44 protein-coding genes, 2 tRNA genes and 4 pseudogenes (1 of these 50 running past the window's edge) are annotated in these 56723 nt (G+C 72.9%); 25 read left to right on the top strand and 25 right to left on the bottom strand.

Going from position 1 to position 56723, the window contains the following annotated elements:
- Positions 1-911 carry the 5' end (the start) of an amino acid adenylation domain-containing protein gene (locus tag ABZ154_RS23485; RefSeq protein WP_356835609.1) on the bottom strand. Its footprint begins 8479 nt before the window's first position, so the window shows 911 of its 9390 coding nt (coding positions 1-911); the start codon lies at positions 909-911; its stop codon lies beyond the left edge, outside the window.
- 90 nt (positions 912-1001) lie between these two features.
- Positions 1002-1964: a sterol desaturase family protein gene (locus ABZ154_RS23480; RefSeq protein ID WP_356835607.1), complete on the bottom strand. Its 963-nt coding sequence runs from the start codon at positions 1962-1964 to the stop codon at positions 1002-1004.
- 610 nt (positions 1965-2574) lie between these two features.
- Between ABZ154_RS23480 and ABZ154_RS23475 the strand changes: the two genes are divergently transcribed.
- Entirely contained in the window at positions 2575-3780 is a 1206-nt protein-coding gene (locus tag ABZ154_RS23475) for a cysteine desulfurase-like protein (RefSeq protein WP_356835605.1), read from the top strand.
- Between the two features lie 42 nt (positions 3781-3822).
- Here the strand turns inward: ABZ154_RS23475 and ABZ154_RS23470 are convergent, their stop codons facing one another.
- Complete coding sequence (locus tag ABZ154_RS23470; protein WP_356835603.1) at positions 3823-4809, bottom strand: MerR family transcriptional regulator; 987 nt, start codon at positions 4807-4809, stop codon at positions 3823-3825.
- 166 nt (positions 4810-4975) lie between these two features.
- Between ABZ154_RS23470 and ABZ154_RS23465 the strand changes: the two genes are divergently transcribed.
- A complete protein-coding gene (locus tag ABZ154_RS23465; protein ID WP_356835601.1) occupies positions 4976-5602 on the top strand; it encodes a sigma-70 family RNA polymerase sigma factor in 627 nt (208 codons plus the stop codon).
- Between the two features lie 100 nt (positions 5603-5702).
- A complete protein-coding gene (locus tag ABZ154_RS23460) occupies positions 5703-6254 on the top strand; it encodes a DUF4383 domain-containing protein (protein WP_356835599.1) in 552 nt (183 codons plus the stop codon).
- On the opposite strand, the gene ABZ154_RS23455 is transcribed toward ABZ154_RS23460, so the two are convergent.
- Positions 6239-7078 (bottom strand): DUF1206 domain-containing protein, encoded by an 840-nt coding sequence (locus tag ABZ154_RS23455; RefSeq protein WP_356835597.1) that lies wholly within the window; start codon positions 7076-7078, stop codon positions 6239-6241. The genes ABZ154_RS23460 and ABZ154_RS23455 overlap by 16 nt on opposite strands.
- A gap of 724 nt (positions 7079-7802) precedes the next feature.
- On the opposite strand from ABZ154_RS23455, the gene ABZ154_RS23450 reads away from it, so the two are divergent.
- The 3 genes from ABZ154_RS23450 to ABZ154_RS23440 all read left to right on the top strand — a co-directional run bounded on the left by ABZ154_RS23450 (position 7803) and on the right by ABZ154_RS23440 (position 11305).
- Positions 7803-8381 carry a fasciclin domain-containing protein gene (locus ABZ154_RS23450; protein ID WP_356835595.1) on the top strand — a complete coding sequence of 193 codons (579 nt, stop codon included), beginning with the start codon at positions 7803-7805 and terminating at the stop codon, positions 8379-8381.
- Positions 8382-8488: 107 nt separating this feature from the next.
- On the top strand, positions 8489-9004 hold the full coding sequence (locus ABZ154_RS23445) for a MarR family winged helix-turn-helix transcriptional regulator (protein WP_356835592.1): 516 nt from the start codon (positions 8489-8491) through the stop codon (positions 9002-9004).
- 174 nt (positions 9005-9178) lie between these two features.
- Positions 9179-11305 carry an MMPL family transporter gene (locus ABZ154_RS23440; RefSeq protein WP_356835590.1) on the top strand — a complete coding sequence of 709 codons (2127 nt, stop codon included), beginning with the start codon at positions 9179-9181 and terminating at the stop codon, positions 11303-11305.
- Here ABZ154_RS23440 and ABZ154_RS23435 read toward each other — a convergent pair.
- Complete coding sequence (locus ABZ154_RS23435; RefSeq protein ID WP_356835588.1) at positions 11269-11721, bottom strand: hypothetical protein; 453 nt, start codon at positions 11719-11721, stop codon at positions 11269-11271. The genes ABZ154_RS23440 and ABZ154_RS23435 overlap by 37 nt on opposite strands.
- Complete coding sequence (locus ABZ154_RS23430) at positions 11718-12248, bottom strand: DoxX family protein (RefSeq protein ID WP_356835586.1); 531 nt, start codon at positions 12246-12248, stop codon at positions 11718-11720. Before ABZ154_RS23430 ends, ABZ154_RS23435 begins: the two co-directional genes overlap by 4 nt.
- A gap of 203 nt (positions 12249-12451) precedes the next feature.
- Between ABZ154_RS23430 and ABZ154_RS23425 the strand changes: the two genes are divergently transcribed.
- Complete coding sequence (locus tag ABZ154_RS23425; protein WP_356835584.1) at positions 12452-14467, top strand: NADPH-dependent 2,4-dienoyl-CoA reductase; 2016 nt, start codon at positions 12452-12454, stop codon at positions 14465-14467.
- Between the two features lie 68 nt (positions 14468-14535).
- Positions 14536-15066: a PadR family transcriptional regulator gene (locus tag ABZ154_RS23420; RefSeq protein ID WP_356835582.1), complete on the top strand. Its 531-nt coding sequence runs from the start codon at positions 14536-14538 to the stop codon at positions 15064-15066.
- A gap of 3 nt (positions 15067-15069) precedes the next feature.
- Here ABZ154_RS23420 and ABZ154_RS23415 read toward each other — a convergent pair whose 3' ends face one another.
- Together ABZ154_RS23415 and ABZ154_RS23410 are read right to left on the bottom strand one after the other, a co-directional pair.
- On the bottom strand, positions 15070-16047 hold the full coding sequence (locus ABZ154_RS23415; RefSeq protein ID WP_356835580.1) for a hypothetical protein: 978 nt from the start codon (positions 16045-16047) through the stop codon (positions 15070-15072).
- Entirely contained in the window at positions 16044-16961 is a 918-nt protein-coding gene (locus tag ABZ154_RS23410) for a phosphatase PAP2 family protein (RefSeq protein WP_356835578.1), read from the bottom strand. The genes ABZ154_RS23415 and ABZ154_RS23410 overlap by 4 nt, the downstream gene beginning before the upstream one ends.
- A gap of 159 nt (positions 16962-17120) precedes the next feature.
- On the opposite strand from ABZ154_RS23410, the gene ABZ154_RS23405 reads away from it, so the two are divergent.
- The 6 genes from ABZ154_RS23405 to ABZ154_RS23380 all read left to right on the top strand — a co-directional run bounded on the left by ABZ154_RS23405 (position 17121) and on the right by ABZ154_RS23380 (position 21889).
- Entirely contained in the window at positions 17121-17750 is a 630-nt protein-coding gene (locus tag ABZ154_RS23405) for a TetR/AcrR family transcriptional regulator (protein ID WP_356835576.1), read from the top strand.
- A 242-nt stretch (positions 17751-17992) separates the two neighbouring features.
- Complete coding sequence (locus ABZ154_RS23400) at positions 17993-18790, top strand: SDR family oxidoreductase (protein WP_356835574.1); 798 nt, start codon at positions 17993-17995, stop codon at positions 18788-18790.
- A 60-nt stretch (positions 18791-18850) separates the two neighbouring features.
- Entirely contained in the window at positions 18851-19864 is a 1014-nt protein-coding gene (locus ABZ154_RS23395) for an SPFH domain-containing protein (protein WP_356835572.1), read from the top strand.
- Complete coding sequence (locus ABZ154_RS23390; protein WP_356835570.1) at positions 19861-20760, top strand: hypothetical protein; 900 nt, start codon at positions 19861-19863, stop codon at positions 20758-20760. The genes ABZ154_RS23395 and ABZ154_RS23390 overlap by 4 nt, the downstream gene beginning before the upstream one ends.
- Before the next feature lie 118 nt (positions 20761-20878).
- Positions 20879-21388, top strand: coding sequence for an NUDIX domain-containing protein (locus tag ABZ154_RS23385; protein ID WP_356835568.1), 510 nt, complete (start codon positions 20879-20881; stop codon positions 21386-21388).
- A 96-nt stretch (positions 21389-21484) separates the two neighbouring features.
- Positions 21485-21889 carry an SHOCT domain-containing protein gene (locus tag ABZ154_RS23380; RefSeq protein WP_356835566.1) on the top strand — a complete coding sequence of 135 codons (405 nt, stop codon included), beginning with the start codon at positions 21485-21487 and terminating at the stop codon, positions 21887-21889.
- A 129-nt stretch (positions 21890-22018) separates the two neighbouring features.
- Here the strand turns inward: ABZ154_RS23380 and ABZ154_RS23375 are convergent, their stop codons facing one another.
- From ABZ154_RS23375 to ABZ154_RS23340, 8 genes are all read right to left on the bottom strand, one after another.
- Complete coding sequence (locus tag ABZ154_RS23375; protein WP_356835564.1) at positions 22019-22993, bottom strand: hypothetical protein; 975 nt, start codon at positions 22991-22993, stop codon at positions 22019-22021.
- Positions 22990-24915, bottom strand: coding sequence for a hypothetical protein (locus tag ABZ154_RS23370; protein WP_356835563.1), 1926 nt, complete (start codon positions 24913-24915; stop codon positions 22990-22992). The genes ABZ154_RS23375 and ABZ154_RS23370 overlap by 4 nt, the downstream gene beginning before the upstream one ends.
- The gene (locus tag ABZ154_RS23365) at positions 24912-28802 is read right to left on the bottom strand and encodes a DUF5682 family protein (RefSeq protein WP_356835561.1); all 3891 of its coding nucleotides are present in this window, start codon (positions 28800-28802) and stop codon (positions 24912-24914) included. The genes ABZ154_RS23370 and ABZ154_RS23365 overlap by 4 nt, the downstream gene beginning before the upstream one ends.
- A gap of 3 nt (positions 28803-28805) precedes the next feature.
- Entirely contained in the window at positions 28806-30038 is a 1233-nt protein-coding gene (locus ABZ154_RS23360) for an AAA family ATPase (RefSeq protein WP_356835559.1), read from the bottom strand.
- A complete protein-coding gene (locus tag ABZ154_RS23355) occupies positions 30035-35305 on the bottom strand; it encodes a hypothetical protein (protein WP_356835557.1) in 5271 nt (1756 codons plus the stop codon). The genes ABZ154_RS23360 and ABZ154_RS23355 overlap by 4 nt, the downstream gene beginning before the upstream one ends.
- Positions 35302-36162, bottom strand: a complete 861-nt coding sequence (locus tag ABZ154_RS23350) for a DUF4132 domain-containing protein (protein WP_356835555.1) — start codon at positions 36160-36162, stop codon at positions 35302-35304. The genes ABZ154_RS23355 and ABZ154_RS23350 overlap by 4 nt, the downstream gene beginning before the upstream one ends.
- Before the next feature lie 394 nt (positions 36163-36556).
- Positions 36557-36630, bottom strand: a tRNA-Pro gene (locus ABZ154_RS23345).
- A 50-nt stretch (positions 36631-36680) separates the two neighbouring features.
- The gene (locus ABZ154_RS23340) at positions 36681-39335 is read right to left on the bottom strand and encodes an AAA family ATPase (protein ID WP_356835553.1); all 2655 of its coding nucleotides are present in this window, start codon (positions 39333-39335) and stop codon (positions 36681-36683) included.
- A gap of 110 nt (positions 39336-39445) precedes the next feature.
- On the opposite strand from ABZ154_RS23340, the gene ABZ154_RS23335 reads away from it, so the two are divergent.
- The 5 genes and pseudogenes from ABZ154_RS23335 to ABZ154_RS23315 all read left to right on the top strand — a co-directional run bounded on the left by ABZ154_RS23335 (position 39446) and on the right by ABZ154_RS23315 (position 43765).
- Positions 39446-39925, top strand: coding sequence for a DUF309 domain-containing protein (locus ABZ154_RS23335; RefSeq protein ID WP_356835551.1), 480 nt, complete (start codon positions 39446-39448; stop codon positions 39923-39925).
- Positions 39926-40010: 85 nt separating this feature from the next.
- Positions 40011-40496, top strand: a complete 486-nt coding sequence (locus ABZ154_RS23330) for a hypothetical protein (RefSeq protein ID WP_356835549.1) — start codon at positions 40011-40013, stop codon at positions 40494-40496.
- A 148-nt stretch (positions 40497-40644) separates the two neighbouring features.
- Positions 40645-42567 (top strand): DUF2264 domain-containing protein, encoded by a 1923-nt coding sequence (locus ABZ154_RS23325; protein WP_356835547.1) that lies wholly within the window; start codon positions 40645-40647, stop codon positions 42565-42567.
- Between the two features lie 96 nt (positions 42568-42663).
- Positions 42664-42765, top strand: a pseudogene (locus tag ABZ154_RS23320) (LuxR C-terminal-related transcriptional regulator); the annotation flags it as partial.
- 97 nt (positions 42766-42862) lie between these two features.
- Complete coding sequence (locus ABZ154_RS23315) at positions 42863-43765, top strand: DUF2510 domain-containing protein (RefSeq protein WP_356835621.1); 903 nt, start codon at positions 42863-42865, stop codon at positions 43763-43765.
- Between the two features lie 84 nt (positions 43766-43849).
- Here the strand turns inward: ABZ154_RS23315 and ABZ154_RS23310 are convergent, their stop codons facing one another.
- The 3 genes from ABZ154_RS23310 to ABZ154_RS23300 all read right to left on the bottom strand — a co-directional run bounded on the left by ABZ154_RS23310 (position 43850) and on the right by ABZ154_RS23300 (position 49325).
- Positions 43850-45910, bottom strand: a complete 2061-nt coding sequence (locus ABZ154_RS23310; protein ID WP_356835545.1) for a phosphocholine-specific phospholipase C — start codon at positions 45908-45910, stop codon at positions 43850-43852.
- Positions 45911-46660: 750 nt separating this feature from the next.
- Complete coding sequence (locus tag ABZ154_RS23305; protein ID WP_356835543.1) at positions 46661-47779, bottom strand: NADH:flavin oxidoreductase; 1119 nt, start codon at positions 47777-47779, stop codon at positions 46661-46663.
- Between the two features lie 643 nt (positions 47780-48422).
- Positions 48423-49325 (bottom strand): helix-turn-helix domain-containing protein, encoded by a 903-nt coding sequence (locus tag ABZ154_RS23300; RefSeq protein WP_356835541.1) that lies wholly within the window; start codon positions 49323-49325, stop codon positions 48423-48425.
- Positions 49326-49594: 269 nt separating this feature from the next.
- Here ABZ154_RS23300 and ABZ154_RS23295 point away from each other — a divergent pair, with 269 nt between their 5' ends.
- The 3 genes and pseudogenes from ABZ154_RS23295 to ABZ154_RS23285 form a co-directional block, all read left to right on the top strand.
- Positions 49595-50056: a hypothetical protein gene (locus ABZ154_RS23295; RefSeq protein ID WP_356835539.1), complete on the top strand. Its 462-nt coding sequence runs from the start codon at positions 49595-49597 to the stop codon at positions 50054-50056.
- Positions 50057-50420: 364 nt separating this feature from the next.
- Positions 50421-50825: a hypothetical protein gene (locus tag ABZ154_RS23290; RefSeq protein ID WP_356835537.1), complete on the top strand. Its 405-nt coding sequence runs from the start codon at positions 50421-50423 to the stop codon at positions 50823-50825.
- 123 nt (positions 50826-50948) lie between these two features.
- Positions 50949-51188: pseudogene (locus tag ABZ154_RS23285) on the top strand (GNAT family N-acetyltransferase); the annotation flags it as partial.
- Positions 51189-51559: 371 nt separating this feature from the next.
- Here ABZ154_RS23285 and ABZ154_RS23280 read toward each other — a convergent pair.
- Positions 51560-51633 (bottom strand) — tRNA-Pro (locus ABZ154_RS23280).
- Positions 51634-51759: 126 nt separating this feature from the next.
- Between ABZ154_RS23280 and ABZ154_RS23275 the strand changes: the two genes are divergently transcribed.
- The 3 genes and pseudogenes from ABZ154_RS23275 to ABZ154_RS23265 all read left to right on the top strand — a co-directional run.
- Positions 51760-52479: a transketolase gene (locus ABZ154_RS23275; protein WP_356835535.1), complete on the top strand. Its 720-nt coding sequence runs from the start codon at positions 51760-51762 to the stop codon at positions 52477-52479.
- A gap of 81 nt (positions 52480-52560) precedes the next feature.
- A complete protein-coding gene (locus ABZ154_RS23270; RefSeq protein ID WP_356835533.1) occupies positions 52561-53463 on the top strand; it encodes a transketolase C-terminal domain-containing protein in 903 nt (300 codons plus the stop codon).
- 47 nt (positions 53464-53510) lie between these two features.
- Positions 53511-54075 (top strand): annotated as a pseudogene (locus ABZ154_RS23265) (substrate-binding domain-containing protein); the annotation flags it as partial.
- A gap of 19 nt (positions 54076-54094) precedes the next feature.
- Here ABZ154_RS23265 and ABZ154_RS23260 read toward each other — a convergent pair.
- The 5 genes and pseudogenes from ABZ154_RS23260 to ABZ154_RS23240 all read right to left on the bottom strand — a co-directional run.
- Complete coding sequence (locus ABZ154_RS23260; RefSeq protein WP_356835532.1) at positions 54095-54679, bottom strand: GAF domain-containing protein; 585 nt, start codon at positions 54677-54679, stop codon at positions 54095-54097.
- Complete coding sequence (locus ABZ154_RS23255; RefSeq protein ID WP_356835530.1) at positions 54676-55299, bottom strand: ATP/GTP-binding protein; 624 nt, start codon at positions 55297-55299, stop codon at positions 54676-54678. Before ABZ154_RS23255 ends, ABZ154_RS23260 begins: the two co-directional genes overlap by 4 nt.
- Positions 55277-55648, bottom strand: coding sequence for a DUF742 domain-containing protein (locus ABZ154_RS23250; protein WP_018955444.1), 372 nt, complete (start codon positions 55646-55648; stop codon positions 55277-55279). Before ABZ154_RS23250 ends, ABZ154_RS23255 begins: the two co-directional genes overlap by 23 nt.
- Positions 55649-55650: 2 nt before the next feature.
- Positions 55651-56085, bottom strand: a complete 435-nt coding sequence (locus ABZ154_RS23245; RefSeq protein WP_128849225.1) for a roadblock/LC7 domain-containing protein — start codon at positions 56083-56085, stop codon at positions 55651-55653.
- A 5-nt stretch (positions 56086-56090) separates the two neighbouring features.
- Positions 56091-56723, bottom strand: a pseudogene (locus ABZ154_RS23240) (hypothetical protein); the annotation flags it as partial.

Here is a 56723-nt window from a genome sequence, read left to right as displayed (position 1 = left end):
CGGCGGATGAGTGAGACCTGGGCGTCGGGGTTGGGCACGGTGATGCCGTTGGTGTGGCCGTCCTGGTTGACCCCGCTGCCGAGGATGACCGCGTGGATGCGGTCCCCGTCGCGGACGGCGTCCTCCAGCCGCTTCAGCGCGACCAGGCCGACGCCCTCGGCCCGTACGTAGCCGTCGGCCGCGGCGTCGAACGTACGGGAGCGGCCCTCGGGCGACAGGAAGCCGCCCTTCGTCTCGGCGATCGTGTACTGCGGGGCCAGGTTCAGCAGGGTGCCGCCCGCGAGGGCGAGATCGGTCTCCCCCCTGCCCAGGGCCTGGCAGGCGAGGTGGACCGCGACCAGGGAGGAGCTGCACGCGGTGTCGATGGAGAGGCTGGGCCCGCGGAAGTCGAAGCAGTACGAGATCCGGTTCGACACCATCGTCATCATGGTGCCGGTCGCGGTGTGCGCGGCCAGCGAGGTGAAGCCCAGGTCGGCGAACTGGAGGATCTTGTAGTCCAGGGTGAACGCGCCCACGTAGACGGCGACGTTCTCGCCGGCCAGGTCGACGGGGCGCTGGCCGCCGTCCTCCAGCGTCTCCCAGGCCACCTCCAGCAGTTTTCGCTGCTGGGGGTCCATATGGTCGGCCTCGCGGGGGCTGATGCCGAAGAACGCGGGGTCGAACTCGTCGAATCCGTCGATGTATCCGCCGCGGCCGCCGACGAGGCGCCCGGGTTTGTCGCGGAACCGGCTGCCGAGTGTGGTGATGTCGTACCGGTCGGACGGGGTGGGCGTGATGCAGTCCCTGCCCGCCATCAGGTTCCGCCAGAAGGACCGGTGGTCCGAGGCGCCGCCGGGGAGGCGGCAGCCCATGCCGATGATCGCCACCTTGTGACGTAACGCGTGGGTGCGCGCGTCGTTCGCGTCGGCCATGTCGAGCTCCTCAAGTCATCCTGGTTCGGCGGACGATGGCTGGGGTGAGGCGAGGTGAGGTGGGGCGAGGTGCGGTGCGGTGCGGTGCGGTCAGCCGGGCCCCGGCCCGGGGCCCGGCCGTCGCCGCCAGGGGTGCAGGAAGGCGGCGAGGATCTCTCCGGTGCCGGGGAAGGAGGCCGGGTCGTGGAGGCCGACGGCGGCGGGTTCACGGCCGGGGCGCCAGGTGAAGCTGCCGAAGAGGTGGTCCCAGCACGAGAGGTCGGAGCCGTAGTGGCCGGCTTCGGACAGGTCGGTGCTGTGGTGCAGGCGGTGTTGTTCGGGGCTGGCCAGCAGATGGTTGAACCGGCCGATGCGGACATCGATGTTGGCGTGGACGAAATAGCCCTGGGCGACGACGAAGAGCCCCGTCACCAGCACGGCCGAGCGGGAGAATCCGGCCAGGGCGAGGGTCAACTGGACGAGGCTCTGGGCGAGCACGATGTCCAGCACATGGTTGACGCCGTTGTTGGCGACATTGACCTTCTGCGGTACGTGGTGCACCCCGTGCAGGCGCCACAGGAGGACGCTGGTGTGGCCCAGCCGGTGCGCCAGGTAGCTGACGAGCGATCCGGCCAGCAGGGCGCCCGGTATCTCGGCCCAGAGGTGGTGGCCCCGCTCGTCGGCCGAGATCCACCCGACCGCGACCGTGACGAGAAGCTGCGCCAGTCCGCTTCCGGCCATGGTGAGCAGAAAATAGATGCCGTACCAGCGCCACTCGTCCTTTCCGGGATGCCAGGTCCGGTCGTAGGGAATCAGCCGTTCGAGAACGGCCAGATACGTGAGGGTCCCCACGAGGAAAAGCGGGCTCACGATGGCCGGGTCCCAGCGCAGAACCAATGCGGACGCGCCGACAAGGACGACGGCCAGCAAGAGGAACGGATAGGCGGTCGCACGGAGGACGGAATCCGGGGGGATTCCGACCGCCCTTTTCCCGATTTCCGAATAACCAACCGAATCGATCTGGCCATCGACGGAATCGGTCTTGCCATCGGCGGACCGTTCGCACTCGTCCATCCGTGACCCTCCACAGGAGATGTGATTCAGGAGAGAACATCGCATCGAGGCAGTTCAGGGGCGCCCAAGGGGTTGGTGGGCACCCCGGGGCGTGAGCAGCCGCTCATCTACCGATCGATTCCGGACACCTGGATCCGCCGCAACGGACCGTGGCGTGAACCGATGCCCCCCAGCTCCATCGGCCCAGATCATTCATTTCCGATTCCCGCCGCTTTAACCGCCACCTCGTCACCGAATTGCCGACCCCTTCACGGGCGTTCGTCACGCATCACCCGTGACGACCCTTTCCGAGACGGGGAGATGCAGAAAATCCTTCACGGCGCCTGAGTGAGTCAATTTGTATGAGAAATTTCCTCATAGGAACATCCCTGTGCCGTGTGACGGGCGCATGAAAGCGCGCCGCGACGTGCGTGCCTACGCGGCGGCGCATTCCCGGCCGTGGGCTGTGCGCCCGCGCACCGGTCGGCGCGAGGCGTCCTTTCACGGGTGGGGACACCCTGCGATGATCGGCGCCGAACCGCGCACCCGCCCCGGGGCGGAGCCGCGGCGACGGACTGTCGGCGCACCACGACCGTGACCCGGTCCGAGCGCCCCGAGCGAGGGAGTCTCCTTGAGTTACGACGTCAGCACATTGCGCGCGCAGTTCCCCGCCCTCCGGGCCGGCACCGCGCACTTCGACGGGCCTGGCGGCACCCAGACCCCGGCGCCCGTCATCGCGGCCTTCGCCGAGGCGCTGAGCCGGCCGCTGTCGATCCGGGGTACCACCCTGCCCGGGGAGATACACGCGGAGACGATCGTCGGCGACTTCAGACAGGCGCTCGCGGATCTGCTGGGCGCGGACCCGCGCGGGATCGTCCACGGACGGAGCTCGACCCAGCTCACGTACGACATCTCCCGCATCCTGTCGCGGAGTTGGGCTCCGGGGGACGAGGTGGTGGTCAGCCGACTGGACCACGACGCCAACATCCGCCCCTGGGTGCAGGCGGCCGAGCGGGCCGGTGCCGTGGTGCGGTGGGCGGAGTTCGACCCGGCCACCGGTGAGCTGCCCACGGAGGCCGTCGGCGCGCTGCTGACCGAGCGGACCCGGCTGGTCGCGGTGACCGGGGCCTCCAACCTGATCGGCACCCGGCCCGATGTCGCCGCGATAGGGGAGCTGGTCCACCAGGCCGGTGCGCTGTTCCACGTCGACGGAGTGCACCTCACGGCGCACGACTTCGTGGATGTGGAGCGGCTCGGCGCCGACTTCTTCGTCTGTTCGCCGTACAAGTTCTTCGGCCCCCACCACGGCGTGCTCGCCGCCCGCCCGGAGCTGCTGGAGACCCTGCGGCCCGACAAGCTGGTGCCGTCCAGCGACGCCGTGCCCGAGCGCTTCGAGCTCGGCACCCTCCCGTACGAGGTGCTGGCGGCCACCCGCGCCGCGGTCGACTTCATCGCGGATTTGGGTGCCCACGGCGCGGCGGACGGGCGGCGGGACCGGCTGCGGTCGGCCTACGCGGCGATCGGCGCCCACGAGAGCGCCCTGCTGGAGGTGGCCGAGAAGGCGCTGGGCGAGCTGGGCGGGGTGACGGTGCGCTCCCGGGCGGCCGACCGGACGCCCACGCTGCTGCTCACCTTCGAGAACCGGGACGCCTCGGACGCGTACCACTTCCTCGCCCGCTCCGGCGTCCACGCCCCGGCGGGTTCCTTCTACGCCCTGGAGGCCTCCCGCCACCTGGGCCTCGGCGACGACGGCGGCCTGCGCGTGGGGCTGTCCCCGTACAACGACACGGACGACGTCGAGCGCCTGCTGACAGGGCTGGGGGAGTTCCTGCGCTGAGGGGCGGGCGGGCCGAGGAGGAGCGCCGGCAGCCGCCGGAGGTCACCGGCGGCTGATGGCCGCGAGCGCGTCCAACGCCTCGGCCAGCCCGGACGGATGGCGGGCGCCGGGCGGCAACTGCCCGGCCCAGCCGGGTCCGGCGACCAGGACGACCGGCCGGCGGCGGGCGCCCCGTACGCCCCACTCGATGGACTCCACCCGCGCCGCCAGCGCACGGCTCGCGGTGGACCGGGACTGGGCCCAGAGCACGACGGCGGCGGGCCCGGTGCGCCGCACCGCCTCCTCCATCGCCTCCACCGGCAGGGCCGCGCCGAACATCCTGACGGGCAGGCCCTGTTGGGCCAGTCCGGCGGCTAGCGCCTCCAGTGCCAGCGTATGGCTCTCCCCCGGGGTGCAGGCCAGGAGGGAGACCCCGGAACCGGCCACGGGCTCGCCCTGCGACGCGGCCCGGCGCAGGGCGCTGGAGACGTGCCAGGAGAGCAGGTGCTCGACCTCGACGTACCGCTCCCCCGCGGCCTCCCACTTACGGCCGACGGCGTGCAGCGTCGGCATGATGACCGACTCCCAGGCGGCGAGCAGTCCGTACCGCTCGATCGCCGCGGCCAGCAGTTCGTCCATGGCCTGCGCGTCGAGCCGGACGGCTGCTCCGGCCAGCCCGCGGCACTCACGGCGCGCCCGGCCGATCGGGAGCGCCCCGGGGGCGCGGGAGGGGGGCTGCCCATCGCGGTTCTTCTGCTCGTCCGGCCGCGCGGGGGCGTCCGCGGAGGCCGCCGCCAGGGCCGCGCGGGCGGCTTCGGCCGGGGGCATCCCCGCGTTCGTCAGGCGGCACATGCACTCCAGCAGCCGTATGTCGGCCGGCGTCCATCGCCGGTGCCGCCCGCGCTCACGGGAGGCCGGGCCGATCCCGTAACGGTGGTCCCAGGAACGCAGGGTCGTCGGCGCCACCCCCAGCAGCCGGGCCACCGCTCCGGTGGTCAGGCCACCGACGGCGGGGTCTCTGGTGGGCGTGGAGACCGACGCATCGTGCATACGGCCCACCATACGACGCAGAAACGATGCATGTTGCCCAGCGTGTCGCCGCCCGGTTGCCTGGTGATCAGCGGGGCGACGGGCCTGCCTCACGTCACGCCTGCGGTGCGATGCCGCGCATCGGCCGCCGCCGGTACGACCGGCGGATCGGAGAGGACGGACAGACATGACGGCACCCCTGAGCCAGGTCGGCACGGCGGCCGCGATGCCCGCCCTGGCCGGGAACCGGCCCGAGGACCGGGCCGAGTCGGAACGGCTGGCCGCGGGGTTCGTGCGCGGCGACGAGGACAGCTTCGCCTTGGTGTACCGCCGGTGGGGGGCGCTCGTGTACTCACTGGCCGCCCGGTCCCTGGGGGACGCCCGGGAGGCCGAGGACGTGGCGCAGCAGACGTTCCTCGCCGCGTGGCGGGGCCGCCACGGTTACCACGCGGTGCGCGGCCCGCTTCCGGGCTGGCTGGTCGGCATCGCCCGCCGCAAGATCGCGGACGCCCATGCGGCCCGGTCCCGGCGTACGGAGCTGGCCGCCGCCCACGCGGCGCGCGAGGGGGCCGGCGTCCCCGGAACGGCCGAGCGGCCGGAGGCCGCGCTGGACCGCGTGCTGGTCGCGCAGGAGCTGCGCAAACTGCCCCCGGTCCAGCGGCACATTCTCCGCCTGTCGTTCTTCGACGACCTCACCCACGTCCAGATCGCCGAGCGGACCGGCCTGCCGCTCGGCACAGTGAAGAGTCACGCCCGGCGCGCGATACTGCGCATCCGGCGCTCCGTCGCGGAGGGCTCCGCCGCGGTGCGTTGAGGGGACGGGAGACGTGACGGGAGGGGACGGCCGCAGGAAGGGGGGCGGACGGATCAGGGCCCGCCCGGGCCCCCGCAGCAGGCACCGACAGGAGACGGCAATGAAACTGAGCGACGAACTCCCCGTGGACCACCGGCTTGCGACCGTGTACCGGTTCGGAGCAGGACTGTGCGGAGTCATCCTTCTGGTCTTCGGCATCCTCGGCTTCACCAACCAGCTGGGCTTCTTCGACACGAGCGGCTCTCAGGTGGCCGGCCTCTCCACCAACGGCCTGCTGAGCCTGATCTCCGTCGTCGTCGGCCTGGCGCTGATCGCCGGGGCGGTGATCGGCGGGAACGTCGCCTCGATGGTGAACATGACGGTCGGCGTGCTCTTCCTGCTCAGCGGCTTCGTCCACATCTTCATCCTGGACAAGGGCGCGAACATTCTGGACTTCGGCATGTCCAACGTGATCTTCAGCTTCGTGATGGGGCTGCTGATCCTGACGTTCGGGATGTACGGGCGAGTCACCGGCGGGCTGCCGCACGACAACCCCTACTGGCGCCGCCGGCACCCCGAGCAGGCCGCCCGTGAGGACGCGACCCGCCGGGGTGCGACGGCGGCCGGGCCGCCCCGGGTGACCGGGGGCGGCGTCGGTCAGACCTTGCGGTAGCGGGCGTTGAACCAGGAGAAGACGCCGAAGGCGACCAGGCCGAGGGCGATGACCACCAGGAGCCACGGACCGACGGGGGTCTCCGTGAACGAGCGCAGGGTGTCGTCCATGCCCTTGGACTCGTCGGGGTTGTGACTGACCGCCGCGGCGACGGCGAAGCCGCCCGCGGTGGCGAAGACGGCACCACGCGCCGCGCCGCCGAACACTCCGGCGAAGTCGACCGCGCGACGCACCTTCTGCGACATCTCCGCCATCTTGAGGTGCTTGTGGTATTTCCGCATGATGGCCCGGACCGCGATCCAGATGCCGGCACAAGCGATCGCCACGCCTCCGATGCCGACGATCCACTGGCCCCCGGGCCAGCCCAGCGCCTTGGCGGTGACGTCCTGGGACTGCTGGTCGGACGAGCCGCCCCCACTGCCCGAGTCGCCCGCGGCGAAGGACAGTACGGAGAAGGCGACGAAGCTGTAGAAGACGAACCGTCCCGCGGCCATGGCCCGCTTGGAGGGTTTGCCGCCGTCGGTGCCGGCCGAGCCGAGGAGGGCCTCGGACAGCCGCCAGAGCGCCATGCCCACCAGGGCGATGCCCAGCAGCCACAACACGACCTTGCCGAACGGCTTCTCGGCTATCTCCGCGATCGCGCCACCCCGGTCAGCCTGCTTTCCGCCGCCGGAAAGCGCGATCTGCAGGGCGAGGGCGCCCACGAGGACATAGATGATTCCGCGGGCGCCGAACCCGGCGCGGGCTCCGACCTCCACCGCGGCGCTGTTGGCGGCTCGCCTTGCCTGGCCGCGCCCCTGGGCTGCTACTGAACGGGTATTCATGTCATGCCGATTGCCCCGGCCCGGCGGATCAACTCCTGCCGGGGCGGGGCGGGACGGGCGGCGGGAGCAGAGTCGTGGACTACGGGGCGGCCAGTGGCCGGGGCCGAAACGTCCTTCATCGCTGCAGACCCTGCCCCTGGCCCACGCCTCCTCCACCCTGTTCACCACGATGGGGCAACGAAGCCGTGTCCCGAACAGTGCCTGCGTCCCACCGCTGCGCAGGCGCGCCCGCACCAGGGCCCACGACGCCTCACCACACGGGACATGGCCGCGGCGGGACATAGGACCGGAAAGCCGACCCGCGCGCCTTTCTCTCAGAATGCGCAGACCATTTACCCGCGGTCGACCTCCGGCCGACAATTCAACAGCCTCAGGCACCACTCCTCGAATTATCCCTCCGCACGGCGGGGGCCACTCCCCACCTACCCTGCGACACATCACCCCGCCGGTCCTGCCGCGTCGTCTCTGCGTCGAAACCGGCCAGAACCGCAGGTGGGGCGGGCGACGAGCACCGGGGCGACGACAGCGACGAATGTCCCCCGCGAGCGTTTCCCGTAAGCGTTTCGCTCTCATAGTCCTACCGCTCCAGCAATCACCCATCGAATTATTTGTCCGGGGCTCTGCATTTGACCCGGAACTCCTTCTATGGGCTACTGGTTGCACGGCTCACCATGGCCGCACGGCGTGAATATCTCACCCCCCCCCACCCGCCGGAGGAGACATCATGACCATCACCCGCCTGCAGCGCACCGCTGCTGCCGCCGCCGCTTTCGCCCTCCCCGCCTCCCTGGCGTTCTTCGCGCCGCAGGCGCAGGCGCAGGCCCCGGCAGAACCGTTCGGTCCGGCCTGCGCCTCGGTCCCGAAGGAAGGCCCGGGCAGCCTGGAGGGCATGGCGAAGGAGCCGGTCGCCACCGCCGCCTCCAACAACCCCGAACTCTCCACCCTGGTCGCCGCCATAGAGAAGGCCGGCCTGGTGGACACGCTCAACAACGCCGAGGACATCACGGTGTTCGCGCCGACGAACGACGCCTTCGAGAAGATCCCGCAGGCCGATCTCAACGCGCTCCTCAACGACAAGGAGGAGCTCACCAAGGTGCTGACGTACCACGTGGTGGGTGAGAAGCTGACGACGAAGCAGCTCGAGAACGGCACCTACAAGACCCTGCAGGGCACCGATCTCACGGTGAAGGGGTCCGGTTCCGACTTCACGGTCAACGACTCCTCGAAGATCGTCTGCGGCAATGTGCCGACGGCCAACGCCACGGTCAACCTGGTCGACACGGTGCTCATGCCCACGTCGTGACCGCGGGCGGGCCGCCACCGTGACGGCACCCACGAGTCGTGGCCGGTGCCCGGACCGAGTGACGGTCCGGGCACCGGCCACGGCCACCGGTTCTATACGCTGAGGACGTGACCAGCGCCGACAGCCGACAGACCCGGGGCAGCGCCTCGGACCCCGCGGCGGCCCCCGAACCCGGACCCGCCGCCGGCCTCCAGGCGTTCGCGGTCGAGCTCCGCCGGATGAACGGCGAGATCAACCGCATGACCCACGACTTCGCCGCGCACCAGCAGCTGCACCCCACGGACGTGACCGCCCTGGCGGCCATCCTCGACGCCCCCGCCCCCCTCACTCCGGGCGCGCTGCGCGAGCGTCTGGGGCTCACCTCGGGTGCGGTGACCGCCTGCCTCGACCGCCTGGAGCGGGCCGGTCACATCCGGCGGGCCCGTGAGAGCAGCGATCGCCGGGTGGTGCACGTCCACTACGAGGCGAGCGCCCGGATGGCCGCCCGTGACTACTTCATGCCGCTCGCCGAGGCCACCGCCCGGGCGAGGGCGCGCTTCAGCGAGGCGGAGCTCACGACCGTCCTGCGCTTCCTCGCGGCCATGAACGAGGAGCTGTCCGAGGTCCCTCCGGCGCGTCGCTGAGTTTTTCCGCCGCCGGATGCATCCATGAGGGGATGACCCACCGAAGGGCTCTCCGTACGCTTCCCGCCCCGCATCGCCAGGGTCCGGGCGACACCCACCGCGAGCACTCCGCTAATGTATTTCAACGATTGAGATTGTTCACCATTGAGATACTGCTCGCACCCTGGGAGAGGCATGTTCACCCCTGCACGGTCGGCCCGCTGGCTGATCCCCGTCCTCCTGCTGATCGCCTGGCTCGGTATCGGCGGGGGGCTCGGCCCGTACGCGGGCAAGCTCGGCGAGGTCGCGACCAACGACCAGGCGTCCTTCCTGCCCCAGAACGCCGAATCCACTCAGGTCATCGACGCGCAGAAGGCGTTCCAGCAGAACGAGACCCTCCCGGCCATCCTCGTATGGACGTCGAAGGACGAGGGCACCCCGGTGAGCGATGACCAGCGGGAGGCCGCCACCGGCGCTCTCGCCTCGCTCGCGGACACCGAGGGTGTCGTCGGGAAGGCCTCCCCCGCGCTGCCCTCCGATGACGGACTCGCGCTCCAGGGGATCGTGCAGCTGAGCCCCGACCTCGGGGACGAACTGCCGACGGTGCTGGAGGAGGTCAAGAAGGCCGGGGCCGACGTACCGGACACGACGGTGCAGCTCGCGGGTCCGGCCGCGAGTCAGGCCGACCTGTCCGACGCCTTCGCGGGCATCGACGGGCTGCTCCTCGGGGTGGCGCTGATCACCGTGCTGGTCATCCTGCTGCTGGTCTACCGCAGTGTGCTGCTGCCCTTCCTCATCATCCTGGGCGCGGTGTTCGCCCTGGGGCTGGCGTGCGCGATCGTCTACGTGCTCGCCGACCACGACATCGTGCGGGTGGACGGCCAGGTGCAGGGCATCCTGTCGATCCTGGTGATCGGCGCCGCGACGGACTACGCGCTGCTGCTCACCGCCCGGTTCCGGGAGGAACTCGCGGTCCGGGGCGACCGGTTCGCCGCGATGCGCATCGCGCTGCGTGAGTCCTTCGGCCCGATCACGGCCAGCGCCGCGACGGTGGCCGTCGGCCTGCTCGCCCTGCTGCTCAGCGACCTCACCAACAACCGGGCGCTCGGCCCGGTGGGCGCGATCGGCATCGTCTGCTCGGTCCTGAGCGCCCTCACCTTCCTGCCCGCCGCCCTGGTGCTGCTGGGCCGCAGGGCGTACTGGCCCGCGAAGCCCAAGCCGGCCGAGGACGGGACCGGCGGCCACGGTATCTGGAGCAAGGTCGCCGCCCTGGTCGACCGGGCCCCCCGCAAGGTCTGGGCGATCACCCTCGCCGTCCTGATCGCCTGTGCCGCCCTCGCCCCGACTCTCACCTCCAAGGGCGTGCCGCTCGACGAGATCTTCGTCAACGACGCCCCGTCCGTGGCCGCCCAGGAGACGCTGGGCGAGCACTTCCCCGGCGGCTCCGGCAATCCGGCGGTGATCATCGCGGCGGCGGACAAGCTGACAGAGGTGAGCGAGGCCGCGACCCGTACCGACGGGGTGGCCTCGGTCTCTCCGGTGAGCGAGGGCGGTCGGCCGGGCGGCGGCGAGCCGCTCGTCGTCGACGGCAAGGTCCGGATCGACGCGACCCTGAAGGACGCGGCCGACAGCGACAACGCCAAGGAGACGGTCGCCGCCCTGCGCGCGGCAGTGCACGCGGTGCCGGGCTCGGACGCCCTGGTCGGCGGCTACACGGCCCAGCAGTACGACACCCAGCGCACGGCTGAGGACGACCGCATGCTGATCGTGCCGGTCGTGCTGGCGATCATCCTGGTGATCCTGGTCTTCCTGCTGCGGTCACTGCTGATGCCGGTGCTGCTGGTGACCACGGTCGCGCTGAACTTCCTTGCCACGCTGGGGATTTCGTCGCTGGTGTTCACCCATGTGTTCGGCTTCAGCGGTACGGATTCCTCGGTGCCGCTCTACGGGTTCGTGTTCCTGGTAGCCCTCGGCGTCGACTACAACATCTTCCTGATGTCCCGGGTTCGCGAGGAGTCCCTGCGGCACGGCACCCGGGAGGGCATCCTGCGCGGGCTGACCACGACCGGCGGGGTCATCACCTCGGCCGGTGTCGTCCTGGCGGCCACCTTCGCCGCCCTGGGCGTCATCCCGCTGGCGTTCCTCGTCCAGATCGCCTTCATCGTCGCCTTCGGTGTCCTGCTGGACACCCTGGTCGTCCGCTCGCTCCTCGTCCCGGCGCTGGTCAGGGACATCGGGCCGAAGGCCTGGTGGCCGGGGGCGCTCAGCCGCGAGAACGCGGACGGTCAGCGCGCAACGATCTCGGGGGCCGAGGGCCGGTAGGCGCTCAGCGCCCAGATCACGAAGATGTCCACCCCGATCATGAGCACCGACCACACGGGCGCGTACGGCAGGAAGAGGAACTGCGCGAACAGGGCGAGGGAGGCCATGACGATGCCGGCCACCCGGGCCCACCCGGCACCCCTGAGGAGCCCGGCACCGGTGATCGCCGCACAGAGGCCGAGTACCAGGTGGATCCAGCCCCAGCTGGTGAGGCTGAACCGGTAGGCGTAGTCGCCGACGGTGCCGTAGACGTCGCTGTCGCCCAGGGCTGCGATGCCCTGCAGGGCCGCCACGACCCCCTGGCAGAGCATCAGCACTCCGGCGAACAGCACTCCTCCGGTGACCCAGGCGCCGTCCGGGCCGGGCACCGGAGGGGGGCCACAGGAGCCGTCGTACAGGCGCGGGTCCTCGCTCATCGGCCCTTCTCCTGCGGCTCGTCGGACCGGCCCTTGGCGCGCTTGCCGACCACCGCGGCCGCTGCGGCCGCGCTGCCCGCGAAGGCGAGGGCGACCATCCAGGGCCGGTCGAAGATGTGGCAGGTGACATGGTCGACGGAGTAGCGGCCGGGGCCGGTCAGACCGATGGCGGCGGCGGTGAAACCGAGGAACGCCGGGTACTCGTAACCGCCGCCCTGGGCGAAGAAGCCCGCCGGGGCGTGCACGGCCACCGCACCGGCCATCGCCCCGGCGGCCGCGGCCCCGGCGACGGGGGTGGCGAGCCCGAGGGCCAGCAGCACACCGCCGCCCGCCTCGCCGAGTCCGGCGGCCACGGCGCTGTGCTTGGGCGGATGGAAGCCCATGGCCTCCATCGCTGCCGTGGTGCCCTGGATACCTCCGCCGCCGAACCAGCCGGCCAGCTTCTGGCTGCCGTGGGCGGCGAGCACCGCGCCGGTGCCGACGCGCAGGGCGAGCAGGCCGAGATCACGCCGGTTGACGCAGACCATGGGGACTCCAGGGGTGAGGGGTTTCGCTGTGGGTCCCACTCTCGTCGGCCGGGGCCGGGCGGGCCCGGCCGAGTACGCCGTACGGGGCACGAGCCGGACGCCACAACGCCGGGCGTGCGACGCAGATCATTGTGCAACTTGTTGCATAAGCGGCGCGCCGTGGTCTACAACTGACGCGACGACCCCGCGCGGAGGAGACCCGGATGAGCCTGTACCCGACCTTGCTGAGCCCGCTGGACCTCGGGTTCACCACCCTCCCCAACCGGGTGCTCATGGGCTCGATGCACATCGGCCTGGAGGAGGCCGAGCGCGGCTTCGAGCGGATGGCGGCCTTCTACGCCGAGCGCGCCCGGGGCGGCGTCGGCCTCATCGTCACCGGCGGCATCGCCCCCAGCGAGCGGGCCTGCTCCTTCCCGGGCGGGGCGAAGATGACGACCGAGACGGAGGCGGAGCAGCACCGGGAGATCACCTCGGCGGTGCACGCGGCGGGCGGCCGGATCGCGATGCAGATCCTGCACTTCGGCCGGTACGCGCACCACCCGGACCTGGTGGCACCGAGCGCGCTCAAGGCCCCCATCAGCGGATTCACCCCCAACGCCCTCACGGACGCCGAGGTCGAGGAGACCATCGAGGAGTTCGTCCGGGCCGCCGGGCTGGCGCGCCTCGCCGGGTACGACGGCGTCGAGATCATGGGATCCGAGGGCTACCTGATCAACGAGTTCATCGTCTCCGCGACCAACCGCCGCACCGACCGCTGGGGCGGCTCGTACGAGAACCGCATCCGGTTCCCCGTCGAGATCGTGCGCCGGGTCCGCGAGCGGGTCGGCAGCGACTTCATCCTGATCTACCGGCTCTCCATGCTGGACCTGGTACCGGGCGGCTCGACGCTGGAGGAGGTCGTGACGCTCGCGAAGGAGATCGAGGCGGCGGGCGCGACGATCATCAACACCGGCATCGGCTGGCACGAGGCGCGCATCCCCACCATCGCCACCTCCGTGCCGCGTGCCGCCTTCACCTGGGTGACCGAGCGGGTGCGCGGCGCCGTCTCCGTACCGCTGGTGACGAGCAACCGCATCAACACCCCCGAGGTCGCCGAGGAGGTCCTCGCCTCAGGCCGGGCGGACATGGTCTCGATGGCCAGGCCCTTCCTCGCCGACCCGGAGTTCGTCGCCAAGGCGGCGGCGGGCCGGGCGGACGCGATCAACACCTGCATCGGCTGCAACCAGGCGTGCCTGGACCACATCTTCAGCCTCCAGATCACCTCCTGCCTGGTCAATCCGCGCGCCTGCCACGAGACCGAGCTGGTCCTGAGCCCCACCCGGACCCGAAAGCGCGTCGCCGTGGTCGGTGCCGGTCCGGCGGGTCTCGCGTGCTCGGTCACGGCGGCCGAACGGGGCCACGCGGTCACCCTGTTCGACGCGGCGGACGAGATCGGCGGCCAGCTGAACGTGGCCCGCCGGGTGCCGGGCAAGGAAGAGTTCAACGAGACCCTGCGCTATTTCCGTACGCGGCTGGCCGAGCTGGACGTCGAGCTGCGCCTGTCCACCCGGGCGGACGCCGGGACGCTGGACGGGTTCGACGAGATCGTGCTCGCCACCGGCGTCGAGCCGCGTACCCCCGCGATCCCCGGCACGGACCACCCGAACGTCATCAGCTACCTGGACGTCCTGCGCGACGGGGCGCCGATCGGCGACCGGGTCGCGATCGTGGGCGCGGGCGGCATCGGCTTCGACGTGGCGGAGTTCCTCACCGACGGCGGCGACGCGGCGAGCCTGGACCCGGAGACGTTCTTCCGGCAGTGGGGCGTGGACACCGCCTACGCGGACCGCGGCGGACTGCGCGTCCCCGAGCGCCCGAAGGTTCCCCGTACCGTCCACCTCGTCCAGCGCAAGACCACCAAGGTCGGCGCGGGCCTCGGCAAGACGACGGGCTGGATCCACCGCACCGAACTGCGCCACCGGGGCGTCGAGATGATCGCGGGCGCCTCCTACGACCTGATCGACGACGAGGGACTCCACCTCACGGTCGACGGCGAGCGGCGCGTGCTCCCGGTGGACACCGTGGTGCTCTGCGCGGGCCAGGAACCGCGCCGGGAGCTGTACGAGGAGCTGCGCGCGGCGGGCGGCCCGGTGCACCTGATCGGCGGCGCGGACGTGGCGGCCGAGCTGGACGCGAAGCGGGCGATCCGCCAGGGCACGGAGCTGGCCGCGGCGCTCTGAACGCACGCCTGCGGCTCTGGGAGCGCTCGCCTGCGGCCCCGTGAACCCTCGTCCCTAGGATGCACGTCATGTCACTGCCGCACGCGATCCTCACCGCTCTGCTGGAGAAGCCGTCGTCGGGCCTGGAACTGACCCGCAGGTTCGACCGGTCGATCGGCTACTTCTGGCCGTCCACGCACCAGCAGATCTATCGCGAGCTGGGGAAACTGGAGCAGGCGGGACGGATCAGGGCGCTGCCCACGGCGGCGCCGGCCCGGGGGCAGAAGAAGGAGTACGAGGTGCTGCCCGCGGGCCGCGAGGAGCTGGCGGCCTGGGTGGCGCTCCCCGAGGATCCGCGGCCGGTCCGTGATCCGCTGCTGCTGCGGATGCGGGCGGCAGCGGTCGTCGGGGGGAACGGGATGGGCGCGGAGCTGCGCCGCCACCTCGCGCTGCACGAAAGCCAGTTGGAGGAGTACCGCGCGATCGAGGAGCGGGACTTCACCCCCGCGCCGACGACCGGCGAGGGCCGGCTGCGCCATCTCGTGCTGCGGGGCGGTATCGACCTGGAGACGTTCTGGATCGGCTGGCTGACCCGCGCCATCGGCGACCTGGACGACTGACCGCTACGTAGGGGGCCGGCCTCCCGCCCGTACGGCGAGGGGTTCCGCGCCGAGCGGCGTACCGTCCACCCGCCGGGGGCTGCCGATGACGACCCGGGAGGGGACCGGATGCACCGGCATACGGGCTGCGGCCACCTCGCCCGGGTCCGTGCCGCCGCGCGCCTGGGCCCGGCTGAGCAGGATCACCCCGCGTACGGCGGCCGTCGTACCGAGCAGCGCCAGGACCAGGCTCACCGGCCCGCCCTGGAGGCGTTCGCCGAGGAGGGCCAGGCCGATCGCGGCGGCGGCGACCGGGTTGGCGAGGGTCACGACGGCGAGCGGTGCGCCGAGGCCGCCCCGGTAGGCGGTCTGGGACAGCAGCAGGCCGCCCATCGCGAAGGCGGAGACGAGCAGCGCCACCGTCAGCAGCCGCCAGCTGAACAGCGGGCCGCCGGAGTGGTCGGTGACGGCGACCGTCAGGGTCTGGGTGAGTGCGGAGGCGACACCGGAGGTGATGCCGGAGGCCGCCGCGTGCCGCAGCCCCGGTCGGGCCCCCGGCCGGCTGAGCCCGGCGACGACCGCCATGGTGGCCGCGCCGACGCCGAGGGCTTCGGGAAGGGTGAGGGTCTCGTGCGGTGCGGAGCCGCCCGCGGTCAGGAGCAGCGCGCCGAGGCCGAGCAGGGTGAGGACCGTGCCCCGCCACTCGACGCGCCCGACCCGGCGTCCGGCGGCGCGCGCCCCGAGCGGGACGGCGGCGACGAGGGTGAGCGCGCCGAGCGGCTGGACCAGGGTGAGCGGGCCGTAGTTGAGCGCCGCGACATGGAGGAGCGCTCCCCCGGCGTTGAGGCCGACCGCCGACCACCAGGCGCCCCGGCCGAGCAGGCGCAGAACTCCGGTGGAGGGCTCGGTACGCCCGGCCAGCCGGGACTGGGCGACGGCGGCGGCCGCGTAGGCGCCGGCGGAGACGAGGGAGAGCGCGACGGCGATCGGCGTGGCGTTCATCGGCGGGCTCCGGCCCCGGCGGGGGCACGCTCCGGCACCGCGCCACCGGGGGTGGCCGCCGTTCCGGAGACGTACGCCCCTGTCGTTGCCTCCGCACCGGAGACGGTGTACGCCGGTAGGTGCGCACCTCCGCCGAGTACCGCCCCGCCACCCGCCACCCACGGCAGGCGCGCCGGTACGTCACGGGCCGGGCGCGGCAGACGCAGCGCGGCGAACGCCACCGCCAGCAGCGCCACGGCCACGACGGCGTCGAGCCAGTAGTGGTTGGCGGTGCCCACGACGACGAGCAGGGTGATCGCCGGGTGCAGCAGCCAGAGCAGGCGCCACCGGGAGCGGGTGGCGACGATGAGGCCCACGGCCACCGTCACGGCCCAGCCGACGTGCAGCGAGGGCATCGCGGCGAACTGGTTCGCCATCGTGTCGGTCGCGGGCGTCGCCCCGTACACCGCCGGCCCGTAGACCTGGCCGGTGTCGACCAGTCCGGCGGCCGGGAGCATCCGCGGCGGAGCGAGCGGGAAGAGCAGGTGGAGCACCAGGGCGGAGCCGGTGAGCGCGGCGAGGATGCGCCGTGACCAGAGGTAGTGGAGCGGGCGGCGCCAGTAGAGCCAGACCAGGAAGACAACCGTGGCGGGGAAGTGCACGGTGGCGTAGTAGGTGTTCGCCGCGTGGATCAGCGTCTGGCTGTGCAGCAGTACGCCCTGGACGCCGCCCTCGCCCGGGAGGCGCAAGGCGCGTTCGATGTCCCAGACGTTCGCGGCGTTGCGGAACGCCTCCTCGACATGGCCGTTGGCCGCTCGGCGGCCGAACTTGTAGGCCAGGAAGAGTCCGGCCACGAGAAGGAACTCGCGGACGAGGGGCGGTCGGGCACGTATGTCCGGCTCCTGGTCCGTGGGCTCGGTGCGGGCGTAGGTCACCCGGTGCCCCCTTGGATGCGAAGCGGTGTCAGGACGGCATGGCGAACCCACACCGAATCGATACGCCAGTGTACCGATACGTTGGCGTATCGGTACACGCGCGTATCGGTACACTGGCGTATCGAGAACCTCACCGCACCGCCGCAGGAGGGACAGTCCATGCCGTCGCCCGATTCCGTACAGGAGTCAGCCCTCGCTTCACGCCGGTCGAAGATCACGCCGGAACGAGCGCAGGAGCTCTACACGGCGGTACTGGACCTCTTGCGGGAGGGCGGTTACGAGTCGCTGACCATGGAGGGCGTCGCCGCCCGTACCCGCTGCGGCAAGTCGACGCTGTACCGGCAGTGGGGCTCCAAGCCGGAGCTGGTCGTCGCCGCGCTGCACGGCACCCGGAGGATGCGGCTCCCGGACATCGACACCGGGACGCTCACCGGGGACCTCCTGGAGGCGGCCCGGGCGATCGGCGAGGCGTCGGGGCGCGACACCCCCCTGCTGCACGCACTCAGCCATGCGGCGCTCCAGACCCCCGAACTGCTGTGCGCCCTGCGCGAGGCGCTGATCCTGCCGGAGATCGCGGCGATCGACGCGATGGTCCGGCGGGCCCAGGAACGCGGCGAGATCGCGTCGGACCTGCCGGGCGCGGAGTACGTGGCGGCCCAGCTGCTCGGCGTGATGCGCGCGCGGCCGCTGCTGGAAGGACGTTACGCGGACGGGGCATATCTCAGCAGGTTCGTCGAGAAGGCGATCCTGCCCGGCCTCGGACTCACGGCGGGCACGCCGGAGTCCTGACAGACGTGGACTCGGGGCACCCGGGTCCTGACAGACGTGGACCGTCCGCCCCAGCGGATGGGGACGGTCCACCCGGCGCCGCACCGTGGGGACGGGGGCGGCGCAACGCCCGGCCGGCCGGTGACCTCTTCGGAGCTCACCGGCCGCCCGTGTCTTCCGGCGCAGGCGGCCCCCTGTCGAATCTGACACGCGATGGGTAGATTCCGTACGCGCGCCGCGGAGCCACCGACGAGGGGCGGACCATGCAAGTGGGCAATCCGATCGACTTCACCGGCCGGGCGGCGATCGTCACCGGCGGCACCCAGGGCATCGGCGCCGCCATCGCGGAGGCCTTCCTCGCCGCGGGCGCTGAGGTCATGGTCTGCGGCCGCACCGCGCCTGCCACGCTGCCGTCGTCGGGCGGCCGGCACGCCGCCTTCCGCTCCACGGACGTCCGGGACCCGGCGGCGGCGGCCCAGCTGGTGGCGGCGACGGCCGAGCGGTTCGGCCGGCTCGACACCCTCGTCAACAACGCGGGCGGCTCCCCCGACGCCGACGCGGCCACCGTCTCCCCCCGCTTCGTCGAGAAGGTCGTCGCCCTCAATCTCCTCGCCCCCTTCTACGTGGCCCAGGCCGCCAATCTGGTCATGCGGGAGCAGCCGGAGGGCGGCGGGGTGATCAACATCGGCAGCGTCTCCGCCCACGACCCGCAGCCGGGCACCGCCGCCTACTCGGCGGCGAAGGCGGGCCTGCTCGGCCTCACCCGGGCCCTGGCCCTGGAGTGGGCGCCGAAGGTCCGGGTGAACCACATCACCGCAGGACTCATCCGCACCACGAGCGCCACCGCGCTGTACGGGGAGGACGACGGTGCGGCGGTCACCGACATCATCCCCATGGGCCGGCTGGCGGTTCCGGCGGACGTGGCCCACGCCTGCCTCTGGCTCGCCGGCCCGCATGCCTCATACGTCAACGGCGCCGACCTGGCCGTGCACGGCGGCGGTGAGATCCCCGCCAGGGACCTGGCCCGACGAGCCCCCCGCCCCCCGTTCTCGTCACCTTGACCATTAAGACCCTCACCCCTTATCGTCGTCATGACGACATTGACTTCGAGGGGGATCCCCATGGCCGACATCACCCGGCGCTTCGGCTGGCGCCATCTGCGCTCCGCACCCACCGCGCACATCCGCCACCACAAGCGCGGCGAGCTCGTCCACGACGGGCGGGGGCTCAGCTTCTGGTACCGGTCGCTGTCGGCGGCGCTCTCCGAGGTGCCGGTCGACGACCGGGAGCTGGCCATGGCGTTCCACGCCCGTACGGCCGACTTCCAGGACGTCACCGTGCAGGCCACCGTCACCTACCGGGTCAGCGACCCGGCGCTGGCGGCCGACCGGCTGGACTTCTCCGTGGACCCCGACACCGGCAGCTGGCGCAGCGCGCCGCTGGAGCAGATCGCCACCCTGCTCACCGAGACCGCGCAGCAGCACACGCTGGACGTCCTGGCCCGCACCCCGCTCGCGCAGGCCCTGGTGGACGGGGTCGCGTCCGTACGCGAACGGGTCGCCACCGGTCTCGCCGCCGAGCCGAGGCTCCCCGCCACCGGGATCGACGTGGTCGCCGTGCGCGTCGTCGCGATCCGCCCCGAGGCCGAGGTCGAGCGCGCCCTGCGCACCCCGGCGCGCGAGCAGATCCAGCAGGAGGCGGACCGGGCCACCTACGAACGGCGGGCGGTAGCCGTCGAGCGTGAGCGCACCATCGCCGAGAACGAGCTGGCCAGCCAGATCGAGCTGGCCCGCCGCGAGGAGCAGCTGGTGGACCAACGCGGCACCAACGCGCGCCGGGAGGCCGAGGAGAAGGCGGCGGCCGACGGCGTACGGACGGAGGCGGAAGCCTCCCGCAAGGTGCGTCTGGCCCGGGCGGACGCGGAGGCGGCGCGCGAGACGGGCTCGGCGCGCGCCGAGGCCCAGGCCGCCTGGCTGCGGGTGCACGGCGAGGCCGATCCGGCCACACTCCACGCCCTGGCGGCGACCCGGCTCGCGGAGAACGTGCCGCGCATCGAGAGCCTCACCCTCTCCCCCGACGTCCTCACCGGGCTCCTCGCCAGGCTCGGCCGCGCGGACGGCGGGGCGGGAGCGTGAGCCTGGCCCCGCGGGCGGTGCTCGTCCACCGCAGGACCGAGTACGAGGAGCTGCTCGCCCGGCACGGCACGCACGGGCAGGCCGCGTTCTTCCTGTCCAGCCGGGGCCGCTCGATCGACGAGGTGGCCCGGCGCCACGAACGTACGCAGCAGGCCCTGCGGGACGTGGCGGCCGCCGTGCCGCTCACCTGGCGCTCCACCCGGGTGGAGCGGGCAGACCTGGATCGATTCCTCTTCGCGCCGGAGGACGTGGTGATCGTGGTGGGCCAGGACGGGCTGGTCGCCAACGCCGCGAAGTACCTGTCCGGCCAGCCGGTGGTGGGCATCGACACCGACCCCGGGCGCAACCCCGGTGTCCTGGTCCGCCACCGCTGCGCCGACGCCGCCGCCCTGCTGCGCGCCGCGGCGGCCACCGGGGGCGGGGTGGAGGCGCTGACCATGGTCGAGGCGGTCGCCGACGACACCCAGCGGCTGCTCGCGCTCAATGAGATCTACCTGGGCCCGCCCGGCCACCAGACGGCCCGCTACCGCCTGGGGACGGACGGCGATCCGGCCCCAGGCGAGGCCCAGGCCTCCTCCGGGGTCCTCGTCGGCACGGGCACGGGCGCCACCGGCTGGCTGCGGTCCCTGTGGCTGGAGCGGGGCAGCACCGTGCCGCTGCCCGCGCCGAGCGACCCGCGGCTCCTCTGGTTCGTGCGGGAGGCCTGGCCCTCGCCCGCCACCGGCACGTCCCTGGTCTCCGGCGAACTGGGCCGGGGGCAGGGGCTGCGGCTCACGGTGGAGTCGGACCGGATCGTCGTCTTCGGGGACGGGATGGAGTCGGACGCCCTGGAGCTGACCTGGGGTCAGAGCGTCCGGCTGGGCATCTCGGCGACCGCGCTGCGGCTGGTGGTCTGAGCGGGACCGGCCTCCGGGGTGTCCCACGACGCGGCTACGGTGTTCCGTACCGCCGGCCCAGGACCATCCCGGAGAACTGCCGGTCCACGACCCTCCCGGAGAGCGGAGATCCAGCACCATGGCCACCGAGTCCACCGGTCCCCTCACCGACCCCTCCCGCAACACGCGCCCGCCCGCAGCGCAGGCGGCCCTCGGGGTCGGCGTGATCGTCGAGGACGAACAGGGACGCGTGCTCCTGGGCCGGCACCACAGCGGTACGTGGGAGCTGCCCGGCGGCAAGGTCGACCCGACGCACGAGTCGGTCGCGGCGGCCGCCGCGCGTGAGCTGCGCGAGGAGACCGGTCTCACCGTGGACGAGAGCGCGGTGGACGTCTTCGCGATGCTCCACGACGTGATCGGCGGCATCAACCGCATCAGCATGGCGGCCCTCGTCCGCCTGGGGTCCGGGGTCCCCGAGGTCACCGAGCCACACCTGATCAGCGCCTGGCGGTGGACCGCCCCTGAGGAGCTGCCCACGGCGCTGTTCGACCCGTCGGCGCAGATCCTGGCGGCCTGGCGCCCGGACCTCGGCCTCACCCACCCGCCCGCGCACCTGCTGCCGATCACCGGCGTCGCGGACAGGGGCTGACCGACCCGGTCCACCTCCCGCCGCCCGGCTACGGATGCGGAGGAAAGGGACCAAGCATATGAATGAGGAACCATCCGCGTGAACGGAGTTGGCCTCATGGACGATTACCCGCTCCTGAACCTCTTCCTGACCATGCTGTACCTGTTCCTGTGGGTCATGTGGTTCTTCCTGCTCTTCAAGGTGGTGACGGACCTCTTCCGCGACCACACGCTGAACGGCTGGGCCAAGGCGGGCTGGCTGATCTTCGTCATTCTGCTGCCCTACCTGGGCGTGCTGATCTACCTGATCGTCCGCGGCCGCAGCATGCACGAACGGGACGCCAAGGCGGTCGAGGACTCGGAGACGGCCTTCCGGCAGTACGTGAGGGAGGCGGCGAACAGCGAGGGTTCCTCCGGCCCCACCAGCCACGTGAGCGATCTGACGAAGCTCGCGGAGCTCAAGGACAAGGGCGCCCTCAGCGCTGAGGAGTACGACAGGGCGAAGGCGAAGCTCCTCGCCTGAGGAAGTACCCGGCGGGACAGAGCCGAAAAGTGCCGGCAGCCCTGGGAGTCCCCCCGGGGCGTCCAGGACTTCCGGCCCCCTCAAGCATCCGAGGAGCGTTCAGGAGCAGCACGGCCCTCGCCGGGCCGGTCACTCCAGCTCGCACCCGGCCTGGTCGGCGACGGCGTCGGCCAGGCCGGTCAGCAGCTCGGCGTCCGGGCGGAGGTCGTCACGGCCGGGCCTCTTCCTCGGCCCGAAGAAGTGCCCTACCTGGACCAGGGTCGGCCTGCCCGCGCAGGTCAGCAGGGCGGACCGGTCCTTGTCGTCGGCGCGGTGCCGCTCGACCAGGGCGGGTTCCTGGGTGACGGTGAAGTGGACGAGACTGTCGCGGTCGTCGTCCGTGGCTCCGAAGGCGCAGCTCCACAGGCGGAAGTCGCCCCCGGTCGCGGCCTGGGTGAACTGGGCGGCGGCCGATGCCTTCAGCGGGGCGAACCCCTCGATGCCGCACGCCCGGGCAGGGTCCAGAGCCTCGCGTTCGAGCACGGGCGGGGCGGTCCCGGGCTGTGTCGCGGGGGACGGTCCGGAGCAGCCCTGTGTCCCGGTCAGCCGGTCCGCTGCGGTCATGAGGACGGCGGCCATCCTCTTCTGCACGGCACCGTCCTTCCAGGTGTCCTCCTGGTCGTTCGTCACCTGGATCTGGAGATAGGGCTCGGGCTTGGCCAGGGCGTCGGCGCAGCCGGCGGGCAGCAGAACCCCGGCATACGTCCTGTTGACCCACCCGGGCACACCGGGGATCGGGGCGCGGACCGGGGACTCGGCGGCGACTTCGTCGGCGGTGCCCCAGACAGTCCCGGCGGAGCGCACGGAGTCGAGGGTCAGCGTGAACTCATCGTCCACATGGCAGTAGGAGAGCACGGGTTTCGCCGCGTCGGTCTCGGTGGACGTGTACCGCTCGCGTGGTTCGACGGTGAGCGCGGACACGTCCTCGCGGGTGAGGCCGCCCCAGCAGAAGGAGGTCTGCGGGGCGGCCTCGCTCCCCTGCAGGGACAGGGCGAGCGCGCCGCCGCCCGCGAGGAGGGCGGCGGCCGTCGCGGCGGCGAGGATCTTCGTGGATGGGGTGCTCATCGGCGCCTTCCGGCTGATCGGGGGGCGGTGACTTCCGCGGGGCCGTCGGCAAGGACACCCGGTCCTGGCTGCCAGGCCGCCGCGCACAGGGACTCGGCGACGGCGGCCGTGTAGCGGGCGGCGGCGAGCCAGTGGGCGGCGAAGCCGTCGGTGTCGGCGGGGAGGAGGCGGCCGAAGAGGTCGCGTTCGCGTCGGGCCGCCGAGGCGCGGAGGGCGGTGAGCAGCCCGGCGGCCGTGGGGAAGCCCGCACGGCGCAGGCGGCGGGTCTCGGCGGTCACGTCGCCGAGCATGCCCAGGGCGGCACGGCCCGCCGGGACGGTCTGTTCGACGCGCCGCTCCAGGAGATGGAGGGGCGACTTCGCGCCGGGGCCGCCGGGCTGGGGCGGGGCAGAGTGCACCGGGGCGCCCGGGTCGGGGAGATCGGCGCGGCCCAGGCGGTCGAAGCCCAGGTCGACCGTTCCCTTGCCGGTGGGGTGCGAGCAGGCGAGCAGGGTGAGCCGGGGGTGCGGGGCGGGCACCAGGCGGCCGATGATCCGCAGCCGCGTCCCCGGTGCCGTGGCAAGGAGCATCAGGTTGTCGCGATGGGCCAGCCCGGGGTCGTCGTCGGCGACGGCGAGGCGGACGGGGACCTGACCGTCGCACCGCACGAGCAGACAGGCACCGGCCGACTCCCTTACCGCGCCCAGGAGTTCGACATCCAGGAAGAGCAAGTCGCTGCCACTGCCGCCCGGTTCCGCGTAGCGCGAGAGGGACCGCAGGGCGCGGGTGGCCTGTTCGGCGGGCGGGGTCTCCCAGAGGGCGGCGAGGGGCGGTTCCGTCCAGGCCGCGCCCCGGGCGGTGACGGCCTTGACGCCCCTCCCGGCGCCCAGTCTGCCGTCCGGGGAGACCGTCGCTCCGGAGACCGCGAGGCCGGCCCGGCCCAGCTCCCGGTGCGTGAGGGCGCTGTCTCCGAGGCGAACGGTGCGGTCGGCCACGCCCAGGGCGCGCCCCACCCCGCCGGGGGCCACGTCACCGACCGTGCACAGCCGGCCGTCGGGGGCGGCGACCCAGGTGCGGGCGCCGCCGTGCCCCGAGTCGGTGACCACGGGCTCGGTGAACAGGCCGTACAGCCGCAGGGAACCGTCCGGGCTGTACGGGTGGCGGGCGCGGCCCCGGACGGCGGCCAGCTCCGCGCCGGAGGCCATCCCCACGCGGTGCGCGGTGCCCAGGAGTTCGGCCAGGGCGGTGACGAGGTCGGCGGTGCGGTAGGAGGGCTCCCCGGCGCGTGCCGCGCGCAGCAGGGCGACGACGGACAGGGCGGCGGACGCGCCACGCGGCAGTTGCCGGAGCCGGGCGGTGTGCGCGGCGCGCAGCAGTGCCGCCTGGGCGACGGCGCCGGCCCCGTCCACGCCCGCCTCCAGCACGGTGGCGCCCGCCGACCAGAGGGCCGCGGCCGCCTCACGCTGGGCGGGGCTCGCCTTGTCGTGAGCGGGGGCGGGCTCCAGGGCAGGGGCTACCGGGGCGGGGGCGCTTGCCGGGTCCGTGTCGCCGGGGGGCGGGGTGGGAGCGGGAAGCGCGGTGGCGTCGGGGGCCGTCGGCGCCGGCTGTACGGCGGGGTCGGGAGCCGCGTCGGGTGCGGGTTCGGGGACCGGATCCGCCGCGGGAGCGGCGCAGGCGGCGGCCGCGCGGTGGACGCAGGCCGGGGCGAGGAGGCAGCCGCAGGTGATGGCGTCGACCGTGGCCACCACGCCGCCCGGGGCATGGAGGCGCAGTTCGGTGTCGTCATCGACCGCGATCGTCACCGTGTCCCCGTCGCGGTGCGTCGGGCGGGTGCCGAGCTTGGTGACCGCCGCGTCCAGCCGCTTGCGCAGCCGGGGCGAGAGGTCCTCCACCAGCGTGGCCGTGACCTCCGGCGCGACGGGTGGCAACGGGGCGGCGGTCATGCTGTCTTCTCTCCTATCCAGCGAGCGAGTTCGAGTGGGCTGAGGGCCGCCACGGGCATGCCGGCGGCCACGAGCTGCCCGGCGACGCCCGTCGAGTAGCGGGGCCGGCCGGCGTCGTCGAGGCTGGCGCACCCCAGTACATGGCAGCCGGTGGCGACCAGGGCCCGGACCTCGGACAGCAGTCCGCCGAGCGGAGCCCCCTCCTCGAAGTCGCTGATGACGACGACAAGGGTGCGGCTGGGTACCGTGATCAGGCTGCGCGCGTGCCGTAGCCCGGCGGCGATGTGCGTCCCCCCGCCCACGCTCACCTCCAGAAGGAGGGAGAGGGGGTCGTGCACATGGCCGGTGAGGTCGACGACCTCCGTGGAGAAGGCCAGGAAGTGGGTGCTCAGCGCCGGCACCCCGGCCAGTACGGAGGCGGTCAGCGCGGACCAGATCGTCGACGCCTCCATGGACCCGGAGACGTCGGTGACCAGGATCAGGCGCCAGTCGGCCGACCGGCGGGCGCGGCTGCGGAACACCGGCTTCTCGGGGACGATCCGGACCGTGCCGTCCTCCGTGCGGCGGGCGGCGGCCAGATTGGCGCGCAGCGTGCGCGGCAGGTCCAGCCGTCCGCCCGGGCGGCGGGTGGGCCGGGCGAGCATGGTGCCGGTGAGGGCGGGGCGCAGCCGGGTGGCGAGCTGCCGGGTCAGTTCGTCGACCAGGCGGCGGACCAGCGGCCGGAGCGCCGCGAGGCGCGCCTCGGGGAGCCCGCCGGCGTAGCGCAGGACCGTGCGGAGCAGTTCCACGGAGGGGGTGGCGGCGGCCGGGTCGAGTTCGGTGAGGACGTCCTGCCGGCCGGTCTCGGCAGCGGCGGCGAGGACTTCCTCACGGACGCCGGGGCCGAAGAGCGCGGCGAGTTCCTCGGACCACTCACGGACGCCGGGGAACGACGCCTCGCGGCCGTGGCGGCCCTGGCCGGGCACGGGCAGACCACCGCGGGAGCCCTCACCGCGCCCCACGCCGTAGAGCTCGTCCAGGGCGGTGGCCAGGCGGGCGGCCCCGGACGGCAGTCGGTCGGGGCGCCGGCCGAGGACGAGTCGCCACCGGTCGGCGGGCGCGAGGGTCCGCTCGGGGGCGGGTCCGGGGCCGGGGCCGACGGCGGTATCGGGTCCGGTCGCCGGGGTGGTCCCGGTAGCGGCCTCGGCGGTGCGGGGGTGCGCCGGGCCGGCGGGAGGCGGGGCGGTGACAGCGGAGGCCGCCGACGGGTGCGCGGTGGCGTGCGCCGAGAGCGGGTGCCGGTCGGTGTCCCCGGGGGCCGGGACGGGCAGGCCGAGGCCGGCCAGGAGGCCGCGGGCCGCGAGGTCGGCGACCGCGCGGCGTGCCAACTCGGCCGGGTCGTCGGCGTCGGTGATGTCCACCCGTTCGCCCAGGCGCTCCTCGACGGTGTCCAGCAGCCGGTCCCGGGCGGTCGGGCTCAGGGTGTCGAAGCCGCCGCGCAGGGCGGGCAGCCGGGCCAGGAACGCGGCGTCGTCCAGCTCGACGACCCGGTGCAGCAACGGGTCCAGGGCGACGACGCCGACAGTCAGGAGCGGGCCCGCCGCCGTCAGGACGCCGGTGAGACGGGCGGTGAGGGCGGCCCGGGAGGGGCTGTCCACCGCCGCGTCCACCCAGGAGGCGACGCGCACCCCGAAGGTCTCGGCCTGCTCGTGGCCCGTGAGCACCCGGACGGCTCCGGCCGCCGCGGCGATCAGCGGGGTGCCGTCGGCGGCCAGACGGGCGAGGGCGCCGGCGAGCCGGATGCCGCCCAGCCGGTCGGCGCGCTGCGCCAGTTCGAGCAGAGCCCGGGCGTCCTCGGGCTCCTCGGAACCGGTGAGGCCGTCGACCTGGCGGACCGCCGCCGAGGTCAGGAGTTCCGCCGCGTGCGCGATGCGCGTGGAGAGGAGGGCGGGGGCGTCCGAGGTTTCGGGAGGTGCCGAGGCACCGGGGGCTCCCAGGCCTGGCAGGTGGCCCGCCGCGACGCGGTCCAGGAGGTCGAGCCCGGCGAGGAGTTCGGGGAGCGTTCCGCTCTCGGGGAGTACGGCCGCCAGTTCCGTCAAACGCTCGTCGACCAGGGCGGGGAGCCCGCACTCCGCGGCCGCTGTGAGGCCGTGTACGGACTGCGCGGCCATCGGGCCGCCCTCCGCGCGTTCGGTCGCGTGCCGCCCGCGCAGCACGCCCTCGGCCGCCTGGGCGGGGGTGACGCCGCGGGCTCCGGCCGCGGTGAGCATCGCGGCCGTGGCGGGGGTCCACCGCACCTGCCAGCGGGTGGTGAGTCCTTCCGAGCCCGCCGCGGCGGTCACCTCCTGCTCCTGGGCGTAGGGGATGCCGCACACCGCCAGCCGGCGGAACAGCAGTTCGCGACGCCCGTCCAGCGCGGAGCGGGCCGGGTCGAGCCGGAGGTCGCGCGGGGTCTTCTCGTGCGTGTCCGCCGGGCCGGGGAGGGACAGCGCCTCGGTCTCGGCCTCCACGGCGGGGCCGAGGCCGCTGCGCGGAGCGGCGGGCGCGGGGCGTCCGGTGCGGGTGCCGACGAGGACGTGTTCGAGCGCGTGGGCGACGGCGCGGCCCGTGCCGTAGGTCTCGCCCCGGCCGAGCACCGTCTGCACGGCCTCCAGGAGTTCGCCGCGTCCGGGGGCGGGCAGATCACGCAACCGGGCCAGGTCTCCGGCGACCCGGACGACCTCCCGGCCGTCCGCCGGGCCGTAGGGATGGCCCTGTGCGCGCAGGGCGGCGCAGACGCGGACCGCGGTGCGGATCAGGGCCTCGTGCAGGGCGGCCGGGTCCCCGGCTGCGTCCAGGACGGTGTGCTGCCACTCCGGGTCCCGGATGCCGGCCGGGTAGCCGGAGCGGGAGTCGAGCAGAGGGTAGGTGTACGGGATCAGGGAGACGGTGCAGGCCCTCGCCCCGCGCGCACCGGGCTCGCGCGCGGGGGCGTTCGGTGCGCCCGCAGGAGTGTTCTGTGGGTCCGGCGCACCCGCCGCGGGAGCCGTGGCCGCCCCGGCGGTGGACGGCAGCAGCGCCGGGGCATGGAAGGCGCCCACCACCACGGCGGGCCGCAGCCCGTTCGCCAGGGCCTCGGCGATGTGCTCGCGCATGCATGCCTCGCGCACCAGGTCGGTGCCGTCCAGGCCGCGCCGCGCCTCGGTCTCGTACCGCAGCGCCCAGCCGGTGAGGAGGGCGGCGCGGCGGAGCGCTTCGGGTGGGGAGCCGGGGGCGGGGGCCTCCACCAGGCGGTCCCACAGGTCGTCGCCGTCGCGGCCGGTGAGCCGGGACCGGAGGGCGGCGGACAGCCCGCGGCCCTCCCCCGGTACGGGCGCGGAGCCAACGCCCGGTACGGGCGCGGCCGCGTCAGACCCGCCCCGTGCCCAGGCCCGGTCGGCGAGCGGGAGATCGCAGGCCACGGCCGGGACCCCGTTCCGGGCCGCCCAGCGCAGGGCGACCAGTTCGGGCGAGAAGTCCGCGAACGGGTAGAAGGCGGGTCCCTGTCCGCCGCCCGCACCCGGACCGCCGGCCGGCACGGCGGCCAGCGCCACCGGCGCCCGGGTCTCCTCGTGAGCGAGCCAGCCCAGCCAGGGCTGGAACTCGGTGGGCAGTTCGACGAGGAGGACGTCGGGGGCCGCCGCGTCCAGCAGGGCCGGGACGGCGGCCGCGAGGGAGGGCGCGTGGTGACGCACCCCGATCAGGAACGGCAGCCCGGGGCCGTCCACCGCGAGCGCCGCCACCGCGGCCTCCGGGGTGGCGGGCCCGGCCTCCGGGACCCGCGGCAGGAGGGCAGCGGTCGGCGTCTCGGCGACCGGCCGCGTCGTCCCGGCGGCGGCGGCCCGCGTCTGGGTGATGGCCGCCCGCGTCTCAGGGGTGTCCTGGCTCATCCGTCAGTTCTCCAGCACCGCGCGCAGGTCCCACAGGGCACGCCAGGTGGCCGACCCCTGCTCGGCGCGCCTGCGCACCGGTCCGTCCCAGTACCCCAGCAGCCGTGCCGCGTCGGCCGGGTCGTCCTTGCGGACGACGCCGAGCAGGTGGCCGGGCAGGAGGGAGAGCACGTCCCGGTCCCCCGGGAAGTAGGCGGCGGCCAGACCGAGGGAGCCCGCGACGGAGACCGCCTCCGCCGTGCTCATCACCGTGGAGGGGCGCTCGACCTCCCACCCCTCCGTGGAGCGGCCCTCGCGCAGGTCCCGGAAGGCGGTGACCAGGGCTTCGAGGACCGCGTCGTCCACCTGGTAGGCGGCTCCCGCTCGTTCCACCGCGGCGCGCGACTGGCTGCGGACGAGCGCGGTCTCGGCGTCCACGTCCCCGATCGGGCCGACCGTCTCGAAGTTGAACCGCCGCTTCAGCGCGGCGGACATCTCCGAGACGCCCCGGTCCCGCAGGTTGGCGGTGGCAATGAGGGCGAAGCCGGGGGCCGCGTGCACCTGGGCGCCCTCACTGCCCGCCAGTTCGGGGACCGCGATCCGCCGCTCCGACAGCAGGGACACCAGGGCGTCCTGGACCTCGGGCAGACAGCGGGTGACCTCCTCGACGCGGGCGATCGCGCCCCGGGTCATGGCGGTGAGCACCGGGGAGGGCACCAGCGCTTGCTCGGTGGGGCCCTGGGCGAGCAGCAGCGCGTAGTTCCAGCCGTATTTGAGCTGGTCCTCGGTGGTACCCGCGGTGCCCTGCACGGTGAGCGCGCTGGTGCCGCAGATGGCCGCCGACAGCAGCTCGGAGAGCATCGACTTGGCGGTGCCGGGCTCGCCCACCAGGAGGAGTCCGCGTTCCCCGGCGAGGGTGACCACGCACCGTTCGACGAGGGCGCGTTCGCCGACGAACTTCTGCTCGATCACCAGGCGACGCGGCACCCCGGCGTCGGGTCGGGCGCCCTTCGGCAGGCCCAGCGCCTCCCCCGCGCTGCCCGTCACGAAGGTGACGACGGCGCGCGGGGTGAGCCGCCAGCCGGGCGGGCGGAGGCCGGTGTCGTGGGCGGCGAGGAAGGCGAGTTCGGTGGCGTACCGGTCCTCGGGCGGGGTGACCTGGCGGTGCTCCCGGCCGGGCGCCGCCGACCGGTCCGGGACGCCGACCGGGGTGGCGCCGTCCGTGTCACTGGTGCTGGTGCTGGTTTCGCTCGTCATCGGCGGCGGCCCTTCCGGGGTGCGCGGGTGTCCAGTTCTTCGAAGGCGGGGGCACCGCCGCCGCGAACCCGTGCCCAAGCGGCTGAGAACAGCGCGGGCACAGGCAGGTGGGGCACGGTGCGGACACCGTCGGCCACCGGGTACAGATCTTCCTTCCAGGTCTCCACCGGCAGGGCGGGGGCCTTGCGCTCCATCCAGCCGCAGGGCAGGAACAGGGTGCGGCCGGCGCGGGAGCGCTTCGCCTCCAGGACGAGGTCGGTGGCGGCGAGTTCCGCCCGGGCCTTCTTGACGCGGGCCGGCTTCCACTCCGTCCAGCGGACGCAGTTGCGGTCGGTCGGGTCGGGCAGGGTGAGCAGCATCAGGTAAAGGGCGGCGGCGTCCGCGCTCAGGCCGAGGGACTCGGCGGCCTCCGCCACCAGCTCCGGCACCGCGCGGGTCGGGTCCTGCGCCGGGTGGTTCGGGGCGCCCTCGGAGGGCGTGTTGCCCTCGGCGTCCGCAGAGACGTCGGGGAGGCCCGCCGAGACCAGCTCGTCGGTCTCCTCGTCGAGCAGGGCACGCAGGGCGAGGAGGTCGCGGGTGGCGTGGGAGGCGACCGTGCCCTCGACGAGGCCGAAGACCGGGTCGTCGGGGCCCGTCAGACCGGCCGGGCGGATCAGCAGCTTCTCGTTGCTGCCGTGGCCGGGCGCGAGGAGCAGCGCCGCGCCGGCCCGGACCAGTCCGTCGGCGTCTGCCCCGCCGGACACGGGGAGCCCCAGGGCGGCGCGGATCGGGACGCCGATCGGGACGCCCGCCTCCGTCCAGTCCAGACCGAGGTCAAGTGCCAGGTTCGGGTCGGTGAGGCGTCCGCGCAGGGCCGCGAGCCCGGTGGGCAGATGCGGCCGCAGGGGGTGTCCGTACGGCAGGGTGTAGGCGAGGGTGCGCAGCGCGGTCAGGGCGGAGGCGACCGCACCGCGTGCGCCGACCCGGCGCAGGCCCGGGCGGCCGGCCCCGTCCGGGACGTCGGTGCCGTGGGTGAGCCAGCTCCGGGAGCCCGCGTTGAGGATCAGATCGACGGCGCCGGGGGTGGCGCCCGACAGGTCGAGGTCCAGTTCCTCGGGGACGCGGACGAGGGAGGCCAGGCGCTCCCGCCAGACCTCGGCGGCAGCCTCGACGTCCGGGCCCGTGATCCACAGTTCGGCCGGGTCCGCGGGCAGCAGCGCCCGCAGCAGCGCGTGCCGGTCGTCGCGGGGCAGGGAGTCCAGTCTGGCCTGGGCCGCCTCGAAGGTCCGGGTCTTCGCCCCGAGCAGGGCGAGCGCTTGGGCGCCGGGCTTCTCGGCGGTGGCCGACAGCAGGGCGACGGCCTGGAGCGGTCCGATCCCGGTGGCCGTGTGGAACGTCTCGGCGGCCTCCGGGCGCCAGGGCGCGGGGCCCTGCTCCCGCACCAGGGCCGTGAGCCGGACGAGCCGGTCGCGGGCGATGCCCTGCCGGTGGACGTGTTCGTGGTCCAGGGTGAAGCCGGGGACGGGTCCGAAGGCGCCGGTCGGGTCGTGGTCCAGGGCCAGCCAGCGGGCCGCGTCGTTCCGGGTGTTCCGGCCGCGTTCGGCGACGACCACGACGGCACGGGCGCCCTTGCGCAACACCTGGCCGAGGCGGTGCACGGCCTCGTGGCGCCCCTGCCCGGGCGTGCCGTTGTACGGCTCGACGAGCTCCACCTGCCGGACGGTGCCCGCCGGGTCGGCCAGCGGCCCTGCGGCGAGGGTGTCGAGCAGGACGAGGAGCCCGGCGCGGTGCTCGGGTGATGTGGCCGGCGAGGCGACCCGGTAGGCGAGTTCGGGCAGCTTGTCGAGGAGGGAGGTCCAGGACATGGCGCCGCCGGGCACGGTGCAGTCGTCGCGCTGCCAGCCGTCGACGGGGGTGAAGGGGATCTTGGACGGCACGGGCGGGCCGAACGCCGGTTCGCCGCCGAGGACATGGTTGACGGCGAGGATCTGCCGGAGGGCGGTCCATCGGTTCCCGCCTCCCCACCAGCCGCCGTGCATACGCTCGGAGCCGAAGGCGGTGGCGTCCCGCAGGGTCGTGTCGTCGCCGTGCTGGGGCGCGTGGTCGAAGAACATGCCCTGGGTGCGCGCGGTGTTCCGGGCGGTGGCCGGCTGGGCGTGCCCGGGCGGTTGCAGGTACCGGGCGGTTGCGTCGGCCTGGTCCACCGCGTTGCGGACGAGGGCGGTGATGCCGGCGAGGAGCCGTGCGTCGGACACCTCGGGCAGCACCCGGGCGACGGCCTCCTGGCTCAGCTCCCGCGACGAGGGCCCGGTGTACTCCTCGACGGCACGGAACGCCGCCAGGTGCCGGGCGACCGCGGCGGCGACCTCCTTGAACAGCTCCCCCGCCCGGGAGTAGGTCAGGGTCCGCAGGACCGCGGAGCCGCGTTCGTCCCTCGGGCGCAGGGCGTGCCAGTAGGCGACGGGCGGCACATAGGGGGTGCCCGCCGCGTCGTTCCCGCCGGAGGAGTCGGGCGTGACGGACCACAGACTGCCGCCGGTGCCGTCGGTGTCCGCCGGGTGTGCTTCGACGGAGCGGTGGTGCAGGGCCATGACCGGCCGCGATCCGCCGGGCAGAGCGAGGGCGCCGAGGGGCACCTGGGCGCAGTCGGCGCACAGCGGGTACGGCAGGGTCACCGTACGTCCGTCGGGGGTGCCGGCGACGATCCGGTGGCCGTCCGCGGGCACGGCGGTACCGGGTTCGGTGACCGTACGGCGGACCCAGCGGCCCAGGACCGTGCCGTCCGTGCCGAACGGCGTGGTCTCCAGGCCTGGCTGGAGGGGCAGCACCTGACAGTGCTCGGTGAGCAGCCGGGTTCCGTCCTGGACGCCGGAGCGGAGGAAGGCGGGCAGGGAGGCCCGGCCGTGCGTGCCCGTGGCGGGGTCGTACTCCAGCCATACGCTCTGTCGGCCCTGGTGTCCGTCGCGCCATAGGCCGGTGCCGTCGGAGATGACGGCGCGCTGCGGCGGGAGGGAGGTGTCGCCCGCGTGCAGGGCCTTGCCGCCGGTGGCGCGGCCGCCGCCGGGCAGCGGCAGGCAGATCTCGTCCGAGGCGCCGGAACCGCCCCAGCGGGGGATCTGCTCCCCGCCGACGGTGAACACCTCGGCGGGGCGGTGCGACCAGTAGCCGCGCTGTTTGCCGTCCTCCCACCAGATGACCAGCAACTCGCCGTCGACGTAGCGGAAGGCGAGGGTTCGCCAGTGGTCGACGGTGGCGGGCAGCCGCAGGGTGTGACGCAGCAGGACGCCCTCGGGGCCGACGACGACGGCCCGTTCCAGGGTGTTCAGGATGAGTGCGGGCCAGGCGCCGGTGACGCCGACACTCTCCGAGCGGTGGCGGCGGTTGCCCGCGGAGGCGGCGGCCGCCTCCGCGGCGAGTTCGGCGTAGGTCTCGTCCAGTGCGGGCCAGCCCAGTTCGTCGAGGACTCCGGTGCGCAGGGTGGCGGCGAGCAGGGGCACCACGTCGTGGGCCTCGAGAAGCCGCACCGCCTCCGGGGCGACCTCGGCGGCCACGGCGCGGAATCCCGAGAGTTTGCTGAGGGCCGACCGCAGTCCGGGGAGCCCCCGGGCGGCCGCGTACTCCTCGGCGCGGGCGGTCAGCCACTCGCGCAGGACGCCGGAGAGCACCGGGTGCGCGGCCAGCTTTTCCATGCCGGCGTCGCTCGGCCGCCGGACGCGTCCGCCGCCGAGCTCGCCGACGGTGCGGCTCAACAGGGCGCGGAAGTGGGGGCGTGCGGCGACGGCGGCGAGGTCCCGCACGCCGGGTGCGGTGTCGGTCAGCCAGCCGCCGAGCGCGAAGCCCGGGGGCTGCCGGCTGCCCGGGCCCTCGTCGTCCGGCTCGGCGACAGGGATGCCGGAGGCCAGGCAGAGGTCGAGGATGTCCAGGTCGGCGGTGCGCTGCCAGCGGCCCTGGAACAGCTCGACGGGACGCCCGTCGGCGCGCAGCCGGTCCGCCGCGCGGGCGACCAGGGTGAGCGTCTGTGGGCTGCGGCCTGCTGCGGCCCCGTCGCGCCGGCGGTGCGCCTCCCAGCGGGCGAGCCAGTGCGCCGGGGAGACGGACGGCGCGTCCTCGCCGGAAGCGCCGGAGGTATCGGAGGCATCGGGGAAGGCGGTGAGCAGTTCCTCGGCTCCGGAGTCGGCCAGCAGCGTGAGCCAGCCGCGCTCGCCGTCCCGGCCGCTGTTCTCGGTGAAGGTCTCCGGGAAGAAGCCGAGGAGCCGGGCGCGCACAGCCGGGTCCCGGTGGGCGAGGGCGACGACGGCGGGGCGGTAGGCCGTCCAGAAGGAAGCGGGGGCGCGGACGACTCCCGGGGAGCCGATCAGGTCGGCCACCAGCTCGCGTTCGGCCGTCTCGCGGTCCAGCCCGGCGGCCTTGACCAGGGCGCGTACGTCCTGGGGCAGCGCCGCGTAGGGCGGCATGCCTGCGGCGCAGCGCTCGACCAGCAGACGGCGGAACTGCGCCCAGGCGTCCGCCGGGGCGAGCCGGGCCACGAGGTCCCGCACGTACTGCCGCAGCGCCTTGACGGTCAGCGCACCGGCGAAGGCGAACTCCAGGAAGACGGCCCGCTGCCGGTCCTCGTCCACGACGAGGCCGTGGACACGCTCGGCCTCGCGGGCCTTGCCGAAGAAGGAGGCCGCGTAGGTGGTGTTCTCCGCCTGGAGGAAGAGGCGGGCGACCTGTTCGTAGTAGGTGGGGAGGAAGTGGGGCACGGCCCGGCCGAGCCGGGTACCGAGGGTATCGAAGCCCTCCTTGGCGGCACCGGCACGGGTCTTGGCCTGCCGGCCCAGCCGCTCGATGTCCTTGACCAGTGCCAGGGCGTGGTGCCCGTTGGCCGGGTCGTTGACCAGCGCCCAGGCGGGGAAGCCCAGCGTCTCGCGGCGGACCTGGCCCACGACGGGCGCCTCGGCGGTCCGGGACAGCCCGAGGAACTCCAGGGCCAGGTCCTCGGCTTCGCCGAGGGTGCCGGCCACGAGGCGGACAACGGGGCGGTCGCCGAGGACGGCGTGCGTGTAGGTGCGGGCGGTCAGCGCGTCGGCGTCGTCCCGGTCGGTGGTGCCCGCGGGGAGGACGGCGCCCGCTTCCAGCAGAGCCGCGGCGCGGGCCTCGGCGGCGGGAGTCGCGACGGCACGGCCGCGGGCCTGGGCGGGAAGCGCCACCGTATCGGTGTCGGTGTTCATGTTGCTGTTGCTGTTGCTGTTGCTGTTGCTGTTGCTGTTGCTGTTCGCGCCGGTGTTCGTCGTCGTGGTGCTCATGCCGCCCGCTCCTCGTCCTCCACGTCGCGGCCCGCGTAGAGCGCCGCTGCCATGCGCATGCCCTCGGACCACGCGACGGGGCCGACCTCGGCAGCCGTCAGCGCGCGCCCCGAGGAGTCGGTCCAGCCCAGGGGGCCCGTCTCGGTGCCGTACTCGTCGTATCCGTCGTGCTCGCCGATCCAGATGCGGGCCTCGACGGTGGCGCCGTCCTCGACGACCGGGCAGACCGCGTATCCGCCGCGGGACCGGTAGCCGAGCTGGGTGACGCGACCGTGCAGGAACCGCAGTTCCTTGAAGACGCCGCCGGCGTAGGTGTCCACGGAGACGGTGTCCGGGGCGAGGCCCGGCGGGCGGCGCCACACCTCGCGGAACAGCTGCTCCACCTGCTGGCTCACCTCCAGTTCCACCGCGAACTCCCTCAGCTCGTCCAGGTCGTCGAGGAGGACGGGATGCCGCAGGCTCACGACGTCCGGGGTGATGCGGACCGTGTCGCCGTCCAGGTCGACGAGGCCGAGGCCGCGGTCGGGGTCGACATCGCGCAGGAACCCCCCGACCCCGCTGTCCGCGCCGGTGACCACCACGTCCCGCAGGGCCGCCTGCCACGCCGGGTCGGGCCAGACCCGGGCGAGGACGGCGGTGGGGACGGGCAGCGAGCGCACCATCCACTGCTCGACGTCGGTCAGGCACCGGCGTTCGTGCCACTCCAGCCACTCGGCGAGCTGCTGGAGTCCGACGACCGCCGGGTCGTCCTTCAGTTTGGCCGGGACGGACTTGAGCCGTCGGCCCTTCCCGTTGCGGCAGACCACCCTGCCCGCCTCCAGGGCGACTTCGTAGTCGCCCGCCGGTACCCACCCCATGCGCTGCTCTCCCCGTGTTCCGTACGGCGCCGCCGGGAGGCGACACGCTGATGAGACCCATCGACGGCAACGCACCGTGACGAGTGGAAGAGACTCTAGGTGCCCCCACTGACAGTGAGGCCGGGCCGTGGAGGTGACCTGCGCCGAGGCGGACACATGGGTGGCCGTGCAGACCCCGGCCCTGCGCGTGGGTGGCCGTGCAGAGCCCGGCCCTGCGCAAGGACGTCATCCGGCTGCTGCCCGGGGCAGGCCGTGTCCTCGTCGGCGGCGGCCTCGGGGAGGCCCACGGGCTCGGGCGGGTCAAGGAACGCTGGTCCTCAGCTGGTCCCCAGAAATGGTCAAGGGCCGATCTCGGATTTCTCCGAAACCGGCCCTGACCTGCGACTGTCTCCAGTCGGGACGACAGGATTTGAACCTGCGACCCCTTGACCCCCAGTCAAGTGCGCTACCAAGCTGCGCCACGTCCCGATGCGTTTCCGCCTGGTTGCCCAGGGCGGCCGCGCAGGACAAACATTACCTCACTCCAAGGACCGGATCGACGTCCGTGCCCGCTGGGCGCGGGCCGCCAGCCCTTCGGCTCCGCAGGCCATGGCCTGTTTCTGGGCCCGGGCCAGTTCGCGGTGCGAGCTGATCGCGATGCCGTAGTCGACGCGGGCGAGCGCGTGCTCGTAGGCGGAGGAGGACCTCTCCAGGTGACGGACCGCGTCGGCGAGGAGCTGCTCCGCCTCCTCGGGCGGGGCGAAGAGCGAGACGCAGCGCAGGGCTTCGCCGATGGCGGTGTCCGTGCCGAACCGTTCGGCGTGCACGCGGGCGCGGGCCGCGAGGTGGGCCGCACGGCCGGGGTCGTCCTCGGCCAGGGCGCGGGCGAGGTCGCCGGCCCAGGGTGCCCAGATGCCGTTGAAGCGTTCGCGCGGCTCCAGGGCGGCACCCGCTGCTTCGAGTTCGGCGATGGCTTCCTCCTTACGGCCCTCGGCCAGCAGCAGGCGGCCGCGGACGCACGGGCCGTCCGGCAGCACCATGGCGCTGGGGTAGGGCGGTCCGAAGTGGTAGCGGTCGGCAATCTTGCGGGCCTCGGCGACACGGCCCCGGGCCAGCAGCGTGTCGATGAGCAGGCACGCCGCGTCCCAGTGGACGGGCAGGCCGGAGCCGACACGGTCGGCGAGCCGGAGCCCTTCGCGCAGGAAGCCCTCGGCCTCCGCGAGACGGCCGCGACGGCGGTGGACCATGCCGAGCAGGGTGTGCGCGAACGCCAGGTGGGCCCCGCTCCAGCCGGAGATCTCGAAGGCCCGCACCGCTTCGCCGAAGAGGCTTTCGGCCCGGTCCAGCTGGTCGGTGAAGGCGTAGGTGATGCCGACCATGGTGGGCAGTTCGAAGCCCCACTCGGAGTCGGTCCAGCCGAGGCCGCGGGCGGGACTGCCGTCGATCAGGGCGCGTTCGCACAGGTCGACGATGAGCTGAGCGTTCTCGCCGCGCAGCATGGCGTCGAAGGCCCTCAGGGTGAGCAGTGCCCGCTCGGAGTTGTCACGGCCCTTGAGGTGGTCGGCGTTGCGGGTGAGGCGCCGGGAGCGGGCCGGGCCGTCGTCCTCGGCGGCCTGCATGCCCTCCCACATGAAGTGCGCGGCCTGCAGGCGCATCAGGCCGGGGCCCGGTGCCGTACGGGCCGCCTCGGCGGCCAGGGAAAGCGCCGCGTCCTTCAGCTGGTTGTTGTGGGCAAGCGCGGCGGCGAGCCGGAACGTCGCGTCGACCCGCAGGCCGTCGTCGAGCCCCGGCATGTCGAGGGCCGCCCGCAGGTGCTGCACCGTGGTGGGCGGGGAGCTGAGCAGGGTGGCGCAGCCGAGTTCGTACAGCAGGACCGCGCGGTCCTTCGGGCGGGGCGGCTCCTCGATGGCGCGCTCCAGACAGCGCCTGGCCGCTTCCGGGGCGCCGACCGCCAGGTGCTGGCCCGCGGCTTCGCGGAGCTGGGCGACCAGCTCCTGGTCGTCGTCCGGGTGGACCTCCAGCAGGTGCCGGGAGGCCGCGGCGGCACCGAGGCCGGCCCGGGTGATGGCCCAGGCGGCGCGTCCGTGCATCGCGGTGCGGGTGGCCGGCGGGATGGAGCGGTAGACGGCGGTCGCGATCAGCGGGTGCACGAACTCCAGCGGGTCGAAACCGCTGACGATACGGGCGTCGCGCAGCCGTGCCGTGCAGTCGGCGGCCTCCGCCGAACTCATCCCGGCGAGGGTGGCGGCCAGCTCCTGGGAGATGTCGGTGCCGAGCACGGCGGCGGCCCAGGCGAACCGGTTGGCGTTGGTGCCGAGCCGCTCCAGCCGGGCGACGAGCCCGCTGCCCCGGGCGGAGGCGCCGAGCTCCCGCAGCTGCCCGGCCGATTCCTCGACCGGTGCCAGCTCCTGGTCCTGGACCTTGGCGACCAGCTCGACGGCCTCGTACGGGTTCCCGCCGGTGACCGCCCAGACCTCGCGGCAGAACGGGTCATCGGCGTGTTCGCCCAGGGCCGCGCGGGCCAGTTCGGCGGTGGCGTCCGGGGTCAGCGCCCGCAGGGCGACCCGGGTGACCGCGCTCTGGTTGTCGGAACCGCGTTCGGCCTCGCGGTCGGCGACGTAGCTCGCGTTGCGTTCGGCCATCTCCTGCGGCCGGTACGCCTGGACGACGAGCAGCGGAAGTTCACCGAGGCGGGCGGTGAACGAGGCCAGCCAGGAGAGGGATTCGCCGTCCGCCCAGTGGGCGTCGTCCACCAGCAGCAGTAACGGCCGGTGGCTGAGGCGGGAGGCGAGCCGGGCGACGACGAAGTCGAGGCCGTCACGGACACCCTGCGGGTCGGGCTGCGGGCCGCTGGGCTCGGCGAGGCCGAGCGCGGGTGCAGTGGTGTCGTACCAGTCGCCGAACAGGGCCCGGGTCTCGTCGGGCGGGAACCGGTCCAGGGCGGGCTGCAGCAACTGCCGTACGACGTGGAACGGCACGGAGGTGACGGTCTCGCCGCCCCGAGCGGACCAGATCGTGCAGCGGTCTGCGGCCATCGCCCGGATCTCGGCGAGCAGGGCGGTCTTCCCGAGCCCCGCCTCCCCGCTGAAGACCAGGAGCCCGCCGACGGCCTGCGCTCCGCACAGATCGTCCACCGCCCTCGCGGCGGCGGCGAGTTCCGGTTCACGCTCGTACAACGGCCGAGACGGCTTCATGCCCACCCTTCCCAAATGGCATGCAGTGACGACGGACGAGCCTAGTCGTGCGCGGGTGCTCACCGACAGGGTTCGGCCGATTCCTTGCAGGTGCGAGGCACAATCGAGTAGTGAACGAGACGCACAGGGACCGTGACACCGAAGGCCGAGCGCGCAATGCGCGCCCCCGGGACGGACTGGGGCGGCCGCTGCCCTACGGCACGCCCGGAGTCGAGCGACAGCCCGAGGGCGTCGTCCGCACACCGCACGAGACACTCAGGGAGGCACAGCGGCTGCTGGACGCGGGGATGCCGTTCCACGCCCACGAGGTGTTCGAGGACGCCTGGAAGTCGGGGCCGGAGGGCGAGCGCGATCTGTGGCGGGGGCTCGCGCAGGTGGCCGTGGGGCTGACCCATGCCGCCCGCGGCAACACGGCGGGTGGGGCGCGACTGCTGCGCCGGGGCGCGGGCGCACTCACCTCGTACGGCGAGCCCCGGCCGCATGGCATCGGGATCGGCGGACTGATCGACTGGGCCCAGGAATTGGCCGGCCGCGTGGAGACGGGCCGCACGGTGGACGCCGGGGCCGAGGCGCCCCGGCTGCTCGGGTAGCGCGCGAGTCGCGCACGGTCCGGACCGGTGGCGGAACGTCGGGTCCGGGAACGGGTCTGCCGCGCAGCCATTACGATCCGGCTCCATGAGCACTTCTGACCAGGACCAGGGCCGGGACCAGCGCAAGGGCCAGGACCGGGAAACCCACACCCCGATAGCCGAGACCCCGGCGGAGGCCGCCGAGGACACGCCCGACGTCGAGGACGCCGCCACCACGACCGGGACCACAGCCAAGACGAAGACCACGGCCGAGACCACGGCCAAACTCGGGACCGGCACCACGGCCGAGACCAGCACCACGGCCGAGACCGGGAAGAGACTGACTCCGCGTCAGGCACGGCAGCTGCGGATCGTTCTCTCCTCCGTGGGCATGGTCGCGATGGGCGTGGTCCTCGCCCTGCGGATCGCGAGCCGGTCGTCGGTGCTGGTCGTCGGCGTGTACGGGCTCGCGCTCATCCTGTGCGGCCTGGTGATCGAGCTCAGCAGGAACGGCCGCACCAGGCTCGGCAGCTGGCTCCTCGGGGCCGGTCTGGTGGCGGCTGTCGGTGCGGACTGGCTGCTGCTTCCCTGAGCGCCGTGCCGGTAAGGCTCTGGCAACCCCCCCCTGATCGTTTGATCGCTTTTGCCAGCCCCTGGTCGATCTCTTGACCGCTTGCGAGCGCTCGATCAGGATTTCCGGTGCCGAACGAGTCCCCCACGAAGGGCCCTGGCCTCTCCGTATGAAGACCTTCCACTCCCCTTCGTTCGCACTTCCCCCGGAGGACCGGGCGTCGAGCCCGTACACCGGGTACACCCGGGCCCACTGGGAGGCCACCGCCGACGGGCTGCTGCACGCCGCGTGGCGGTGGGCCACCCCCGGCGCGGCGCTGCTCGACCTGCCCGGGCCCCCGTCGCACTCCGGCGTGCGCTCCGACGGACTGGAGGGGTACGCGCGCACCTTCCTGGCGGCCGCCTTCCGAGTCGCCGGGGCCGAGGGGAAGGACCCCCACGAATGGCTGGATCGGTACGCGCGAGGGCTCGCGGCCGGGACCCGTACGCCGGGGCGGGACGACGCGGAGTCCTGGCCGGTCATCCTGGACCACCATGTGCAGGGACAGCCCATGGTGGAGTCCGCGTCCGTCGCGCTCGGGCTGCGGCTCACCCGGCCCTGGCTCTGGGACCGGCTGGAGTCCGGCGTGCAGGACCGGGTGGAACAGTGGCTGCGGGGTGCGCTGCGGCACCTTCCGGCGGGCAACAACTGGTACCTCTTCCCGTACACGGTCGCCGGCTTCCTGGAGTCGGTGGGGCGGGGGGACGCGGAGAGCGCCCGGGCGCGGGAGCGGGCGATGGAGCTGCTGGAGGGCTGGTACCGGGGCGACGGCTGGTACGCCGACGGGAACGGGCGTGCCTTCGACCACTACAACGGCTGGGCGCTGCACCTGTATCCGATGCTGGACGCCCATCTGGCGGGCGATGACAGCGCGTCGGTGCACCACGGGGCGCGGCTGCGCGAGCACCTGGAGAGCTTCTCGCTGATGTTCGGCGGTGACGGGGCCCCGCTGCACTTCGGGCGCTCGCTCACCTACCGCTTCGCCGCGAGCGCGGCCGTGGGCCTGGGCGCGGTCTCCGGGCACACCCCGCTCGCTCCCGGGGTGTCGCGGCGGCTGGTCAACGGGTCGCTGCGGTACTTCCTGGAGCGGGAAGCGAGCGGCGATGACGGACTGCTGAGCCTCGGCTGGCACGGCCCCCACCCGGCGACCCTGCAGTCCTATTCCGGTCCCGCGTCGCCCTATTGGGCGTCGAAGGCGTTCGTCGCACTGCTCGCCCCCGCCGCGCATCCGCTGTGGACCTCGGCGGAGGAGGCAGCTCCGAGCGAGGGCGCCGACCGGGTGCTGTCGGTACCGGCACCCGGGTTCCTGGTGCAGTCGACACGGGCGGACGGCGTGGTGCGGCTCCACAACCACGGCAGCGACCACGTCCGTCCGGACGAGGGCGAGTCGGCGGCCGACGCGGACCCGCACTACGCCCGGCTCGCCTACTCCACCGTGACCGGCCCGACCTCGGCGGCGAACCCGGCGGACAACCACCTGTCGGTGACGGTCGGCGGGGTACGCAGCACCCGGCGCCGGATCCGTCCGCTCGGGGCCGGACACGGCGAGGGCTGGGGCTGGGCCGGGTCCTGGCACGTACCCGTGTTCCCCGCGGGCCCCTCCACCGTCCCCGGGCTCCGGGTGGAGAGCGTGACGGTGGCGCGGGGCCGCTACGAGCTGCGGGTGCACCGGGTGCTGGGCGCGCCGGACGGGGCGCGGGCCGAGCTGACCGGCTGGGCGACGGAGCCCGGGGGGCCGGTGGGCTCCCAGCTGCACGGGCTCCACGGCTGGGCGGCGCCGGAGGAGGTACGGGCCCCGCAGGGCACGGCGTTCACCCGCTGGGCGGTGCTGCCCCGGCTGGCCGCCGACGTGGCGGGGGACATCGTGCTCGTGGCCCTCGCGTCACTCACGGCGGAACCGGAGGCCGGGCCGCTGGAGCCGGTCGTGGACACGGCGCACGTACGAACCTGTCCGGACGGAGACACGGTCGGGGTCGAGGTCGGTTGGGCGGAGGACGGGACGAGGACGCGGATCGTGTTCGGTCGGCGGGCCGTCACGGTGGAGCACTCATAGGTCGGACCCCTTCCGAGCACACACGGTTCCCCACGCCCGGGCGTCACGGCTCGAACTCTCCCTGCGCCGCAGCCCCGCGGGGTGGAGCTGCGTCAGACCGTGAAGCGACACCGCGCCAACCTGCTGCAGAAGCTCGGGCTGCGCGACCGTCTGGAGCTCGCCCGCTACGCGATCCGCGCCGGCCTGATCGGACCGTGACCGCCGGGCCCCCGCGCAGGCCGTCACGAAAGCCGTCGCACTGCGGTCGGTTCATACGATTCTCACTCGGCCCGCATAAAGTGCACCCGTGACCCAGATGACCCCGCCCGGCTGGCATCCAGACCCCGGGCATTCAGGTAAAGGCCTCGATCAGGAACGCTGGTGGGACGGAGCGCAGTGGACGGGCCACGTCCGCCCGTCACCCGCCGCGGTCCGCCGCCGCGGAGTCCGTATCGGCGTCGGCGTGACCGTCGGCGCCGTGGTGCTCGCCGCGATCGGGGGCGGGATGCACCTGCTGCGCGAGGACCACGGCGGCCGGCCGGGCATCGCGGTCGCCTCACCGTCCACCACCCCCTCCACCCCCGAGGGATCCGGCGCGCCGGACGGCGGGAACGGGAGCGAAGGTGACAAGGACGGCGACGACGGCTCCCAGGGCCCCGGCGAGCAGATCCCGCCGACGGAGGCGGGCTACGCCACGGACCTGGCAGCCGGGATCAGCCTGCCGGTGCCCAAGGGGTGGACGGGCAAGTCCGCACCGGTCGGCGCCGGTCTGACGACGGGTGAGCACGCCTGCCCCGGCGGCCCCGCCAAGACGTGTGTGCGTGGAGGGATCTTCTCGGCCCCCGCGGTGGCCCTGAAGCTCACGGCCGGGACCGCGGAGGAGGCGGCCAAGAAGGACATCGCCGTCAATGCCGAGCAGTCGTACGGCGGGGACTCCTACGGGAAGATCACCTCGCACGAGGAGATCAGGTCCGCCGCGGTCACCGTGGCGGGCCAGAAGGGCTACGCGGTGCGCTGGAAGGTGGTGACGGAGAAGGGCGACGACGGTTACGTCGAATCGCTGGTGTTCCCCTCCCCCGCCTCCAAGGACATGCTCGTGGTGGTCCGGTCCGGTTTCGACATCAACAAGGACGCGCCGAAGCTGTCCGTCCTGGACGAGATCGTCAAGGGCATCAAGGCCGCGTCGGGCGCGGGAGCGGGCAACGGCGGAGCCGCCTGAACCTCACCGCGTACGCGAGCCGGGCCGGACCGCATGGGTCCGGCCCGGCTCCCACCACGTTCAGCCGGTCTCCAGCCGCACCTCTCAGCCCGTGAGGGTCGCCGGGTCACTCACTCCGGCGGCACCCGTCTCCACATGACCCGCGCACCGGCGCAGGAACCCCGGCTCACCGTCGGCGGTGACGGACACGTCGTACCAGCGCTTGCCCGCCCGGAGGTCCACCGTGCGCGAAACCGTGGCTCCCGGCCGTACGGTGACGGTTAGATCCGCTCCCCCGTAGGCGTCGCTGATCGTCAGTACGGCGTCCACGGCACCGGAGTTGGTGAGCGTGAGGTCCAGGTTGCCGCTGGTGGCGTTGTGGCGGGCGGTGGCCTCAGGCCCGGCGGTGGCGCCCGGGCTCCGGAACGTACGCAGGAAGCCGTTCGGGCCGTGCACGGTGAGGTCGTGGCTGCCGCCGGAGTAGACGGAGTTCCAGGTGTCGGTCAGGGTCCTGCCCGCGCCCGCGGTGTACGTCCACGGCGCGTCGGTGCGGTTGGCGGAGGTGACGTAGAACTGGGCGCCTGCCGCCGTCCCCGGGCTGAACGTGAGCGCGATCTTCCCGGTGCCCGGGTCGACCGCACCGTCCACGTACGGCTCGTACGGGAGCGGCCGGGTGGGCCGGCTGCCCGGTTCCTGCGCGGGCATGGCGCCGACGGGCGGCGGGGTGGGCCGGTAGTCGGGGTGGCGCTCGCGGTCCGGGGGCTCGTACGCGGAGGTGTCCGGCAGGTCGTCGGGGGCGGGCGCGGGGCGGCCGAAGTCGAACGCGGAGGTGAGGTCGCCGCAGACCGCCCGCCGCCAGGGCGAGATGTTGGGTTCGTGCACTCCGAAGCGCTGTTCCATGAACCGCAGTACGGAGGTGTGGTCGAAGACCTCGGAGCAGACGTAACCTCCGGTGCTCCAGGGCGAGACGACCAGCATCGGTACGCGTGGCCCCAGCCCGAAGGCACCGGCTCCGTATGAGGGCCCGCCCGGGTAGATCTCCGTGGTGGTGTCGGCCGTGGACAGGCCCTGGTTCGCCGAGGCCGGCGGATAGGGCGGGACGACGTGGTCGAAGAAGCCGTCGTTCTCGTCGTACGTGATGAACAGGGCGGTCCTGCTCCAGACCTCGGGGTCGGAGGTGAGGGCGTCGAGCAGGCCCGCGATGTACCAGGCCCCGTAGTTGGACGGGAAGTTGGAATGCTCGGTGAAGGCCTCGGGGGCGGCGACCCAGGAGATCTTCGGCAGCGTCCCAGCCTGTACGTCGGCGGCGATCGCGTCGAAGTAGCCACCTCCGGCGGAGATGTCGGTGCCGGTGCGCGCCTTGTCGTACAGCGGATCGCCGGGCTGGGCGTTGCGGTAGTTGTCGAAGTACAGGAGCGAGTTGTCGCCGTAGTTGCCCCGGTAGGCGTCGTTGATCCAGCCCCAGTGGCCCGCGGCGTCCAGCCCGTCGCCGACGTCCTGGTAGATCTTCCAGGAGACCCCGGCCTCCTCCAGCCGTTCGGGGTACGTCGTCCAGCCGTACCCCCGCTCCTCGTTGCCGAGCACCGGGCCGCCGCCCGCGCCGTCGTTGCCCGTGTAGCCGGACCAGAGGTAGTAGCGGTTGGGGTCGGTGGCTCCGATGAAGGAGCAGTGGTAGGCGTCGCAGACGGTGAAGCGGTCGGCGAGCGCGTAGTGGAAGGGGATGTCCTCGCGGGTGAGGTAGGCCATGGTCGTGGGGGTCTTGGCCGGTACCCACCGGTCGTAACGGCCCCCGTTGTGAGCCCGCTGGCCGCCCGGCCAGTCGTGGTTGAGGCCCTGGAGGAACTGCATGCCCAGGTCGTCGGCGGTCGGGTGGAACGGCAGTGTCACCTTGCCCGCGGCGTCCGCCTGGTGCCAGACGGGCTCTCCGCTCGGCAGGGTCACGGGCCGCGGGTCGCCGAACCCGCGGACCCCTTTCATTGCCCCGAAGTAGTGATCGAAGGAACGGTTCTCCTGCATCAGGACGACGATGTGCTCGACATCCTGGATCGTCCCGCTGGCCCGGTGGGCGGGTATGGCGGCGGCCCGGTCGATGCTGCCCGACAAGGCGGCGAATCCCGCGGTGGCACCGGCGATCTGCAGAAACCGGCGCCGATTCATCTCAGTCATGCGGGCCTCTTGGAGTGGGGGGACAGAAGCGAACAGAATGCTCCAAGAGAACCGAACAGAAGGGAAGGGGTCGTGACCCACCGGTGAATGCGGGCGGTACGGCAGGACACGGACATCAGGCTCGGACCGCCGGTCGGGCGTGTGTTGGTCGCGTACGTGTCGCTCGCGTGCGTGCCGGTCGCGTACATGCCCGGCTGGAACGGCCGGCTCTGGTTGGCGGTGCCCCTGCCGGTGGAAAGGGTTCAGGACGTGGATCCGTCACCGGCGTGGACGCCCGCTGCGGGGCCCGTGTTCGCCCGGAGCGCCTCGAGAGCCGCAAGCGTCGGCGCGTGTTCCCCGGCCAACCTGGCCCCGAGCGGCCCTCGGGAAAGCCGGCAGTACGGAGGCGAGGCCGAGAGCGACCGAAAGGCGTAACGACCACAACTTCACGGCACGTGTTCTCTTCGGTCATGTAACGGGGCGGTCGCCGGCTCCCGGGCAAGGGGCGGGTCGACGAGAGCTGATCGCCATGCATCTGCCACAACGAACAGCCGGGGCACCCGCAGGCCCGAGTACGAACCGGACCGGACGGCCGGTGGATCAGCCTTCAGGGAACTCGCCCCGATGGACACCGCATTCGCCCAAGAGCGCGACGCTTCCCGCCGAGCCCCACCCCCTAGGAGCGCCCGACGCGAGGCCCGGATCCGGGAGGCCGGCCCCGCCGGGCCTGCCTCCTGGATCCGGACCGGCCCCGGGCCGTCAAATTCCCGCTCAGCGCAGTGTCTTCAGCATCTCCGCACCGAACGGCGTGATGTCCCCGGTCCGCCCGCGCAGGGTCTTGGCGGCCCACTCCGGGTCGGCGATCAGGGCGCGGCCGACGGCGACCAGGTCGAACTCGTCGCGCTCCATCCGGTCCAGCAGATGGTCGATGCCGGTGACGCCCGAGCCGTTGCCCGCGAAGGCACTGAAGAAGTCACCGTCCAGGCCGACCGAACCGACCGTGACCGTCGGCCTCCCGCTGATCTTCTTCACCCAGCCGGCAAGGTTCAGATCGGAGTCGTCGAACTCCGGGAGCCAGTAGCGGCGGGTGGAGGCGTGGAAGACGTCGACTCCAGCTTCGGCCAACGGCGTGAGCAGGGCGTCCAGCTCGGCCGGCGTCTGCGCGAGCTTGGTCTCGTAGGCGTTCATCTTCCACTGGGACATGCGGAAGAAGAGGGGGAAGGAGTCGGAGACCGCAGCCCGGCAGGCCGCGACGATCTCGGCCGCGAACCGGGTACGGGCGACGAGGTCGCCACCGTAGGCGTCGGTACGGCGGTTGCTGCCGGCCCAGAGGAACTGGTCGATCAAGTAGCCGTGGGCTCCGTGGAGTTCGACGCCGTCGAAGCCGAGGCGCTCGGCGGCTGCGGCCGCGGCCGCGAACGCGGCGATGACGTCGTCGAGGTCCTTCTGCGTCATGGCGCGCCCCTTGGGCTCGCCGGTCAGGGAGACGCCCGAGGGGCCCACCGGTTCGGCGTCCGTCACTGGGGGCGCGCCCTCGGTACGCGTGACGCCCACGTGCCACAACTGCGGGATGATCGTACCGCCCGCCCCGTGTACGGAGTCGACGACGTCGGCCCAGCCCGCGAAGGCGTCCTCGCCGTGGAAGCGCGGCACCCGGTCGCTGGTCCCGGCGGAGTCGTGGCCGATGTAGGTGCCCTCGGTGATGATCAGTCCCACGCCACCGGTGGCCCGACGGGCGTAGTAGTCCGCCACGTCCCGGCCGGGGACACCCTCGGGGGAGAACTGCCTGGTCATGGGGGCCATGGCGATCCGGTTGCGGGAGGTGAGTCCGCGGACCGTGAAGGGGCGGGAGAGAGCCGCGGCCGCACGGCCGGCTGGGAGGTCGGTCACATCAGGTCCTGTTCATCGGCTTCATCGGCGCGAGGAGTGCACCACCTCACGCCAACACCCCGGCCGAGCGAGGCAATTCCGGCCGTGCCCGGATGTGGTCCAGGTCTCCGTGCCCGGCGCCCACCACAGTGCCTGCTTGAGATCGAGGACTGACCAGACTATGGCGGCGCCGATCGTGAGGATGTGACTGTCCGGGCTGTGGGGATGGTCAGTGACGTCGTTCAGTCGAGAGTGCGGGGGATGCGGATGACTGGTCCCCTGGGCCAGTCCCGTCGTTTGCCGCCTCGGGTCGGACGCCGAGTCAGCCATGAGACGAATGACCAGGTCAGGTGTGCTTCCGAGTGCCGGAAGAAGCGCTCGTAGTCGCGCACGTTGAGGCGGACTTCCATGATCCAGCCGAGGGTGCGTTGCGCCTTCCAGCGGCGCGGCAGAAACACGTACCCCGTGGTACCGCGGGGCCGCGAGACCGTCTTCAAGGTCATGTCGAGGAAGCCCTCGGACCAGTTGACGAGCTGGCCTGCATAGGTGACGCTCTGCCTCGGGCCGGCAGCGCGGTGCTGGAGTGCGTGTAGTAGGCCCCGGGGTTTCGGGCTGTCTGCCCTGGGATCCATGTGGCGACCGGGAGGGGTTCTGGGAGCCCGGTCTAGCCGCGGGCTTCTTCCAGCAGACCCGCCGCATGTGCGGTCCGCTGGTACAACACGTAGCGCCCGTCTCTGACCTTGGTGACGAGGCGTGCGCGATGCAGGGCGCTCAGGTGGTAGGAGACGGTGCCCGGGGTGTATCCGGTCCGGACGGCGAGTTCCGCGGTGGACCGGGCGGTTTCCAGGTCCGCCAGCAAGGCCGCTCGGGCGTTGCCGACCACCTGCGCGATCCTTCCGGACCTGCGGTCCCGGCCGGCTCCGATCCGCTGGGCGGGATAGTAGAGGACGAACTGCCCGGGGGTGTCGACCTGGATGATGACGTCGGGCCGGCTGAGCACACCGGGGGCGAGGACCAGGTCCCGGCCGGTGACATCGATTTCACCGTCCCACGGCTTGGCGACGGTGACCGCGTCGCCGGCCCAAGCGATGTCTGGGTGGAGGGCCCCCAGCGCCCGGCCGATGCCATGGGTGGCGATGGTCGTCGCGCGGTCGGCGATGTCCTGATCGATGATCGAATGCAGTTCGGGCCAGCCCTCGGCCAAGGCATCGCGCCAGAACCGGGCGAGACCGTTGGCGAGATGTCGCTGCATCCGCCCGGACTCCGCGATCCGGCGGGTCGCGGCCGACAGTGGCCTGTTCCAGTGGGTTTGGGTGTGGGTGAAAACCTGGGTTTCGAGGTCCTCCTGCGCTGCGGCCTCGATCTGCGCGATCTGCTCGTCGAGCAGGTCGCGGCGCTGAGAGCCCGTTCCTGGCTGAGGGGTGAGCAGGTCAGGTCTGTAGGTGTCGCCGTTCTGTGGTAACAGGTCCGCGAGCAGGGCTACGTCGGGATGAGCGAGTGAGGCGCGGGCAAGTGGTCCGGGATCTCCGAACACCGGGTGCCGCCCCGACGCGGCGGTGAGTTTCAACCACGCTATGGACTCCGACGCAGGGGAAAGGGCCAACCGCATCCTGGACACCGTGTTGGCGTCTACACGCAGAGTGAGCACCGCCCGACGCTAGCAGTCGTCGCCATGGATTTGAACTGGCTCGAATGCTTTCCGGCGTGAGGTCCACGCGTGCTTGAGTCGTCTCGCCGAACAACGGCAGCAACGTTCACCGCCCGATCCGATGCGGGCACCTCCGCAGGACGGTGAGGTTGCGCACCCGGCACGCGAGGAACCTGGGAGTGGTTGTCATGGTGAAGTTGAACGACACATCGAAGGTGAAGAGCCGCACGTGGAAGGTCGGTATGGCCGTGGCCGCAGCCGCGTCGGCTGCCGGGATGGCCTTCGCGGCGACACCCGCGACCGCCGCCGACGTCTCCGCTGCCGCCGCCGCTGACGTCTCGATCGAGTACGGGGCGAGCTACTACAAAGGCACGGCCAGCTGGACCAACCGGTCGGTCAGCGTCGACGGATCGTTCAAGGCCACCGGCTGTCGGCGGGTCTACGTGCGGGCGTTCGCCGGCAGCACCTCACTGGACTTCAAGAGCACCAGCACCTGGTGCAATCGGTCCGGGCCGGCGCACTTCGATCTTGCCGCGAACGTTGTCGGTGGGTCCGACAACATCTGGGTCTACATGACGGACGAGAACCAGAACTACCTCAAGGGACAGACCTGCTATCGCGCCGGCTACTGCCGCGACGGCCTGCGCTAGTCGGTACCGCAGCGGTCATGTGGTGATGGTCTGTCCGCTCAGGGTCATGTGGGCGTTGTCGTTGCTGGTGTTCTGGGTAGGCCGTCCGGGGATGTCGCGGCCGGCCCACCCAGATCGTAAGGCGCCCAGCTCCCATTGGCCCTGACACCGCTCAGCCCGTTGCCCTGATCGCGGCCCGAATGACCTGCGGGGCTGACACATCCGGCAGGCCACAACCGCGCGTTGATCGCGGCGGAGAGAAGTGTCGCTTCGAAACGGACCACGAGTTCGCCGGACCGGGTCGCTACCGCCCGGTTCCGTTTCGCCCGGTTGATGCCGCACGCGACCGCATGCCGGGCCCTGTAGTCCCCATCCTGGAGATCGCATGAAAGCCCATCTCGCCGCCGCCCTCGGTTCCCTCGTGCTGACCGCCGGCACCTTGCTGGGCGCTCCCGCCGCCGTCGGCGCGCAGACCGCCGCCCCCCACCCGAGCACCCCGATCGACATCCGCCTCGGTGCCGGCTCCGTCCGGGACACCTTGACTTGGTATGACCGGTCGCCCATGGCCGATGGAACACTCCGGGCTGTCGACTGCAACAGGATGTGGTTCAGCGCGTACGGTGCCTCTGGCAACAAGCTCGGCACCTGGATGACCAGCACTCACTGCAACGTGACATCCCACTTCACCTTCGCGTTACCTGGGGGTGGGCCCGACGCGACGGCATCCATCGAGATCTGTCTTGGCGGTGTGAACCTGGCAGCCACGTGCGCGTGGCACAACCGGCCCTGACCCTCCATCCGACCAGCCGGGCTGCGTGAGGCTGCCGGCCACCGGGCACCGGAGCGCCCTCTCCCGGGTCCAGCCGGTCGACCCGGGCCGAGAGCCGGCGAGAGTGCTGAGCGCCGTCGCTCCTGGGACTCCCCGCCGTGGACCGAACCGGCCCGCGCCCAGCGCTTCGTCGCGACCTGCCGGACGATCGAGGAGGAAGGCACGGGAGCGCGGGTGGCCGTCGACCGCCTCCCCGACGGCTCGTTCATCGGCTGGTGCGGCCTGACCAGCTGGAACCCGGCCTTCCGCACCGCGTCCCGGGGCTACGTCTTCGACGCCGCCGCCCGGGGCAACGGCTACGCCACGGAGACCGCGCACGCCGTTCCTGGGGCGGACCTTCACCGAGCTCGCTACGAGCATCTGCGGGGCCACGGCCTCCGGCCCACCGCATGGACCTGGTTCGCCGACGCGGGGGTGCAGATGCACGTCCTCCGCAGGATCGCCGGCACGGTTCGCTGACCATCACCCAGCGCTACCCGCACCCGGATGTCCACAAGATCGCGGCGGCCGGGGCCGCGCTCCGGCCACTACAGCGCGCTGCGCGCACCACGCTCACTGCCGGGCCCAGTCGTCATGACCCGCTGACCCGGTCAGGGACGCCGGACCTCCGGTTGGTCCCCAACTGGTCCCCAAAAATGATCAAGGGCCGGTTGCGGATTGCTCCGAAACCGGCCCTCATCTGCGACTGTCTCCAGTCGGGACGACAGGATTTGAACCTGCGACCCCTTGACCCCCAGTCAAGTGCGCTACCAAGCTGCGCCACGTCCCGGTGCCCGTCTGACCTGGGGTTTCCCCTGGCCGAACGTGCATGAGAACAATACCGCACTTGAGCAGGTGGTCACGAACCCGTTTCCTCCTTGACCTCAACCTTGATTGAGGGTGAACGCTCGGTGTCATGACGAACACGACCGTTGCCCCCGTACGCGGGCTCCACGACTTCCCCCACTTCCACGACGTCAGCCGCCTGATCGCCCTCATGACCGGCGCCGAGAAGCACGCCCCCGCCGCGCATTCCACGTCGGACGCGCTGTGGGTGCTGTACGACAGGGTGCTGCGCGTGACGCCCGCCACCGTCGACGATCCCGGGCGCGACCGCTTCCTCCTCTCCAAGGGGCACGGCCCCATGGCGTACTACGCCGTCCTGGCAGCTCACGGGTTCTTCGACGAGGAGGTGCTGCGCGGCTTCGGAACGTACGACTCACCCCTCGGCCACCACCCGGACCGGTTGCTCGTCCCGGGTGCGGAGATCGGCAGCGGCTCGTTGGGGCACGGCCTGCCACTGGCCGTCGGGACCGTCCTCGGGCTGCGGGCCCAAGGGCTCACCGGTCCCCGGGTCTGGGTGCTGGTCGGCGACGCCGAGCTGGACGAGGGCAGCAACCACGAGGCCATCGCCCACGCGGGCCCGGCCGGGCTCGAGCAGCTGCACACGCTGGTGATCGACAACGCCTCCGCCACCCACGGCTGGCCCGGCGGCATCGCCTCCCGCTTCGAGGCGGCGGGATGGTCGGCGGCGACGGTGGACGGCCGCAACCACGAAGCCCTGTACGCGGCCTTCACCGCACCCCACCCCGGCCGGCCCCGGGCCGTGGTCGCCCGGGTCGAGCCCAAGGGCTGACGAGCCCAAGGGCTGACCCCACCGCCTGTCAACGCAGCTCAGGCCGGTCCGTGACCGGCGGATTTTCAGGAGGACCCCTTCATGGACACCATGCGTGACCGCTTCATCGCCACCACCTCACAGCTCCTGGCCGAGGAGCCCCGGCTGGCCGTCGTGCTCGCCGACATCAGCGCCGACGGCTTCGCCCCGGCCCGGCGGGCCCACCCGCACCGGGTGATCAACGTAGGCATCAGGGAGCAGCTGCTGATCGGAGCCGGTGCGGGAATGGCGCTGACCGGAATGCGGCCCATCGTGCACACCTTCGCCAGCTTCCTGGTGGAGCGGCCGTTCGAGCAGGTCAAGCTGGACTTCGGGCACCAGGGGGCGGGCGGGATCCTGGTCAGCGCCGGCGGCTCGTACGACTGGCCCGCCGGGGGCTTCACTCATATGGCGCCGGGCGATGTCGCGCTCCTGGACACACTGGAGGGCTGGACGGTCCACGTGCCGGGCCACCCCGACGAGGCTGAGGCACTGCTACGGCAGGCGGTGGACGGCGACGACCGCGTGTACGTACGCCTCTCACTCCAGGCGAACCGGGAGGCGCGGCCGGTGGCAGACTCCCCCGGGTTCTCCGTGGTGCGCGAGGGGCGGGGCGGGACCGTCGTCGCGGTCGGCCCGATGCTCGACAACGTCCTCGAGGCCACCGAGGGGCTCGACGTGAGCGTGCTGTACGCGACGACCGTGCGGCCGTTCGACGCGGCGGGTCTGCGCCGCGCCGTCGGAGCCGGCCCGGGCGCGGATGTGGTGATCGTGGAGCCCTATCTGGCGGGCACCTCCACGGCCGCGGCGAACGAGGCGCTCATGGAGCAGCCGCACCGGGTCCTCGGCCTCGGGGTGGGGCGCGCCGAGCTGCGCCGGTACGGGCAGATGGACGAACATCTTGCGGCGCACGGGCTCGACCCGCAGGGACTGCGGGAGCGAATCACCGGGTTTCTGCCCGCCTGAGGGGCCGGCATCGGAGCGTCGGCGGCAGTCGCTCCTCCCCTCACCGCCGGCACCGGTCGCTGCGGGTGGACACCGTGCGGCTGGAGAACCGGACCGGGGCGGGGAGTTCGCAAAGGCGCTGGGGGCGCTCGGCCACCGGGTATTCGCCGTCCTCACCGGGCCGCCCGAACTGACCACGGTGGCCGACCGGTTGGCGGGATTCCGGGAGGGGCGCGCCGGGGCGGGCATCGGGCTCGACCGGGTGGTACGAGGGGGGCGTACACCCGGGAGGGCGGCCATCTGGCGGTGCGGTGGATACTGGCGTCCGGCGGCCCCCGGCCGACGTGTGTCTTCGCGGTGACCGATGTGATGGCGGTCGGTGCGCCGGCCGCGCTGCGCGAGGCGGGGGTGCGGGTGCCCGAGGACGTGCCGCTGGCGGGGCTCGACGACGTCCCCGTCGTACGCGAGCTGTCGCCGCCGCTGACCACGGTGGCGCTGCCGCTCACCGAGATGGGCGAGAGCGCGATGGCTCTGACCCTGCGCACACCGTCGGGAGCGGGGCGGTCGCGGGTGGTCCGGATCGACGGGGAGGTGGTGCTGCGGGGCAGCGCGGCTGCTCCGCCGGGGAGTTGAGGCACCTGCCTTCCCCGCATCAGGGATGGCGGTAACCCTCCCGGCGGTCGATCTGGCGGACGAGCTCCTGGGCGAGGGCCTTGATGGTGTCCAGGCCCGCACGGCCCCAGGGGCGCGGCACGGTGTCGACGGCGCAGACGGTGCCCAGCGCGATGCCCGTACGGTCGATGAGCGGTGCGCCGAGGTAGGACCGGACGCCTATGTCGTCGACCACCGGATTGCCGGCGAACCGCGGGTAGTCGCAGACGTCGTCCAGGACGAGGGCCTTGCGCCGCACGACGACATGCGGGCAGTAGCCGTGGTCGCGGGCCATGTGGCGGGCGCCGCGGTTGCCGGCCGCCGCGGCGGCACCGATCTCCTGGCCGCCACGATTACCCGCCGGGGTGTGCAGTCCCGCGAAGAACTGCCGGTTCTCATCGATGAAGTTGACCATCGAGAAAGGCGAAGCGGTCACTTCGGCGACCTTGTCGGCGAAGGCGTCGAAGCTGTCGAACGAGGCGTCGGGACGTTCACCGAGATCCAGCCTCCGCAGCCGATCCGCGCGGGCCGGGCCGTCCCGGTCGGCGGGGGTCAGCAGCATCCGGCCGGTGGCGAAGGACGTCACTGGTGGGCTCCGAAGGCCTGGAGCGGAGCGGGCGCCGAGGTGGCGTTGATGAGGTGCTGTACGAGGGTGACCAGCGCCCCCGTCCCGGAACTGGCGATCCGGGCGTCGCACAGGACCACGGGGACCTCCGGTCCCAGGTCCAGGGCGGCGCGCACCTCGTCGGGCTCGTAGCGGTAGGCGCCGTCGAACTCGTTGACCGCCACGATGAAGCCGATGCCGCGCCGCTCGAAGAAGTCCACGGCGGCGAAGCACTCCGCCAGCCGCCGCGTGTCGGCGAGGACCACGGCGCCGAGCGCTCCCTGGGAGAGCTCGTCCCACATGAACCAGAACCGCTCCTGGCCCGGCGTCCCGAACAGGTACAGGACGTGCTGCTCGGAGAGGGTGATGCGGCCGAAGTCCATGGCGACGGTGGTGGCCGTCTTGGACTCGACGCCGTCCAGGTTGTCGGTCCCCACGCTGACCTGGGTCAGCAGCTCCTCGGTGCTCAGCGGGGCGATCTCGCTGACCGCGCCGACGAAGGTCGTCTTGCCGACGCCGAATCCGCCCGCGACCAGGACCTTGAGGGCCACGGGAAAGAACTCGGCGGTTCCGGTGGGGTCAGAGCTGTCGTCGTAAACCATCGAGCACTGCCTCCAGCAGGGATCGGTCGGTGGGCATGTCTTGGAAAGCGGGAGCGTGCGCGGTGACGGCGCCGCAGGCGACCAGGTCCGAGAGGATGACCTTGGCGACGACCGCGGGCAGCCGGAGGTGTGCGGCGATCTCGGCGACGGACATCGGCCCTTCGCACATGCCGAGGGCCACGGTGTGCTCCGGGCCGAGCGGAATGTCCGGCTCGATGCCCGTCGCCATGATCAGGGACAGCAGGTCGAACGCGGTGGACGGCCGGGTACGGCCGTTGCTGATCGTGTACGGGCGGATCAGCCGGCCGGCCGCGTCGTCGAGCAGGGGCCCGTCCTGCGGGGCCGGCATCCTCACAGCCCCGGAGTGAACGGCGCCCCGGCCGGCTGCCGCAGCGGGGTCGTCAGATACGGACGGACGCTCTTGACCAGCATCGCCATCTCGTAGCCGAGCACCGCGGCGTCCGCCTCGCGTCCGGCCAGGACGGCGAGACAGGTGCCGGATCCTGCGGTGGAGACGAACAGGAGCGTGGAGTCGAGTTCGACGACCACCTGCCGGACGTCGCCGTTGTCCCCGAAGCGGGCGCCGGCACTGCGGCCCAGGGAGTACAGCCCGGCGGCCAGGGCAGCCATGTGGTCAGCGCTGTCGTGGTCCATGCCGTGGACGGATTTCACCAGTCCGTCGGCCGAGAGCAGCACCGCGCTGCGCGTGTAGGGCACACGTTGGACCAGTCCGCTCAGCAGCCAGTCGAGGTCCGAGACCTGACCGGCCTGCATGTCGCTCGGCATCGTGTCTACTCCTTGGAAGTCGTGTCTTTACGGGGTTCGGGCACGGCGTGGCCCGGCAGGAAGGGGTCGGGCCCGGTCTGCGGGCGGCCGAGGGACGTGGGCCCTTCGGCGGCTCCGCGTACGGGGAGGGGGGCGAGGGTCTCCAGGGGAGCGTCGAGCGCGGTCGGCGCAGCGGTGGCACCGCCGTACCCGCTGCCGGGCCCCTCCTCCTGGGCGGTGTGGGCTGCCTGGGCCTCGGCGAGGTCGACACCGCGCCGGAAGGCGGCCATGAGGCCCGGGTCGTGCAGGGCGTGCTCGTCCTCGACGCGGGGAGCGGGCGCCTCCCGCAGTTGTGGGACGAGGTGTTCCTGGTTGGCCCGCTTGGGGAGTTCGGGGCGGGCGGCGGGTGGTGCGGGCCGGTCGACCCGCTCGGGGACGAAGGCGGCCGGTGCGGACCGGTCGGGGGCGGACGCGGCCGGTGCGGACCGGTCGGGGGCGGACACGGCCGGTGCGGGCCGGTCGACCCGCTCGGCGCGCAGCGGGAGGGGCGGCGCCTCGACGCGGGGACCAGCTCCTCCAGCCCCACCCCACGCGAACCGTACGGTGAGCCCCCGGGCTCCCGACGGTCTCACCCGTGCCAGGAGCGCCACAGCGCCGCG

It is taken from the genome of Streptomyces sp. NPDC006261, assembly GCF_040613515.1.
Lineage (GTDB): Bacteria > Actinomycetota > Actinomycetes > Streptomycetales > Streptomycetaceae > Streptomyces.
This window is presented reverse-complemented; position numbering and strand designations above follow the sequence as displayed.

What these genes read in the sequence shown, in the direction of transcription:
- ABZ154_RS23480 (WP_356835607.1), bottom strand. Translation starts at nt 1,964, where the DNA reads ATGGACGAGTGCGAACGGTCCGCCGATGGCAAGACCGATTCCGTCGAT.
- ABZ154_RS23470 (WP_356835603.1), bottom strand. Translation starts at nt 4,809, where the DNA reads ATGCACGATGCGTCGGTCTCCACGCCCACCAGAGACCCCGCCGTCGGT.
- ABZ154_RS23465 (WP_356835601.1), top strand. Translation starts at nt 4,976, where the DNA reads ATGACGGCACCCCTGAGCCAGGTCGGCACGGCGGCCGCGATGCCCGCC.
- ABZ154_RS23460 (WP_356835599.1), top strand. Translation starts at nt 5,703, where the DNA reads ATGAAACTGAGCGACGAACTCCCCGTGGACCACCGGCTTGCGACCGTG.
- ABZ154_RS23455 (WP_356835597.1), bottom strand. Translation starts at nt 7,078, where the DNA reads ATGAATACCCGTTCAGTAGCAGCCCAGGGGCGCGGCCAGGCAAGGCGA.
- ABZ154_RS23450 (WP_356835595.1), top strand. Translation starts at nt 7,803, where the DNA reads ATGACCATCACCCGCCTGCAGCGCACCGCTGCTGCCGCCGCCGCTTTC.
- ABZ154_RS23440 (WP_356835590.1), top strand. Translation starts at nt 9,179, where the DNA reads ATGTTCACCCCTGCACGGTCGGCCCGCTGGCTGATCCCCGTCCTCCTG.
- ABZ154_RS23435 (WP_356835588.1), bottom strand. Translation starts at nt 11,721, where the DNA reads ATGAGCGAGGACCCGCGCCTGTACGACGGCTCCTGTGGCCCCCCTCCG.
- ABZ154_RS23430 (WP_356835586.1), bottom strand. Translation starts at nt 12,248, where the DNA reads ATGGTCTGCGTCAACCGGCGTGATCTCGGCCTGCTCGCCCTGCGCGTC.
- ABZ154_RS23425 (WP_356835584.1), top strand. Translation starts at nt 12,452, where the DNA reads ATGAGCCTGTACCCGACCTTGCTGAGCCCGCTGGACCTCGGGTTCACC.
- ABZ154_RS23420 (WP_356835582.1), top strand. Translation starts at nt 14,536, where the DNA reads ATGTCACTGCCGCACGCGATCCTCACCGCTCTGCTGGAGAAGCCGTCG.
- ABZ154_RS23415 (WP_356835580.1), bottom strand. Translation starts at nt 16,047, where the DNA reads ATGAACGCCACGCCGATCGCCGTCGCGCTCTCCCTCGTCTCCGCCGGC.
- ABZ154_RS23405 (WP_356835576.1), top strand. Translation starts at nt 17,121, where the DNA reads ATGCCGTCGCCCGATTCCGTACAGGAGTCAGCCCTCGCTTCACGCCGG.
- ABZ154_RS23400 (WP_356835574.1), top strand. Translation starts at nt 17,993, where the DNA reads ATGCAAGTGGGCAATCCGATCGACTTCACCGGCCGGGCGGCGATCGTC.
- ABZ154_RS23395 (WP_356835572.1), top strand. Translation starts at nt 18,851, where the DNA reads ATGGCCGACATCACCCGGCGCTTCGGCTGGCGCCATCTGCGCTCCGCA.
- ABZ154_RS23385 (WP_356835568.1), top strand. Translation starts at nt 20,879, where the DNA reads ATGGCCACCGAGTCCACCGGTCCCCTCACCGACCCCTCCCGCAACACG.
- ABZ154_RS23380 (WP_356835566.1), top strand. Translation starts at nt 21,485, where the DNA reads ATGGACGATTACCCGCTCCTGAACCTCTTCCTGACCATGCTGTACCTG.
- ABZ154_RS23375 (WP_356835564.1), bottom strand. Translation starts at nt 22,993, where the DNA reads ATGAGCACCCCATCCACGAAGATCCTCGCCGCCGCGACGGCCGCCGCC.
- ABZ154_RS23370 (WP_356835563.1), bottom strand. Translation starts at nt 24,915, where the DNA reads ATGACCGCCGCCCCGTTGCCACCCGTCGCGCCGGAGGTCACGGCCACG.
- ABZ154_RS23365 (WP_356835561.1), bottom strand. Translation starts at nt 28,802, where the DNA reads ATGAGCCAGGACACCCCTGAGACGCGGGCGGCCATCACCCAGACGCGG.
- ABZ154_RS23360 (WP_356835559.1), bottom strand. Translation starts at nt 30,038, where the DNA reads ATGACGAGCGAAACCAGCACCAGCACCAGTGACACGGACGGCGCCACC.
- ABZ154_RS23355 (WP_356835557.1), bottom strand. Translation starts at nt 35,305, where the DNA reads ATGAGCACCACGACGACGAACACCGGCGCGAACAGCAACAGCAACAGC.
- ABZ154_RS23350 (WP_356835555.1), bottom strand. Translation starts at nt 36,162, where the DNA reads ATGGGGTGGGTACCGGCGGGCGACTACGAAGTCGCCCTGGAGGCGGGC.
- ABZ154_RS23340 (WP_356835553.1), bottom strand. Translation starts at nt 39,335, where the DNA reads ATGAAGCCGTCTCGGCCGTTGTACGAGCGTGAACCGGAACTCGCCGCC.
- ABZ154_RS23330 (WP_356835549.1), top strand. Translation starts at nt 40,011, where the DNA reads ATGAGCACTTCTGACCAGGACCAGGGCCGGGACCAGCGCAAGGGCCAG.
- ABZ154_RS23325 (WP_356835547.1), top strand. Translation starts at nt 40,645, where the DNA reads ATGAAGACCTTCCACTCCCCTTCGTTCGCACTTCCCCCGGAGGACCGG.
- ABZ154_RS23315 (WP_356835621.1), top strand. Translation starts at nt 42,863, where the DNA reads ATGACCCCGCCCGGCTGGCATCCAGACCCCGGGCATTCAGGTAAAGGC.
- ABZ154_RS23310 (WP_356835545.1), bottom strand. Translation starts at nt 45,910, where the DNA reads ATGACTGAGATGAATCGGCGCCGGTTTCTGCAGATCGCCGGTGCCACC.
- ABZ154_RS23295 (WP_356835539.1), top strand. Translation starts at nt 49,595, where the DNA reads ATGGTGAAGTTGAACGACACATCGAAGGTGAAGAGCCGCACGTGGAAG.
- ABZ154_RS23290 (WP_356835537.1), top strand. Translation starts at nt 50,421, where the DNA reads ATGAAAGCCCATCTCGCCGCCGCCCTCGGTTCCCTCGTGCTGACCGCC.
- ABZ154_RS23275 (WP_356835535.1), top strand. Translation starts at nt 51,760, where the DNA reads ATGACGAACACGACCGTTGCCCCCGTACGCGGGCTCCACGACTTCCCC.
- ABZ154_RS23270 (WP_356835533.1), top strand. Translation starts at nt 52,561, where the DNA reads ATGGACACCATGCGTGACCGCTTCATCGCCACCACCTCACAGCTCCTG.
- ABZ154_RS23255 (WP_356835530.1), bottom strand. Translation starts at nt 55,299, where the DNA reads ATGGTTTACGACGACAGCTCTGACCCCACCGGAACCGCCGAGTTCTTT.
- ABZ154_RS23250 (WP_018955444.1), bottom strand. Translation starts at nt 55,648, where the DNA reads ATGCCGGCCCCGCAGGACGGGCCCCTGCTCGACGACGCGGCCGGCCGG.
- ABZ154_RS23245 (WP_128849225.1), bottom strand. Translation starts at nt 56,085, where the DNA reads ATGCCGAGCGACATGCAGGCCGGTCAGGTCTCGGACCTCGACTGGCTG.